Raw genomic sequence first — 56435 nt, forward strand, 5'->3', positions numbered from 1 at the left:
GCTGAGCCATACCCGTAAAGTGCTGGTTAACGACAGCAAGAACGGCAACCTGATGGTTCTGCCGCTGGATCAGATGCTGAAAGGCGGTAACGCCCCGGCGGCAAAAAATGACAACAGCGGCGCCAATAACCTGCTGCGTCTGCCGCCTGCGTCTACCAACAGCTCCAGCGCGAATACCACCTCAACTAATGAGCGTGACATCATGGACCAACGCCGCGCCAACGCGCAGCGTAACGACTACCAGCGTCAGGGGGAATAACGATGCGTAAGTCAGTTATTGCGATCATTATTATCGTGCTGGTTGTACTTTACACCTCGATTTTTGTGATTAAAGAGGGTGAGCGTGGGATTAAATTCCAGTTCAGCAGCGTCGTGCGTGATGGCGACAAGCGTCCGGTAATTTATGAGCCAGGCCTGCATTTCAAAGTGCCGTTTATTCAGTCAGTGAAAACGCTTGATGCGCGTATTCAGACCATGGATAACCAGGCCGATCGTTTCGTGACCAAAGAGAAAAAAGACCTGATCGTTGACTCCTACATCAAGTGGCGTATCAGCGACTTCAGCCGTTACTTCCTGGCGACCGGTGGCGGTGACGTCTCCCAGGCCGAAGTGCTGCTGAAACGTAAGTTCTCTGACCGTCTGCGTTCTGAAATTGGTCGTCTGGACGTGCGCGACATCGTAACCGACTCTCGCGGTCGTCTGACCTCTGAAGTGCGCGATGCGCTGAACTCCGGCTCCGCGGGCACGGAAGATGAAGTGACCACCCCAGCGGCCGACGATGCCATCGCCAAAGCAGCTGAACGCGTTCAGGCTGAAACCAACGGCAAAGTAGCGGTTATCAACCCGAACAGTATGGCGGCGTTGGGTATCGAAGTGGTTGACGTGCGTATCAAGCAGATCAACCTGCCGACGGAAGTGTCTGAGGCTATCTACAACCGTATGCGTGCCGAACGTGAAGCGGTAGCGCGTCGCCATCGTTCACAGGGTCAGGAAGAAGCTGAAAAGCTGCGTGCAACCGCAGACTATGAAGTGACTAAAACTCTGGCAGAAGCGGAGCGTCAGGGTCGTATTCTGCGCGGTGAAGGTGATGCCGAAGCCGCGAAGCTGTTTGCCGATGCATTCAGCCAGGATCCCGACTTCTATGCCTTTATCCGTAGCCTCCGCGCCTACGAGAGTAGCTTCCAGAGCAATCAGGACGTGATGGTTCTGAGCCCGGATAGCGATTTCTTCCGCTACATGAAGTCGCCTACGACAACCCGATAATTGCGGGCTGTAAAAAAGCCAGTCAGGCATTTTACCTGGCTGGCTTTTTTTATTGCAAAACTGGCTGATTAGTTGCCCAGCATTCTGTTTAGCAGTCCACCAACCAGCGGTACACCTGCCAGCGCGGTTTCAATGGTAAAACCAACCGTCAGGCCAACCATTTTGCCCAGTTGGGTGCCCAGATCTGGAGCAAGTGATACCAGATTGACGTTACCAACGATTGGTAATTCAATTTTGCTGATAATATCGCTGCCCATTGACCATACAGACGTACCAATGTTGCTGCCCAGAGAAGCCAGGCTGTCTTGCAGCCAGCCTGCGCCGCTTACGGCTTCAAGTTCAAATGCGTTCAATTCTTTCATAATAATCATCCTAATTATTTGGTTATATCGCCGCTCTTACATGAGGGCATAAATATCCTGACAACCTTTGAAATATTGAGCAATGCTCTGGGATGATGAATTTTAATTCATCACTGAGAATCACATTACTTCGTTACAAGAAGAGATAGTTTCAGGCTGCGAAATAGCAATTGTTACGATCGCAACAGGGCTGTATCTGATATACAACGCATCGCTTGTGATGAAACTGACCGCGCTACACAATATATTGAGGTAATCGTTTAACTCATCGCAAACCGGTCTATTTCGCCGAAATTTGTATACAAAAAAAGCTGAACATCATCAAAACCGATGGTAGAATCCATTTTTAAGCAATCGGTGATTTTGAAAAATGGGTAACAACGTCGTCGTACTGGGCACCCAATGGGGTGACGAAGGTAAAGGGAAGATCGTCGATCTTCTGACTGAGCGTGCTAAATTTGTTGTACGTTATCAGGGTGGTCACAACGCGGGCCATACTCTCGTAATCAACGGTGAAAAAACCGTCCTCCATCTTATTCCATCAGGCATTCTTCGTGATAATGTGACCAGCATCATCGGTAACGGTGTTGTGCTGTCTCCTGCTGCGCTGATGAAAGAGATGAAAGGCCTGGAAGACCGTGGCATCCCGGTTCGCGAGCGTCTGCTGCTCTCCGAAGCCTGTCCGCTGATCCTCGACTACCACGTTGCACTGGATCTGGCGCGTGAAAAAGCGCGCGGCGCGAAAGCGATCGGCACCACCGGTCGTGGTATCGGCCCGGCTTACGAAGATAAAGTAGCCCGTCGCGGTCTGCGCGTTGGCGATCTGTTCGACAAAGCCACATTTGCTGAAAAACTGAAAGAAGTGATGGAATATCACAACTTCCAGCTGGTGAATTTCTACAAAGTTGACGCTGTCGACTACCAGAAAGTGCTGGATGATGTCATGGCGATCGCTGACATCCTGACCGGTATGGTTGTTGATGTGTCCGATCTGCTGGACCAGGCGCGCAAGCGTGGCGATTTCGTCATGTTCGAAGGTGCGCAGGGTACGCTGCTGGATATCGACCACGGTACCTATCCGTACGTTACCTCCTCTAACACCACCGCGGGTGGTGTGGCAACAGGCTCTGGCCTGGGTCCGCGTTATGTGGATTACGTTCTGGGTATCATCAAAGCTTACTCCACTCGCGTGGGTGCAGGTCCGTTCCCGACCGAGCTGTTTGATGAAACCGGCGAGTTCCTGTGCAAGCAAGGTAACGAGTTTGGCGCAACCACCGGTCGTCGTCGTCGTACCGGCTGGCTGGATGCGGTTGCAGTGCGCCGTGCGGTGCAGATCAACTCCCTGTCTGGCTTCTGCCTGACCAAGCTGGACGTGCTGGACGGTCTGAAAGAAGTGAAAATCTGCGTTGCCTACCGTATGCCGGATGGCCGCGAAGTGACGACCACTCCGCTGGCTGCTGATGACTGGCAGGGCATCGAGCCGATCTACGAAACCATGCCTGGCTGGTCTGAAACCACCTTTGGCGTGAAAGAGCGTAGCGGCCTGCCGCAGGCGGCACTGGATTACATCCAGCGTATTGAAGAACTGACCGGCGTGCCGATTGATATTATCTCTACCGGTCCGGATCGTTCTGAAACCATGATCCTGCGCGACCCGTTCGACGCATAATAATGGTTTCGCCCGGCGGCGCTGTGCTTGCCGGGCCTGCAAAACCCATCCGCCGGATAAGCCATGCGTATCCGGCTTTTTAGCCCTCCTTCTCCCTTTCAGTTCAAATAAATTCGCCGCGGACTATCTGGCTGGTTTATCATCATTAATGAATATCTCTGCGGATATACCGCGTTTTACCCTTTTCCTGAGGTTGATGTGCAGTTAACGAGTTTCACCGATTACGGATTACGCGCGCTGATCTACATGGCGTCGTTACCCGATGGGAAAATGACCAGTATCTCTGAGGTGACAGAGGTGTACGGTGTGTCCCGTAATCATATGGTCAAAATAATCAATCAACTTAGCCGTGCCGGATACGTTGCTGCCGTCCGCGGGAAAAATGGCGGCATCCGCCTGGGTAAACCGGCACAGAGTATTCGTGTTGGTGATGTGGTGCGCGAACTGGAGCCCTTGTCTCTGGTGAACTGCAGCAGCGAGTTCTGCCACATTACCCCCGCCTGTCGACTGAAACAGGCGCTTTCGAAGGCCGTGCAAAGTTTTCTCATGGAACTGGATAACTACACGCTGGCCGATTTGGTTGAAGAGAATCAACCGCTGTATAAATTATTGCTGGTGGAATGAAGAAAACGTCCACCGGAGATGACAACGGAGGAACCGATATGTCACAAGATCCTTTCCAGGAACGCGAAGCTGAAAAATACGCGAACCCTATCCCCAGCCGCGAGTTCATCATTGAACACCTCACAAAACGTGAAAAACCTGCCAACCGTGAAGAACTTGCCGTTGAATTAAATATTGAAGGTGAAGAGCAAATCGAAGCCCTTCGCCGTCGTCTGCGCGCGATGGAGCGCGATGGACAACTCGTCTTTACCCGCCGTCAATGCTATGCCCTGCCAGAACGTCTCGATCTGCTGAAAGGCATAGTGATTGGCCACCGTGATGGTTACGGCTTCCTGCGCGTTGAAGGCCGCAAGGACGACCTCTACCTCTCTTCTGAGCAGATGAAGATGTGTATCCACGGCGACCAGATCCTGGCCCAGCCGCTGGGCGCAGACCGTAAAGGCCGTCGTGAAGCGCGCGTGGTGCGCGTACTGGTACCAAAAACCAGCCAGATTGTGGGCCGCTACTTCACCGACGCGGGTGTGGGTTTTGTTGTCCCGGACGACAGCCGCCTGAGCTTTGACATCCTCATTCCGCCTGAAGAGGTGATGGGCGCGCGGATGGGCTTTGTGGTTGTCGTTGAGCTGACCCAGCGTCCAACCCGCCGCACCAAAGCGATCGGTAAGATTGTCGAGGTGCTGGGCGATAACATGGGCACCGGCATGGCCGTAGATATGGCGCTGCGCACCCATGAAATCCCACACGTCTGGCCAAAAGCGGTTGAAGAGCAGGTTGAAGGCCTGAAAGAGCAGGTGCCGGAGTCGGCAAAAGCGGGCCGCGTGAATCTGCGCAGCCTGCCGCTGGTTACCATTGATGGCGAAGACGCCCGTGACTTCGATGACGCCGTGTACTGTGAGAAAAAGCGCGGCGGCGGCTGGCGTCTGTGGGTGGCGATTGCCGATGTGAGCTATTACGTCCGTACCGGTACGCCGCTGGATGGTGAAGCGCGCAACCGCGGCACCTCGGTCTACTTCCCGTCACAGGTGGTACCGATGCTGCCGGAAGTGCTCTCCAACGGTCTCTGCTCGCTCAACCCGCAGGTTGACCGTCTGTGCATGGTGTGTGAAATGACCATCTCCAGCAAAGGGCGTTTAACCGGCTACAAATTCTATGAAGCGGTGATGAGTTCACATGCGCGCCTGACCTACACCAAAGTGTGGCATATGCTGCAGGGTGACCAGGATCTGCGCGAGCAGTACGCTCCGCTGGTGAAGCACATCGAAGAGCTGCATAACCTCTATAAAGTGCTGGATCAGGCACGTGAAGAGCGCGGCGGGATCTCATTTGAGAGTGAAGAGGCGAAGTTCATCTTTAACGCCGAGCGTCGTATTGAGCGTATCGAGCAGACTCAGCGTAACGATGCTCACAAGCTCATTGAAGAGTGCATGATCCTGGCGAACATCTCTGCGGCACGCTTTGTTGAGAAAGCCAAAGAGCCTGCGCTGTTCCGTATTCACGATAAACCAACCACTGAAGCCATCACCTCTTTCCGCACCGTGCTGGCGGAACTGGGTCTTGAGCTGCCGGGTGGCAACAAGCCGGAGCCGCGCGATTACGCTGAGCTGCTGGAATCTATCGCCGATCGCCCGGATGCAGAAATGCTGCAAACCATGCTGCTGCGCTCTATGAAGCAGGCGATTTACGATCCTGAAAACCGCGGTCACTTTGGTCTGGCACTGCAGTCGTATGCCCACTTCACTTCGCCGATTCGCCGTTATCCGGACCTCTCCCTGCACCGTGCCATTAAGTATCTGCTGGCGCATGAACAGGGACATAAGGGCAATACCACGGAGACCGGTGGGTATCACTACTCCATGGAAGAGATGTTGCAGCTGGGCCAGCACTGTTCAATGACCGAACGCCGTGCTGATGAAGCAACGCGCGACGTCGCTGACTGGCTGAAGTGTGACTTCATGCTGGATCAGGTCGGAAACGTATTTAAAGGCGTCATCGCCAGCGTCACCGGCTTTGGTTTCTTTGTTCGCCTTGATGAACTGTTTATTGATGGCCTGGTTCATGTTTCATCCCTGGACAACGACTACTACCGGTTTGACCAGGTCGGACAACGCCTGATTGGCGAATCTGGCGGTCAGACGTATCGCCTGGGCGATCGCGTGGAAGTGAAGGTTGAAGCCGTCAACATGGACGAGCGTAAGATCGACTTCAGCCTCATCTCCAGCGAACGTGCGCCGCGCAACGTGGGTAAAACCGAGCGCGAGAAAGCGAAGAAAGGCGCTGCCGGCAAAACCAGCGGTAAACGTCGTCAGGCCGGCAAGAGAGTAAACTTCGAGCCGGATAGCGCGTTCCGCGGCGAGAAAAAACAGAAGCCGAAGGCCGCGAAGAAAGAGGCCAGAGCGGCGAAAAAACCGTCGGCTAAAACCCAGAAAATCGCTGCTGCCACCAAAGCGAAGCGCGCAGCGAAGAAAAAAGTGGCGGAGTAATTCTCCCCTGACCCTGAGCCTCTCCCGACAGGGAGAGGCGAACAGTAATTAACGAGAACCATCAATGAGTGAAATGATTTACGGCATCCACGCGGTGCAGGCCCTGCTGGAGCGCGCACCGGAGCGTTTTCAGGAAGTCTTTATTCTGAAAGGGCGTGAAGACAAACGCCTGATGCCGCTGATCCACGCGCTGGAAGCGCAGGGCGTGGTGATCCAGCTGGCGAACCGTCAGTACCTGGATGAGAAAAGCGAGGGCGCGGTACACCAGGGGATCATCGCCCGCGTGAAGCCGGGTCGCCAGTATCAGGAGAACGATCTGCCGGATCTCATTGCCGCGCTGGATAACCCGTTCTTACTGATCCTCGACGGCGTGACCGATCCGCACAACCTCGGTGCTTGCCTGCGTAGCGCAGATGCGGCGGGCGTCCATGCGGTGATCGTGCCGAAAGACCGCTCCGCGCAGCTCAACGCGACGGCCAGGAAAGTGGCCTGCGGCGCGGCGGAGAACGTGCCGCTGATCCGCGTGACCAACCTGGCGCGCACCATGCGCCAGCTGCAGGAAGAGAATATCTGGATCGTTGGCACCGCAGGTGAGGCGGACCATACCCTGTTCCAGAGCAAAATGACCGGCCGTCTGGCGCTGGTGATGGGTGCGGAAGGGGAAGGTATGCGCCGCCTGACGCGCGAGCACTGCGACGAGCTGATCAGCATTCCGATGGCGGGCAGCGTGTCGTCCCTGAACGTCTCCGTGGCAACCGGCATCTGCCTGTTTGAAGCGGTGCGCCAGCGCGGGAAATAAACAGCAAGGCCTTCGAAGAAGGCCTTTAGTGTTTTCTCCCTCTCCCCGTGGGAGAGGGGCGGGGTGAGGGCACCAGACGGTGATCATCCTGGCCGGGTAAGGCGAAGCCGCCACCCGGCACTGTCACTCCTCCAGCGACCGCAAATGGTCATCCTTCTTAAGCGTCATCAGCGCCACAATACTCACTACCGCCGTCGCCATAACGTAATAGGCCGGAATATCCAGGTTGCCCGTCTCTTTAATCAGCCCGGTAATGATTAACCCCGCACAGCCCGAGAAGATGGCGTTCGACAGAGAATAGGCCAGCCCCAGCCCGGTGTAGCGCACCCGCGTCGGGAACATCTCTGACAGCATCGCTGGCCCAGGTCCCGCCAGCATTCCCACCAGACCACCGGCAATGAGCACCACCAGCGCTTTTACCGCCAGCGTGCTGGCCTCCGCCTGCAGAATTTTCAGCAGAGGCAGGGCGAGGATCAGCAGCAGCGCGGCGGCGATCACCATCACCGTCCGCCGTCCGATGCGGTCGCTGAGCATGCCCGACGGGATAATGGTCAGCGCAAAGCCGATATTGGAGATCACCGCAATCAGCAGCGCCTGGTTAAAGCCGGTATGCAGGGCTGATTGCAGATAGGCGGGCATGATCACCAGATAGGTATATCCCGCGGCGGACCACACCATCACCCGGCCGATGCCCATGACAATCGCCTTCAGCGTATCGCGGACGCGAGCCTTGACGGCCACCGGTTTGGTTTGCTGCTTCACGAAGCTCGGCGTCTCTTCCATGCTCACCCGCAGCCACAGGGCCACAGCCCCCAGCGGCAGGGCGATAAAGAACGGAATGCGCCAGCCCCAGTCGTGCAGGGCTTCTGGCGTCAACAGCGCAGAGAGCAGCGCCACGATACCCGCTCCGGCCAGCAGGCCCAGCGCAACGGTAAAGGACTGCCATGCGCCGTACAGTCCGCGTTTACCGCGCGGAGCGAACTCGGTCATCAGCGACACCGCACCGCCGTATTCGCCGCCAGCAAAAAGTCCCTGCAGGATCCGCAGGCCGGTAATGATCAGCGGAGCGGCAATCCCGATGCTGGCATACACCGGCACGAGGCCTATTGCCGCCGTTGCCAGCGTCATCATCACCAGGACGATAATCAGCGTGGGCTTGCGCCCGATACGATCGCCAATCCGGCCAAATACGATGGCACCCAGCGGGCGGAAGAAAAAGGCGATGGCGAACGAGGCGTAGGTGAGGATCAGGCTGGTCAGCCCCGCTTCGCCGCTGAGCTGGAAGAAGTTTTTCGCAATCACGGTGGCCAGAAAACCGTACACCGCAAATTCATACCATTCGATGAAATTGCCGATGGAGCCAGCAATCAAAGCGCGCTTGTGGGCATCCGGCGCCCGGGGTGTGTTGTGCATTGTTATTCTCTCCATGAGTCGAGAATAAATTATTCACCATAACATTTGATAAGAAATTTATTATTCGCTCATTGTGTGACCATGTTCACGCTTCGGAGTGGCGTTAATGTGCGCTCACTGTAGTGCAGCGTCTGCCCGGTCTGTCCATACTTACCCCGTTGCCATAGAAGGAGGGATACAACATGCACTGGCAGACGCACACTGTTTTTAATCAGCCTGCGCCACTCACCAACAGCAACCTTTTTCTTTCCGATCGTGCCCTGTGTGAAGCGGTCAATCGTGAAGGTGCCGACTGGGACGCTGACCTGCTCGCCAGCATCGGCCAGCAGTTGGGGACGGCAGAATCTCTGGAGCTTGGCCGCCTGGCTAACGTTAACCCGCCCGAACTGCTGCGCTATGATGCCAGCGGCTCCCGGCTGGACGATGTGCGCTTTCACCCCGCCTGGCACCTGCTGATGCAGGGACTCTGCGCCAACCGGGTACATAACCTGGCGTGGGAAGAGGAGGCGCGAAAAGGGGCCTTCGTGGCCCGGGCGGCACGTTTTATTCTGCATGCCCAGGTCGAAGCCGGTACGCTTTGCCCCATCACCATGACCCATGCCGCTACACCGCTATTGCAGCAGGCGCTACCGCGCACATTTCACGACTGGCTGTCGCCGTTGCTGAGCGACCGCTACGACTCCCATCTGGCACCGGGTAATCAGAAGCGCGGCCTGTTAATCGGGATGGGGATGACGGAAAAGCAGGGCGGTTCGGATGTCCTGAGCAACACCACCCGGGCAGAGCGCTGCGGCGATGGCAGCTACCGGCTGGTGGGGCATAAGTGGTTTTTCTCGGTACCGCAAAGCGATGCGCACCTGGTGCTGGCCCAGGCCAAAGGCGGCCTGTCGTGCTTCTTCGTTCCCCGTTTTCTGCCTGACGGCCTGCGCAATGCCGTGCATCTGGAGCGTCTGAAAGACAAGCTGGGCAACCGCTCGAATGCCAGCAGCGAGGCCGAGTTTCTCGACGCCACCGGCTGGCTGCTGGGTGAGGAAGGGGAAGGCGTGCGCCAGATCCTGAAGATGGGCAGTCTCACCCGTTTCGACTGCGCCCTCGGTAGCCACGGCCTGATGCGTCGCGCCTTCTCGGTAGCGTTGTACCACGCCCATCAGCGGCAGACCTTTGGCAAAAACCTGATCGATCAGCCGCTGATGCGTGATGTATTAAGCCGCATGGCGCTGCAGCTCGAAGGCCAGACGGCATTGCTGTTCCGCCTGGCGCGGGCCTGGGATCGCCGTGAAAACGAGCCTGAGGCGCTGTGGGCGCGGCTGTTTACCCCGGCCGCGAAACTGGCGATCTGTAAAGCGGGCATCCCGTTCGTTGCGGAGGCGATGGAGGTTCTGGGGGGAACTGGCTACTGCGAAGAGAGCGAGTTACCGCGCCTGTACCGCGAGATGCCGGTCAACAGCATCTGGGAAGGCTCGGGCAATATTATGGGTCTGGACGTGCTGCGGGTGCTGACGAAGCAGCCAGGCGTTGTCGATCTGCTTGCGGCTGATTTTGCTGAGGTAAAAGGCCAGGATCGTCATTTCGATCGCAGCTGGCGCCAACTCCAGCAGAAGTTACGCAAACCGCAGGAGGCGCAGGGCAGGGAGATCGCCCGGCAGATTTACCTGCTGGGCGCGGGGGCGCAGATGCTGCGTCACGCCTCTCCACCGCTGGCGCAGGCCTGGTGCCGTGAAATGCTTGACGCCCGGGGCAGATCCCTGCTCAGCGAACAGATACAGGACGACCTGCTGCTGCGCGCCACGGGCGGCGTGGCCTGACTTTTACAGGCGGAACAGGCTGACCAGCTCGGTCAGGTGCGAACCCTTCTCCCGCAGGGTTTGCGCCGTCTGTTCGCTGCGCGAGACGCGATCGGCGTTGATATGTGACGCTTCGCCGATATGCGTCATCGCCAGATTCACCTGACCAATACCTGCCGACTGCTCACGCGAGGCGTGGTTAATCTCCGTGACCAGTTGGTTGATGTTATCGATGTGCTCGATGATGCTTTCCATCGCCTGGCGGGTCTGCTCCGACAGGGCGTGTCCCTCGCTTACCTTGCTGAGCGTATCGCCAATCAGCTGCTCAATCTCCTTCACCGCGTTGGCGCTGCGTGCTGCCAGGGCGCGAACTTCCTGGGCGACCACGGCGAAACCTTTACCGTGTTCGCCTGCCCGGGCGGCTTCTACAGCGGCATTCAGCGCCAGAATATTGGTCTGGAAGGCGATGCTCTCAATCACCCGGGTGATAGCTTCGATACGTTTCGATGCTTCGCGAATATCATCCATGGTGGAGACAGCATTGCTGACGGTCTCCCCGCCCTGATGCACTGCCCGGGAGGTTTCGCCCACCAGCTGCTGGGTCTGCTCCATATTGGCCGCGTTCTGCTGCACGGTGGCCGCCAGCTGCTCCATACTGGCGGAGGTCTCTTCCACGCTGCTGGCCTGCTTGTTGATCTGCCCGGAAATCTCGCCGGTGTCCGCCGCGAGAGCGTTGGTGCCCAGATGAATATCTCCCGCCGCTTCCCGCACCTGTAGCACGATTTTTTGCAGTCCCCTGCCAATGCCGTTGATGGCATTGATGAGCTGGCCAACCTCATCCTGACGTCCTGCAGGCAGGGTGGCGCGCAGATCGCCTGCGGCATATTGTTCGGCCAGGCCAATCACATCGCGCAGCGGGCGTGACAGCCAGCGGCGAATAATAAACACGAACAGCATGGCAAAGAGCGCTGACAGTGCGAGACCCGCCAGCAGGAAGCGATCGCGCAGGTGGGTCACGTCGGCCAGCAGCACGCTTTTATCCACTTCGCCCACGATCGTCCAGTTCCAGCCCGGAAGCGGCGTCCAGGCCATAATCAGCGTGCGGCCATCGACGCTTTTGCGCTCCAGGGTACCGGAACGATCTCCCAGCAGCTGCTGCTGAACGGCGTTGTCCCATTTCGGTCGCTGCCCCTCTTCGGCGCTATGGAACAGATACTGGCCGTGATTTTTGCCATTGCTGCGGTCCAGCACAAAGAAGTGGCCGCTTTCGCCCAGACGGCGGCTGAGGATCTTCTCGCGCATGACGTTCCATGAGTGAGTGATGTCGACCCCGACAAAGATAATGGCGATCACCTGTCCGCCCGCGTCTTTTACCGGCTGATACTGGGTGATATAGCGTTTGCCAAACAGCAGGGCGAGGCCGCGGTAAACTTCGCCTGCGTTGACCACCGCCCAGGCCGGGCTGGCATGATCGAGGACCGTCCCAATGGCCCGGTCGCCATTCTCTTTACGCAGCGAGGTTGCCACACGGACAAAATCGTCGCCGCTGCGGACAAACAGCGTAGAGATGGCTCCGGTGCGATTCAGAAAATCATCCGGCGTGGCGTTGTTCTCGTGAAGTTCCGTATCGCCGCCCTTCAGTAGCGGAACGTTTTGACCGTTTATCGTCCGGGTCTGGCTGGCATCAAGGTTCAGCGGCTGCGGCAGGAAGGTGGTGAACAGGCGGGTATAGCTCTCTACTTCTTCAGTGAGGCTGGTGTTGAACATCTCCACCATATCCACCACGCCGGTGGACTGATTATGCAGGTCTTCAATGGCCAGCGATTCAAGTTTTTGACTGGTGTTGTAGCTCAGGAGAAAAGTGAAAAACAGAAAGAGCGTGGCAACGCTCAAGCCGGTAAGCAGCGATAGCTTAGTGCCCAGACCTGCACGGCGGAAAAAATTGATCATAAATTGCTCATAGTTAAAAAGGTATCGCTTTTCAACGGCAGAGCGGGGATAACATTTATTCAGTTTATGTAACGGGATGTTACAAGAATGTCTCGAGGTAGTAACGGCAAGGATAACAGAATTGTAAATATTAAAAAGCCACCCTTTTTTAGTGGCTTTTTATTCGCATTGTTCAGACATACAGAATGGCCTGTGCCCGCCAGCGATCGACATGGCTCTCTTCCTGCATTTTAATGATGCGATACCAGGAGGCACCCTGTTCATCGGCTTTTAGCGCAATCATACGCTCTACATCCTGCGGGCTCCCTGAGATATCACTCACGGAGATCAATCCAATTTCATTTAAGCCCGTCACACAATCCGCGCTGGCAAATTCAGCTGACTGTGCTGCCGTACTCACCAGACCGGCTGAGAGCAACAGAGAGGTTAAAGCAAGAGATCGTTTCATCGTTAGCTCCATTTTACGTATCCCCGGAATCCGCCGGGCAATCCTTCGCTAATAAACCCACTTCCATTGTCACAGGCATGGAGTTTATTGTGGACAGGAAAACGTCTATGGACGCAAAGCAGTGTAAATGTCGTTTAAATACCGCGCGTTATTTACGGTATAAAATGGCCTGCGAATACCATTGCCCTGTTACGATGGTTTCATCTATAAGGAGAATGACGTAATAATCTGCGTTCGCGGCGACAGCTTTTGCTTTAATGGCATCTTCCACATCTGCGGGAGAGCCGCGCTCAAGGGCGGTAACGGTACCCATTCGCTGTAATCCTTCCGTCTGATTACGGCGTATTTCCTGAGGGTGATCGGCAACCGGTGGCGCAGGCTGTGGCGTACCTTCCAACACGCTACATCCGGCCAACAGCAGTATCAGCGTTAAAGCAGCAACCCTTCGCATAACCATATCTCGTTTCCTGATAGTCATAGTGTAGATCTCTGTTGATTTGAGATTGGGGGAATGTTCCCAAATTGTTATCTGAGACGTAAATTTCGAATGAAAATTGTGTGAAAGCGTAAGCCAGTTCTCAACATTATGATTCACACATAAGTATGAGGCCCAATGATGATTGAACTCGACGTCCGGCAGCTTGGCGACCATGAGATTGTACACGCCATTCCGGCGGGAAAAGCATCTCAACCTTTGCCGGTTGTTATTTTTTATCATGGTTTTACTTCATCAAAGCTGGTCTACAGCTATTTTGCGGTAGCGCTGGCGCAGGCAGGCTTTCGGGTGGTGATGCCGGATGCACCCGATCACGGGGCGCGTTTTACGGGAGATGAGCAGGCCCGCCTGGGGCAGTTCTGGCCGATTCTGCATGGCAATCTCACCGAGTTTGCCGCCCTGCGGGATGCGCTGTATCAGGCCGGGCTGGTAGCCGATGAACGCCTTGCTGTGGCCGGGGCCTCCATGGGAGGGATGACCGCGCTGGGGATAATGACGCGCTACCCTGAGGTGAAGTGTGTGGCAAGCCTGATGGGCTCTGGCTATTTTACATCGCTGGCCCGTACGCTGTTTCCGCCGCTGCAACCTGAGGCATTCGCAGCGATGGTCTCTCCGCTTGCCGACTGGGAAGTGGCGACCGCGCTGCCGCATCTTGCCGACCGTCCACTGCTGCTGTGGCATGGCGAGGAAGATGATGTGGTGCCCGCCGGAGAAACATTCCGTCTCCAACAGGCGTTACAGCAGCAAGGGCTGGATAAAAACCTGACCTGTCTGTGGGAGGCGGGAGTGAAACACCGGATTACGCCGACCGCGCTCGAGGCCACGGTGGCGTTTTTCCGCCAGCACCTTTAAACGCGCAGGATCTTCACGCCCTGATCTTCCAGCTTCTGGAGGATCTGCGGGTTGGCATTTTTGCCGGTGATCACCAGGTCTATCTGCTCTGCACGGCTGAACAGCATGCCCGCGCGCTCCCCAACCTTGCTGCTGTCGACCAGCACCACCAGCTTGCCGACCACGTTCAGCATGTTCTGCTCAGCCATCGCCGTCAGCATATCGGTTTTATAGAGCCCTTCTGCGGTGAGGCCTTTGCCGCTGGTAAACATCCAGTGCCCGGCATAGAGCGTGTTCTCGCTGTCCTGCGGGCTTAAGGTGATGGACTGGCTCTTATTGTACTGGCCGCCCATGATCACCACGCTCTCATGCTCCTGATCGATCAGGTAATTGGCCAGCGGCAGGTAGTTAGTGATGATTTGCACCGGTTTGCCGCACATTTCACGGCCCAGCAGAAACGCGGTGGAACCGCAGTTAATCACCACGCTTTCGCCAGGATTAACCAGCTGGGAGGCGGCCCGGGCAATACGCACTTTCTCGTCATGATTCTGCGCCTGATGAATATTCATCGGCGACCAGCGTGGGCGCTGCTGGCTGATGCCTTCGGCGCCGTTACGGACCTTTTTCAGCTTGCCGCTTTCATCAAGTTTGTTGATATCCCGGCGCGCGGTGGCGGGAGAAACGCCCAGCCGGGCAATCACCTGCTCAACGGTGACAAATCCCGTTTGCGCCAGGAGATCCAGTAAAATTTGATGCCGCTGTGCTTCCGTCATGAGCTATTCCGAAATAAATTGATGTTAAAAGATGATATTTGAAATAGCCTGAAAATACTAAGCAAAATGTTCTGTCGCCAGGCGAGAAGCCTGGCGATCGCCTGAAGATTACAGGAACGATTTGAATGGCAAATCGGGCTCAATCGTGAAGCAATCTTCAAAGCCGCGAGGGTAGTGATATTCAAAATTGTCTTTATCCAGCGGCCAGGTAAATTTGCCCCCCACCTGCCAGATAAACGGCTTGAAGCCATACTTCAGCCGATCTTTTTTCATCTCCCACAGCACGCGGATCTCCTGGGGATCGGCCTGGAAATTAGACCAGATATCGTGGTGGAACGGGATCACGACCTGCGTGTTCAGTGCTTCAGCCATACGCAGGATATCGGCACTGGTCATCTTATCGGTGATACCGCGCGGGTTCTCACCGTAGGAGCCCAGCGCCACGTCGATATGGTGCTCGTTACCGTGTTTGGCATAGTAGTTAGAGTAGTGAGAGTCACCGCTGTGATACAGCGAACCGCCCGGGGTTTTGAACAGATAGTTCACCGCGCGCTGGTCCATGCCGTCCGGTAACACGCCGGCTGCCTTCTGATCGGCCGGCAGGGTAATCAGCGCGGTGCGGTCAAACGCGTCAAGGGCATGGATTTCAATGTCTTTGATTTTCACCACGTCGCCCGGTTTTACCACGATGCAGCGCTCTTTTGGCACGCCCCAGCCGATCCAGAGATCGACGCAGGTTTGTGGCCCAATAAACGGCACGTCCTGCGGGCAGTTTTGCATCACCGCCGCCGCAACGTTGACGTCGATATGATCGTTATGATCGTGGGTCGAAAGAACGGCATCGATCTGACGAATGGCAAAGGGATCAAGGACAAACGGCGTGGTACGCAGGTTTGGCTGCAGCTTTTCAACGCCCGCCATTCGTTGCATCTGATGGCCTTTTTTCATCAGCGGGTTGCCATGGCTCTGCTTGCCGGTGCCGCACCAGAAATCGACACAAACATTGGCGCCGCCCTGGGACTTCAGCCAGATACCGGTACAGCCCAGCCACCACATCGCGAATGTGCCCGGCGCAACCTGCTCCTGCTCGATCTCTTCATTCAGCCAGCTACCCCATTCCGGAAAAGTACTCAGGATCCATGATTCGCGGGTAATGGTGTTCACTTTACTCATTTTCAGACTCCCTATCTGTCAAAAGTAATCATAAGGTGATTTGTTTTGATTGATATTGTCACCATTGAATCAGTAATGCAATGCTGTTTTGCGAGGCTTACGGCAATCTCAAGCCAGTGTCATAAAAATTCTCATATAGGTATATGTTGCGTATATTTATATAACTTATTGAATTTAAATATTTTATATTGGTTTTCGCCAATAGGGGTAAAGACACTTCACTTTGCAGGGAAATAATTTGCGTGATGCGTCACAAATAATCAAAATCAATCTTGTGGTGATTATTTGTGATTACTAGAGTGAGGGCTGTTGTACGAGCACGACGCATCGTACTGCCTTTACCGGAGAGTGTTATGGAGATCCTCTACAGCGTCTTTACCGTCTTTTTTAATCAGGTAATGACCAATGCCCCGCTGCTGCTGGGTATCGTGACGTGCCTGGGTTATATCCTGCTGCGTAAAAGCGTGAGCGTAATAATCAAAGGCACCATCAAAACCATCATCGGTTTTATGCTGCTTCAGGCGGGTTCAGGCATTTTAACCAGCACCTTTAAACCCGTTGTCGCCAAAATGTCGGAAGTGTATGGCATCAATGGCGCGATTTCAGACACCTACGCCTCAATGATGGCCACCATCGAACGCATGGGGGATGCCTATAGCTGGGTGGGTTACGCTGTCCTGCTCGCGCTGGCGTTAAACATCATCTACGTTTTGCTGCGGCGAATCACCGGCATCCGCACCATCATGCTGACCGGCCACATCATGTTCCAGCAGGCCGGGTTGATTGCGGTTTCCCTCTATATCTTCGGCTACCCGATGTGGACCACCATCATCTGTACGGCGGTGCTGGTATCGCTCTATTGGGGGATCACTTCCAATATGATGTACAAGCCGACGCAGGAAGTAACCGACGGCTGCGGTTTCTCCATCGGCCACCAGCAGCAGTTTGCCTCATGGATTGCGTATAAAGTTGCCCCGTATCTGGGTAAAAAAGAGGAGAGCGTTGAGGACCTGAAACTGCCCGGCTGGCTGAATATCTTCCACGACAACATCGTCTCTACGGCGATCGTTATGACCATTTTCTTTGGCGCCATCCTGCTCTCCTTCGGGATTGACGTCGTCCAGGCCATGGCGGGTAAAACCCACTGGACCATCTACATCCTGCAAACCGGCTTCTCCTTCGCCGTGGCGATTTTCATCATCACTCAGGGCGTGCGTATGTTTGTGGCCGAGCTGTCGGAGGCCTTCAACGGTATCTCTCAGCGTCTGATCCCCGGCGCGGTATTAGCGATTGACTGTGCGGCGATTTACAGCTTCGCACCGAATGCGGTGGTGTGGGGCTTTATGTGGGGCACCATCGGCCAGCTGATTGCGGTGGGTATCCTGGTGGGCTGCGGCTCTTCCATCCTGATCATTCCTGGCTTTATCCCGATGTTCTTCTCTAACGCCACCATTGGCGTGTTTGCTAACCACTTCGGCGGCTGGCGCGCGGCGCTCAAGATCTGCCTGGTGATGGGCATGATTGAAATCTTCGGCTGCGTGTGGGCAGTCAAGCTCACCGGTATGAGCGCCTGGATGGGGATGGCGGACTGGTCAATTCTGGCGCCGCCGATGATGCAGGGCTTCGCCTCGGTTGGCCTGGTCTGTATGGGCGTCATCATACTGATTGCACTGGCTTATATGTTCTTCGCTGGCCGTTCGCTGCGGGCTGAAGAAGATGCGGAACAACAAACAGCAGAAGTTTCTGCTCACTAAGGAGTTTTGATTATGACCGTACGTATCCTGGCTGTGTGTGGCAATGGGCAAGGGAGCTCCATGATCATGAAGATGAAAGTGGACCAGTTTTTGACCCAGTCAAACATCGACCACACGGTAAACAGCTGCGCGGTGGGGGAATACAAAAGTGAACTGAACGGCGCGGACATCATCATCGCCTCTACCCATATCGCCGGTGAGATTAACGTGACCGGCAATAAATACGTGGTAGGTGTACGCAACATGCTGTCGCCAGCGGACTTTGGCCCAAAACTGCTGGAAGTGATCAAAGCGCACTTCCCACAAGACGTGAAGTAAAGAGGCTCCTATGAAACTACGTGATTCGCTGGCAGAGAATGACGCCATTCTTTTACAGGCCGAGGCCAGCACCTGGCAGGAGGCGGTCAAGCTGGGCGTCGATCTGCTGGTTAAGGCTGATGTGGTTGAGCCGCGCTATTACCAGGCCATTCTTGATGGCGTGGAGCAGTTCGGGCCGTACTTTGTCATTGCGCCGGGGCTGGCCATGCCTCATGGCCGCCCGGAAGAGGGCGTCAAAAAAACCGGTTTCGCGCTGGTCACCCTGAAAACGCCGCTGGTGTTTAACCACGAGGATAACGACCCGGTCGACATCCTGATCACCATGGCGGCCGTTGATGCCAACACCCACCAGGAAGTGGGCATTATGCAGATCGTCAATCTGTTTGATGATGAAGCCAATTTCGACCGTTTACGCGCCTGCCGCACCGCGCAGGAAGTGCTGGATTTAATCGACAACGCCACAGCGGCGACAGTTTAAGAGGGATTTGAAATGTCATTACCTATGTTGCAGGTTGCCCTGGATAACCAGACTCTGGCCCACGCTTACGAAACGACGCGTCTCATCGCCGAAGAGGTGGACATCATTGAAGTGGGCACCATCCTGTGTGTCGGCGAGGGGGTGCGCGCCGTCCGCGACCTGAAAGCCCTCTATCCGCATAAAATTGTGCTGGCCGACGCCAAAATTGCCGATGCGGGCAAAATTCTGTCGCGGATGTGCTTCGAAGCTAACGCGGACTGGGTCACGGTGATCTGCTGCGCGGATATCAACACCGCCAAAGGCGCGCTGGAAGTGGCAAAAGAGTTTAACGGCGACGTGCAGATCGAACTCACCGGCTTCTGGACCTGGGAGCAGGCTGAGGAGTGGCGCGCCGCAGGCATTCAGCAGGTTGTCTATCACCGCAGCCGCGATGCACAGGCCGCGGGCGTCGCCTGGGGCGAGGCGGATATCAGCGCCGTTAAGCGCCTGGCGGATATGGGCTTTAAGGTCACGGTTACCGGCGGGCTGGCACTGGAGGATTTACCGCTGTTCGCCGGTATTCCGATTCACGTCTTTATTGCCGGTCGCAGCATTCGCGATGCCGCCTCGCCGGTGGAAGCCGCGCGACAGTTTAAACGTTCCATCGCCCAGCTGTGGCGATAAGGAGCGGCTATGTTAAGCAAACAGGTGCCGCTTGGCATTTATGAAAAGGCGCTCCCCTCGGGGGAGTGCTGGCTCGAACGGCTGAAACTGGCGCAGTCGCTGGGATTCGATTTCATCGAAATGTCGGTGGATGAGACGGACGAACGCCTCGCCCGCCTCGACTGGAGCCGCGAACAGCGCCTGGCTCTGGTGAACGCCGTCGCCGACACCGGCGTGCGTGTGCCCTCGATGTGCCTGAGCGCCCACCGCCGCTTTCCACTCGGCAGTGAAGATGACGCCGTGCGGGCGCAGGGGCTTGAGATCATGCGTAAAGCGATTCGCTTTGCCCAGGATGTGGGGATCCGCGTCATCCAGCTGGCCGGTTATGACGTTTACTACCAGGAAGCCAATGACGAAACGCGGCGTCGTTTCCGTGATGGGCTGAAAGAGAGCGTTGAGATGGCCAGCCGTGCGCAGGTCACGCTGGCGATGGAAATCATGGATTACCCGCTGATGAACTCTATCAGCAAGGCGCTGGGGTATGCCCACTATCTGAATAATCCGTGGTTCCAGCTCTATCCCGATATCGGCAATCTTTCGGCGTGGGATAACGATGTGCAGATGGAACTGCAGGCGGGCATCGGCCATATCGTGGCGGTCCATGTGAAAGATACCCGTCCGGGCGTCTTTAAAAACGTGCCGTTTGGCAGCGGGATAGTCGATTTTGAACGCTGCTTCCGGACGCTAAAACAGAGCGGCTATTGTGGGCCTTATCTGATCGAGATGTGGAGCGAAACCTCAGACGATCCGGTTCGCGAAGTGGCGCAGGCGCGCGACTGGGTGCTGGAACGTATGGCGCGAGCCGGGCTCGGAGAGGATCATCATGAAGCAGCTTAAGCAGCAGGTATTTGAGGCAAACATGGATTTGCCGCGTTACGGTCTGGTCACTTTCACCTGGGGCAACGTCAGCGCCATCGATCGCGTGCGTGGGCTGGTGGCGATCAAACCCAGCGGTGTCGCCTACGAGACCCTGCGTGTCGATGACATCGTGGTGGTGGATCTCAGCGGCAACGTGGTAGAGGGGCAATGGCGCCCTTCGTCTGATACCGCAACCCATCTGGCGCTGTACCGGCGTTACCCCTCCCTTGGCGGGGTGGTGCATACCCACTCGACCCATGCGACCGCCTGGGCACAGGCAGGTCTGGCGATCCCCGCGCTCGGCACGACCCATGCTGACTACTTTTTCGGTGATATTCCCTGCACCAGGGCCTTAACCGAAGCAGAAGTGCAGGGGGAGTACGAGCTCAACACCGGCAAGGTGATCATTGAAACGCTGGGTGAGGGTGAACCGCTACACAGGCCGGGGATTGTGGTCTATCAACATGGCCCCTTTGCCTGGGGAAGTGATGCTCACGACGCCGTGCACAATGCCGTAGTCATGGAAGAGGTGGCGAAAATGGCGTGGATAGCCCGCGGCATTAATCCGCACCTGAAGCCTGTCGACAGCTATCTGATGAACAAACATTTCATGCGCAAGCATGGCGCCAATGCTTATTACGGGCAGAAGTAAAAGAAGAAAAAAAGCCCCCGGGCAGGGGGCTAATGAGACTATGACAATTTTTTCGTTGTTGGCTTTCCTGGTGCTAGCGTCAAAGCGTTACCGATAGATATCTGCGCTGACGTGCATATTGCCGTTGCTGCCCGGTTCACGGGTGAGCATGACGTGATAGTAGCGGGCATCCCGCGCATCGGCTTCTGCATGAATAGCTTCAGTCGCTTCACTTTCCGTGGCGAAATTATGGTTGATATAAATGACGCCCAGACTTTGCACATCATCCATATTTCTGGCCTGTCGGCCGTCAACCTGAATGGCTGCAGTCGCGTTTGCACTCAGCAAAAGCGCAGCCAGAAGGGCAAAAGTGATTTTTTTCATGATATGCGCTCCACAGCAAACTACGGTGCGACGATATTCACGGCTGTCTTATTTTCTGAGACAGGGTCTGATTAAAGTTTAAGCATGAATCTCACAGGCTATGGCGACCATTTCTGATGCTGTTGTTCAAAAAAACGCCGCGATCGCCCGTGAGCAATGGTAAATCACCCACTTAGACCCGCTTTGCGCTTTGTGCGAATTATTTGCGCAATCAGCTTGAGTTTCCTGGGGGGCGCAAGTATTATGACGCGTCAATTTTTCAGCCGACCTTTAACACGTTCCTTGCCTCCCCGGGCCTCGGCTGACCCAGACAGGAGGCTGAATAATCCGTAAGGAGCAATTCGATGCGTCATTACGAAATCGTTTTTATGGTCCATCCTGACCAGAGCGAACAGGTTCCGGGTATGATCGAGCGCTACACTGGTGCAATTACTGCAGCAGAAGGCACGATCCACCGTCTGGAAGACTGGGGCCGTCGTCAGCTGGCTTATCCGATCAACAAACTGCACAAAGCTCACTACGTTCTGCTGAACGTTGAAGCTCCGCAGGAAGCGATCGATGAGCTGGAAACTAACTTCCGCTTCAACGATGCCGTTATCCGCAGCATGGTTATGCGTACCAAAAACGCAGTGACCGAAGCATCTCCGATGGTTAAAGCGAAAGACGAGCGCCGTGAGCGTCGCGATGATTTCGCAAACGAAACCGCAGATGATTCTGATGCTGGGGATTCTGAAGAGTAATTTCTGATGACCAACCGTCTGGTGTTGTCCGGTACCGTGTGCAGGACCCCACTTCGCAAGGTCAGCCCATCAGGAATTCCTCACTGCCAGTTCGTGCTTGAGCATCGTTCAGTGCAGGAGGAAGCCGGGTTTCACCGGCAGGCGTGGTGCCAAATGCCCGTTATTATTAGCGGACACGAAAACCAGGCCATTACTCACAGTATAACGGTCGGTAGCGCAGTAACGGTTCAGGGGTTCATCTCTTGCCACAAGGCAAAGAACGGCCTGAGCAAACTTGTTCTGCATGCCGAGCAGATTGATTTGATAGATTCTGGAGACTAGCCAAATGGCACGTTATTTCCGTCGTCGCAAGTTCTGCCGTTTCACCGCGGAAGGCGTTCAAGAGATCGACTATAAAGATATCGCAACGCTGAAAAACTACATCACCGAAAGCGGTAAGATTGTCCCAAGCCGTATCACCGGTACTCGTGCAAAATACCAGCGTCAGCTGGCTCGCGCTATCAAACGCGCTCGCTACCTGTCTCTGCTGCCGTACACTGATCGTCATCAGTAATCGGGCACGGTCCATTAATACGACTTTAAGAGGATAAGGTAATGCAAGTTATTCTGCTTGATAAAGTAGCAAACCTGGGCAGCCTGGGTGATCAGGTAAACGTTAAAGCGGGCTACGCTCGTAACTTCCTGGTTCCACAGGGTAAAGCTGTTCCTGCTACCAAGAAAAACGTAGAGTTTTTCGAAGCACGTCGTGCTGAACTGGAAGCCAAACTGGCTGACGTTCTGGCGGCTGCTAACGCTCGCGCTGAGAAAATCAACGCACTGGGCACCGTTACCATCGCGTCTAAATCTGGCGACGAAGGTAAACTGTTCGGTTCCATCGGTACCCGCGACATCGCTGACGCTGTAACTGCAGCTGGCGTTGACGTTGCTAAGAGCGAAGTTCGTCTGCCGAACGGCGTTCTGCGTACTACCGGTGAGCACGAAGTGGACTTCCAGGTTCACAGCGAAGTATTCGCGAAACTGGTTGTTAACGTTGTTGCTGAGTAAGTAATTACTCTTCACCACGTCGAAGCGCCGGCCTTGTGCCGGCGTTTTGCTTTTTAACGCGACCGGCTCCCCCTCTTTGTGACTTGTATGGTGGCTATTCCTTGCGCATTCCCGGATAATAAAATGAAACGACATTTTAACTTTGGGATTTGTCATGGACACCGCTCTGCCTGCACCGCTTTTCTCTCGTAAAAACATCGTCTTCGCCAGCGCGACGCTGTGCTGCCTGTTATGGGGTAGCTCTTATCCCGCAATCAAGAGTGGCTACGAACTCTTTCAGATCGCCGCTAACGACATTCCATCAAAAGTGGTGTTTGCCGGTTATCGCTTTGTTTTTGCAGGCCTGCTGTTGCTGCTGTTTGCCCTGGCTCAACGCAAGCCAATTGGTCGCCTCAGCCCGCGACAGTTTGGGCAGCTGACGGTTCTTGGCCTGACGCAGACGGCCATTCAGTACACCTTCTTTTATATCGGCCTTGCCTACACCACGGGTGCTAAAGGCTCGATCATGAACGCGACCGCCACCTTCTTCAGCGTTATGCTGGCTCACTTCATCTATCAGAACGACAGGATCAGCTACAACAAGGCCCTCGGTTGTATCCTCGGTTTTGCCGGGGTGATGATCGTGAACTTTAACAGCGGCTTGCAGGACTTCCACTTTGTCTGGAACGGGGACGGTTTTGTGGTGCTGGCGGCGTTTATCCTCTCTGCCGCCACGCTCTACGGTAAGCGTATTTCTCAGACGGTGGACCCGATGGTGATGACCGGCTGGCAGCTGGCGATAGGCGGGGTGATGCTGGTGGTGGGGGGCTATATCACGGGCGGGACGCTGGCAGTCCCCAGCGTTAAGGCGGCAGCTATCCTGGGTTATCTGACCCTGCTCTCCTCGGTGGCGTTTGCCCTGTGGAGTTTGCTGCTGAAACACAACCGCGTCAGCATGATCGCCCCGTTCAACTTTTTAGTGCCGGTCGCCGGAACGGTACTCTCTGCCATTTTCCTGGGGGAGAACATCCTGGAGATCAAATATGCCGTGGCGCTGGTGCTGGTCTGCTCAGGGATCTGGTGGGTCAATAAAGAGAGTGGAAAACAGGCCCGGTAAGCATTACCCCACCGGGCGAACTGCTATTTGGCGCGGATAAAGCTGCCGTCAGACTGACGGGTAAACAGCACCTGCTGGCCATTGCCGATGTCAATGGTCAGCCCTGTTACCACGCCGCTCGCATTCTGGCGGATCTGCACCATCTGGCCGTTTTGCAGGTTGCTCAACGGCTTGCCCGCCCCTTCAACCTGCGCCATTGCATAAACATCAGTCGGCGGCAGGTTATGATCGCGGAACAGCTGCGCCAGCGTTTTCCCCGGCTCTACCCGATAGGTCCGCCACTGCTGCTCAATACCGGGAGGGGTCTGCTGGGACTGGGCAGGCGCGGCGGCCTGCTCCTGAGGTTGATCCTCCTGAATCGGCTCCGGCTCAACAGGAGCGACCTGGTCGGGATCGTTAGAGGGTGCCACCAGCTGCGTCTGCATCGGCTGTGCATCAGGCTGCGGTTGCGTCTGCGAACGGAAATCCAGTTCGGCATCGCGGCGAACCGGCGCCGTCGTGCTGTCGTCTGCCCCTGGCAGCAGAAAACCGACAATCACCATCAGCGCACCAATAATAATGCCTCTGCGGTGCAGGGGCGGCAGCGGGTCCATGATGCGAAAGTTGTCTGGCGCATGCCAGATTTTCGTCAGGGTAGGTTTTAGTTCAAATGGCCCGGGCATGGCTCTCCTCCTGCTCCGCGTCTTTTTTCCTGTCCCGAGAAGTATAGTTTGCTAACTGCCTGATGAGCGTAACAAAGCCGGCTTCCGTGACACGCATTCGGGAAAAATCCAGATAGTCTCTATTGTTTCCGTTTCGTCGCAATTTGTCATCTTTCCATAAGACAAAGTTTTACCGGATGGAAGGTGGCTGTTATGCTGCCCGCTACTTTAAATTTGATGGAAGGAAATCCCATGACCACCCCGACTTTTGACACAATCGAAGCGCAAGCAAGCTACGGCATTGGTTTGCAGGTAGGACAGCAGCTGAGCGAATCAGGTCTGCAGGGTCTGTTACCTGAAGCGCTGGTGGCGGGTATCGCCGATGCGCTGGAAGGTAAACAACCGGCGGTTCCGGTAGATGTGGTTCACCGCGCGCTGCGTGAAATTCACGAACGTGCAGACGCTGTGCGTCGCGCCCGTTTCGAAGAGATGGCTGCGGCAGGCGAGAAATTCCTCGAAGAGAACCGTGAGCGTGAAGGCGTGAACAGCACCGAAACCGGCCTGCAGTTCCGCGTCTTGACTCAGGGTGAAGGCCCAATTCCGGCGCGTACCGACCATGTTCGCGTGCACTACACCGGTAAACTGATCGACGGTACTGTGTTCGACAGCTCCGTTGCCCGCGGCGAACCGGCAGAATTCCCGGTAAACGGCGTGATCCCAGGCTGGATCGAAGCCCTGACCCTGATGCCGGTCGGCTCTAAATGGGAACTGACTATCCCGCAGAACCTGGCCTACGGCGAGCGTGGCGCTGGCGCGTCGATTCCGCCATTCAGCACCCTGGTCTTCGAAGTTGAGCTGCTGGAAATCCTGTAAGCGACCTGCCTTCTTCCTCTCCCCAAACGGGGAGAGGAAATCAGTTTAAAAACCTATAGTTACGCGCCAATCAACAGATTATCTTGCAAAAGGTCACAGTAAGTGTATTTTTGTGAGCTGTTTTACATGGCTTAAGTGACATGACACTAAGTTTCAACAAGTTGTTAACATAATATTTAAATCACAGTATTCATCCCGCCGATTCTTACCTAATATCGATGAGTCCTTAAACGGGGCCATCGCTTTTCGACGTAATAAAGGGCCAGAAGAGCCTAAACAACACAGGCAGTAACAACAGGAAAACATCACATGGTAGATCAGGTAAAAGTCGTTGCCGACGAAGAGGCACCGTCTGAACAGTCGCTACGGCGCAATCTCTCAAACCGTCATATTCAGCTTATCGCCATCGGCGGTGCTATCGGCACCGGGCTGTTTATGGGGTCAGGCAAAACCATCAGTCTTGCCGGTCCGTCGATCATTTTTGTCTATATGATCATCGGCTTCATGCTCTTTTTCGTGATGCGTGCAATGGGCGAGTTGCTGCTCTCGAATCTCGAATACAAATCCTTCAGCGACTTTGCCTCCGACCTGCTCGGGCCCTGGGCAGGCTATTTCACCGGCTGGACCTACTGGTTCTGTTGGGTGGTTACCGGCATGGCCGACGTTGTCGCCATTACGGCCTATGCGCAGTTCTGGTTCCCGGGGCTGTCAGACTGGGTAGCATCGCTGGCGGTCATCGTCCTGCTGTTGAGCCTTAACCTTGCTACCGTGAAAATGTTCGGTGAGATGGAGTTCTGGTTCGCGATGATCAAAATCGTCGCCATTGTTGGCCTGATCGTGGTCGGCCTGGTGATGGTGATGACGCACTTCACCTCTCCGGGCGGCGTGCAGGCTTCGTTTACCCATCTGTGGGATGACGGCGGTTGGTTCCCGAAAGGGCTGAGCGGATTCTTTGCTGGCTTCCAGATTGCGGTCTTTGCTTTCGTGGGGATTGAGCTGGTAGGCACCACTGCCGCTGAAACCAAAGATCCTGAGAAATCTCTGCCACGGGCGATAAACTCCATTCCCGTGCGTATCATCATGTTTTACGTCTTTGCGCTGATCATCATTATGTCGGTCACGCCGTGGAGCTCCGTCGTACCGAGCAAGAGCCCGTTCGTTGAGCTGTTTGTGCTGGTCGGGCTGCCTGCTGCGGCGAGCCTGATTAACTTCGTGGTACTGACCTCTGCGGCCTCGTCGGCTAACAGCGGCGTATTCTCCACCAGCCGTATGCTGTTTGGTCTGGCTCAGGAAGGCGTGGCGCCGTCCGCGTTTGCGAAGCTCTCTAAGCGTGCGGTACCGGCGAAAGGGCTGACCTTCTCCTGTATCTGCCTGCTGGGCGGGGTGGTGATGCTCTACGTGAACCCGAGCGTGATTGGTGCGTTCACCATGATCACTACCGTCTCTGCGATCCTGTTCATGTTCGTCTGGACCATTATCCTGTGCTCGTACCTGGTGTACCGCAAACAGCGTCCGCATCTGCATGAAAAATCGATCTACAAGATGCCGCTGGGCAAGCTGATGTGCTGGGTCTGTATGGCGTTCTTCGTGTTCGTGCTGGTCCTGCTGACGCTGGAAGAGGATACCCGCCAGGCGCTGATCGTCACGCCGCTGTGGTTTATCGCGCTGGGGCTGGGCTGGCTGTTTATCGGTAAGAAACGGATGGCAGGCGTAAGATAAAAGCAAAACGGCAACTTCGGTTGCCGTTTTTTATGTTTTCTCCCTCTCCCTGAGGGTGTACAGTCCGGGGACATGGTAAACAGGTGTTCGGGGACATGGTGAACACTTTTTAACATCCTTTACCCATGGTGATCGACTTTTTCTTCAGGTCGATCACCCCCACTTCCCTGAACGCCTTGCCCGCACTCAGGCTGACCCCCTTCACGCTCAGCTTCCCGCTGACATCCACCTTCCTGATCATCACGCCCCCGTCATATTCCGGCGGCGTTATATGGCCTCTGTACTGCCGCGCGGACGGCTGATACCGCGAGGCCGGAACCGCCATATCCAGCCCCTCATGCGGGCGCTCAAGGTTATAGACCGTCCGCCAGTGGTCAAAGGCGCGCTGCAGCTCGCCCTCGCTCGCAAACCACTTCCCCTGCAGGACTTCCGCCTTCAGGCTGCGGTGAAAGCGCTCCAGCTTGCCCTGCGTCTGGGGATGGTAAGGCCGGGAGTGGCCCACCCGGATACCCTGGCGCATCAGCCACAGCTCAAGCGCCGTCCAGGTGCCGGTGGTGTCGCCCCACGGTGAGCCGTTATCCATCGTCATCCGGTCCGGCAGGCCGTAGCGCTCAAACACCCTGACCAGCTGCTGCTGCACGGTCTCGCGCCGCTCATCGGGGCAGTGCATCAGGCACAGGGAAAACCGGGAGTGGTCGTCCAGCAGGGTCAGCGGGTGACAGCGGCCGCCGCCGAAGGGGAAATGCCCCTTGAAATCCATCTGCCAGAGCCGGTTCGGTGCGTCGTGTTCGAAGCGTCCCGTGGCGGGAATACCCGGTGAAGTACCCGGCAGCAGACCGTGGCGGGCCATCAGGCTGTGGACGGTACTGAAGGCGGGCATGCGGTGCCCCTGGTCTTCGAGCCAGCGCTTTATCTTGCGTGCACCCCAGCGTTCATGACGGGCATGGGCCATCCGCAGCAGGTCAGCGATGTCGTCTGATGAACGGTTCGGGGAGTGGTGAGGCGTGCGGGAGCGGTCCTGAAGACCAGGCAGACCGTCCTCAGCCCAGCGGCGGAGCCACTTGTAGCCGGTGGCAGGTGAGATGCCGTAGTGACGGCACAGTGCGCGGATGTTCGCCCCGTCCTGCGAGGCGAACAGTACAAACTCAGTACGTAATGACATGGTATCTCTCGCATCCCACGGCATAAGCGACTCCATAAACGGGTTCTTATGCTTCAGTTGTAAGTGTCTACCATGTCCCCGAACAAGTGTTCATGATGTCCCCGGACCGTACAGAGGGAGAGGGCCGGGGTGAGGGCATCAGGCCGCAGCGGCCTTTTTATTCCCCGGCCAATGCCCGCGGGAACAGCACGTTATTCTCCAGGCTGATGTGCTCCATCAGGTCGTCGATCATCTCGTTAATCCCGTTATACATCGCGCGCCAGGTGGTGCAGGCATCCGCAGGCGGGGTCACGTTATGGGTGATGTGCTTAATGACCTCGACCAGCTCACCGGCGTCGTCATGCTCGCTTTCCATCACGCTGACAGGCCCCGTCGCCTGGCTACCCATCCCCTGTTTGATCATCGGGAACAGGATCTGCTCTTCCTTCATCATGTGGCTGGAGAGCTCTTCATGCAGCATGGTCAGGTGTTTCGCCAGGCCGCGCGGCACAGACGCCTTCTCCGCATGCACGCGCTCAACTTTGGTGGCCTGCAGGATCAGCTCCGGCAGCTGTTCGCGGTGGCGGTCATGGAACCGCACGATGATGTGGTCGATGATCTCTGCCAGCGCCACGCTGCGCCAGTCTTTTTCCAGCGGCTGCTCGGCCAGTTTTGCCAGTTCAGCTTCGATGAGGTCCAGATCCAGCGCCTTGCGCGACGCCGCCCGCGCCAGGGTTTGCTTACCGCCGCAGCAGTAATCCATATCGTATTTACGAAACAGCGCAGACGCGCGTGGGATGGAGAGCGCCAGCTCGCCTAAAGGTTGGTCGCGGAAGGCCATAGTCGTTACCTCAATGTTAGTTTATAAGATGCATTTTAAATGCATCTTTAAGGCAAGGCTATAACCCTTTATAGGCAGGGGTAAAAAAGCGAAGCAGATCACAAAAAAAAGCTGATTTAACTCTATGAATGAATTTAAAAAACGAGTTTAGAAACTTTTTAAAGGCTCTGAGACGGTAAACAACCCGCTAAGCCTGCCGATAGATACAGGTCAGACAATACCTGCATATAAAAAAGGCAACGCATGTTTAAACGTATAAAAGTGATAACCCTTCTGGTTTCGGTGCTGCTGGCGCTCGGGATCATGCAACTGATCTCCGCCGGCATTTTCATCAAGGCGCTAAATAACGACAAAGAGAACTTCACCGTTTCTCAGGTTTCCAGCCAGAATGTGGCCGAATTCACCGACGCGTGGATCAGCCTTAACCAGGCGCGCGTCACCCTGAACCGCGGCATGCTGCGCCTGCAAAGCAGTATGGCTTCGCAGATCAACGGTGGGCAGTTGAACGAGCTGGTCAACACGGCGAAAAATCTGCTGGCTGACGCCCAGTCCCATTACGACAAATACTACGCGCTGCCGGAAACGCCGGGCCTGGATGAAAAGCTCTCCAGCCAGCTGGAAGAGCAGTACCGCATCTACTCGGCCACCCTGACCCAGATGAACCTCCTGCTCTCCCAGGGCAATCTCGAAGATATGTTTAAGCAGAACGCCGAGCAGAAGCAGACCGCAATGCAGAAAGTCTATCGTGAATGGCGCCAGGCACAGGCTGCCCTTACCGATAAAGGCATTCAGGATAACGAAAGCGACTACAAACGTATCCTGTGGATCCTTTCCGGAATGATGGTTCTGGTGATCGCCGTTATTGTCTCCAGCTGGATCGCCATGCGACGTGTGCTGCTGCTGCCGTTGCAGGAGGTCATCGATCATATCCGTGCAATCGCCGCAGGAGACCTGACGCAGCCTGTCGATGCCCGGGGCAAAAATGAAATGGCGGTGCTGGCGCATAATGTGCATGAGATGCAGAAGGCGCTGGCTAATACCGTGGGCGTGGTCCGCGAGGGCTCTGACACCATTTATACCGGTGCGGGCGAAATCTCCGCAGGCAGCAACGACCTCTCTTCCCGTACCGAGCAGCAGGCGGCCTCTCTGGAAGAGACCGCCGCCAGCATGGAGCAGCTGACCGCGACCGTGAAGCAGAACGCCGATAACGCCCGTCAGGCGTCACGTCTGGCGCTGGATGCCTCCAGCACCGCGAAGAAAGGCGGCAATGTGGTTGAAGGCGTAGTGCGCACCATGGACGAGATCGCCAACAGCTCCAGCAAAATCGCCCAGATCACCAACGTGATCGACGGTATCGCCTTCCAGACCAACATCCTGGCGCTGAACGCAGCGGTCGAGGCGGCGCGTGCCGGAGAGCAGGGACGTGGGTTTGCGGTGGTCGCCGGGGAAGTGCGTACGCTGGCCCAGCGCAGCGCCCAGGCGGCGAAAGAGATCAAAGGCCTGATTGACGACTCTGGTGCGCGCGTGAGCGCCGGGTCCGCGCTGGTACACGAAGCCGGAGAGACGATGGCGGAAATCGTCAGCGCCGTCACCCGCGTGACCGACATCATGGGCGAAATTGCTTCCGCTTCTGATGAACAGAGCCGGGGTATCGATCAGGTCGGCCAGGCGGTGGCCGAGATGGATCGCGTCACCCAGCAGAACGCCTCGCTGGTGGAGGAGTCTGCGGCAGCGGCGGCGGCGCTGGAAGAGCAGGCGGCACGCCTGAACGAAGCGGTGGCGGTGTTTAAGATTACGAAGGGCCAGGCCGCTAAGGCCGCGCCGGTGAAAACCTGGACCGCAAAAGCGAAACCGGTGCAGGCGACCACGGACGCGAACTGGGAAACCTTCTGACAGACGCCGGGTGGCGCTTCGCTTACCCGGCCTACAAAACCTGCCGGGTGGCGCTAACGCTTACCCGGCCTACGAGACCGGAACGACCCTCGGTTTTTCCGGTTTCGCGCTCACCGCAATCACCACACCCACCACCAGCAATATAATCCCCGTGCTGGTCAACAGCGGCGGCAGACTCTGGCGCATCAGGAAGGTATACAGCAGCCCGGCCAGGGTTTCGAAGACAATCAGCGGGCCTAAAATCACCGTCGGCAGTTTCTGGCTGGCGACGTTCCAGCACAGCGCGCCCACCCACGAGCAGCAGACGGCAATCGCCACCATCAGCCCAAGAAAGACCCAGGGGCGCGGCCCCAGCGGCAGCGCAAAATCCGGCTGCTGCATATTCAGCCATGCGCAGGCGGCGATATACCCCACCAGCGAGACTGGCAGCGTCACCAGCGCCTGGGCGGTCGCCCACATCATCGGATGCTTGTCGGGGTTTTCCCGCAGCCAGCGGGCATTATGCAGGGCATACCACGCCCAGCAGACCACTGAAACTGACGCCAGCAGGATACCGGACACATAGCGCCAGCCGCTGCCCCCGGCCACGCCATGGCGCAGCTCGGCGATATTCACGCACACCAGCCCCAGCGCAATGGCAAGCAGGCCAGGGATCATCTTCGACCACGCCAGTTTGCCGTCGCGCTGGCTGTAGAGCAGATTGGCGAACACCGGGATCACCACCGGCAGCGTGCCGATAATCATCGTCGAGACGGGGGCGCCGGTACGCTGAATGGCGCTTGCCAGGCAGATGTAATAGATGAGGTTACCCATCATGGTCAGCGACAGCGCGGTCAGCCAGTCCCGGCCTGTAAGCTGGCGTAACCGCGCCCGGCCAAGCCAGGCGATGGGCAGGGCGATCAGCCCCAGCGCCAGATAGCGCCCCATCGACTGCAACGCCGCCGGGTATTCCGGGACGATCAGCGGACCGACAAAAATCAGCCCCCACATTAACCCTGCAAGCAGGGCATACAACACGCCGCTAATCATTTTTCCATCCATCTTAGTTGAACCTGCTGGCAGTGTAGAAAGGCAAAAGGGGGGCGTATTGTATGAGATTGCGCATTAGCGCTGCGTGACCTGTTTCTGGTAGCGCACGGGGGTGATGCCATACCGACGCGTAAACGCCCGGGTCAGGTGCGACTGGTCGGTCAGGCCCGTCGCAGCGGCCACCTCTGCCGCAGGCAGCCCCTGGGTGAGAAAAGCTTTGGCGCGCCAGAGGCGGATCGCCATCAGCATCTGATGGGGCGTGACGTGAAAATGGGCTTTGAACTGGCGCTGGAAATGGTACGGGCTGAGCGAGACCACCTGCGCCAGCTCATCGAGCGTCAGGGAGTGCATATAGTTGTCGTGCAGATAGTCGCGTACGCGATCAAAACGATGGGCGCCTTCCTGCAGGACAGGCGCATGGCGCGCCAGCGGCTGGAAGGTATCGATCAGATCCAGCAGCAGCCCTTTTTGCGCCAGGGGATCGTCGGTGTGCCACAGGCCGTAGATCAGCTGACAGATCTGCTGCGAACGGCGGGGATCGTGGCGAGTAACGTCGCTGAACCACCAGTGGCGGATCCCCGTCACCTCTTCAAGCAGATCCGGCTCGAGATAGATCATCCGGTAGCGCCAGCCGTCGGCGGTTTCGGCCTCTCCGGTGTGCAGCTCATCAGGATTCATGGTAACGACGGAGTGGACCGGGGCGACGTACTGCGTCCCGCGATAGCGAAAGCGTTCGGCACCGGCTTCAATGGCACCGATCCCGAAGGCCTCGTGGGTATGGGGCTCAAACGCGTAACGGGAGATGTGCGCGTGATACAGTTCGACGCCCGGCACCTGCGCCAGATGGCGGAAGCGCGCGCTGTCTCTCTCATCAATGAACTGTTCCGGTACGCCTTGCACGGTGAGCCTCCTCGCGGGTCAGACTGTTATTATCAGAGATGACCCGCAGGGATGCCACACTAATTAACCAGCTTTTAACAATTACAGGATATGCTTCACGCTCTCCGCCAGCGGAGTGGTCGGGCGCCCCAGGAGCGTGCTCAGGGTGCGGCTATCATCAAACAGGCCGCCTTTCGAGGCCCCCACGTCGGAATCGGCCAGCATATCCGCCAGTCCCGCCGGCAGGCCCACGCTCTTCAGCGCGGCGGCAAAATCGGCTTCGCTCAGGTTCTGATAGACCACATTTTTACCGCTCTGGCGGCTGAGTTCGGCTGCCAGTTCTCCTAATGTCCACGCATGGTCACCCGCCAGCTCATATACTTTACCGGCATGGCCCTCTTCGCTGATGACCCGGGCAGCGGCGGCGGCATAGTCGGCACGGGTGGCGGAGGCGATTTTGCCTTCACTGGCCGCACCGATGAACACGCCGTGCTCCAGCGCAGGCGGGGCGCTGGCGAGATAGTTTTCGGTATACCAGCCGTTACGCAGCAGGGCATAAGGAATGCCCGCGTCTGCCAGAGCCTGTTCGGTGGCGACATGCTCCACGTGCAGGCCCAGCGGCGAGGTATCGGCATGCAGCAGGCTGGTATAAACGATGAATTTCACCCCCGCCGTCTTCGCCGCGTTAATAACGTTCTGATGCTGCGGGGCGCGCTGGCCCACTTCGCTGGAGGAGATCAGCAGCAGTTTATCTACGCCTGCAAGCGCACGGGTGAGGGCGGCCTGGTCGGTGTAATCGGCCTGACGCACGGTCACGCCCTGCTGGCTCAGCGCCTCAGCCCTGGCCGGGTTACGTACAATGGCGACCAGCTGGCTGGCCGGAACGGTGTTCAGCAGTTGTTCAATAACGAGTTGGCCAAGCTGGCCGGTAGCGCCGGTGATTGCGATCATAATGAATATCCTTCGTATCGGGTGACTGTTGTGGCACACTATCACTCAAACTAACTTTTAGTAAGTACGTACAAAAAGGTAAGTATCAAATGACGAATCGGACCCTCAGCGAGCAGATGCGCGACGGCAATCTGTTTGCCGAGCAGTGCCCCTCCCGGGATGTGCTCAAACATGTGACCAGCCGCTGGGGCGTGCTTATTCTGGTGGCCCTGCGTCAGGGAACGCATCGCTTCAGCGATCTGCGCCGCAAAATGGGCGGGGTGAGCGAGAAGATGCTGGCCCAGTCGCTGCAGGCGCTGGAGCAGGACGGCTTTATCAATCGCGTGTCGTTTCCGGTGGTGCCCCCGCACGTGGAGTACAGCCTGACCCCGCTGGGGGAAGAGGTGAGCGAGAAGGTGGCGGCGCTGGCCGACTGGATCGAGCTGAATTTGCCGCAGGTGATGGGTAACCGGGATGAGCGGGCGGCATGATGCCATGCCTCCCGGTTTTGCAGGCCCGGCAAGCGCAGGCCGCCGGGCATTGTGCGGTCTGATTGCCGGGTGGCGGCTTCACCTTACCCGGCCTGCAAAAACGCACTTGCTACTATTTGCTCAAATCTAACTGGTAAATCGCAAATCCGATCTCATCGGTGGCCACCTGCTGCATTGGATACTGCGCTTTCTCTTTGATAAACGCCGCCGCTTTTTCCGTTGGCGCGGTCTCAAAGCGAACATCCAGCTTCACGTCGCTGTGGATGGGCGCCAGACGCCAGTTGTTGTCCGCTGCCGGATGGATTTCGCCACGCTTCTTCGACTGCTCGCCAATCCACGCCGCCAGCACCGAGCGGTTCTCATCCGGGGAGGCGAAGGCGATATGGCTGTCGCCGGTACCGGCAAACTTCCCGCCATAGGCGCGGTAGTTATTGGTCGCCACCAGGAAGGTCGCTTTTGGATCGATCGGCTTGCCGTTAAAGGTCAGGTTCTTGATGCGTTCGGCCTGGGCATTTACCACCTGGCACTCGCCGTCGTATTTCGCCGGCTGCGACACGTCAATCTGATACTCCACGCCGTCGATCACATCGAAGTTATAGGTGCGGAAGCCGTCCCAGTTAATCAGCGACTGCGGTTTGGTGCTGTTGGTATCGATCTGGTTAAACTGCCCGGCTGAACACTCCAGCCACTCCTTCACCTCTTGCCCCGTGGCTTTGACCACCACCAGGGTATTCGGATAAAGATAGAGATCGGCGGCGTTACGGAAGGTCAGCTGGCCTTTCTCGACTTCGACATAGCTGGCCGGATCGTTTTTACGCCCACCCACTTTAAACGGCGCGGCGGCGGAGAGCACCGGCAGCTTCGCCAGGTCCGGATCGCCCTGGATATATTTCTCCACGTAGGCTTTCTGCGCCATATTCACTACCTGCACGGTAGGATCGTCCTGCACCAGCGACAGATAGCTGTACATGTTGTCGGCGGATTTGCCGATCGGTTTGCTGACAAACTCGCGGGTCGCGTCGTGATCGTGCTTCAGCACCTCGACGATCTTTTGATCCTCGCCCACCAGCGCTTTTTTGGCGGCCAGATCGTAAATCGGCCGGGCTTCGGCCTTCGACTGCGTGACCTGCCATTTACCGCCATCATTATTCAGCACCAGATCCACCACCCCAAGGTGATCCCCCCACATGCCCGGCATTACCGCAGGCACGCCGTTCAGGGTCCCTTTGGCAATGTCGGCTCCCTTGATGCTGGCGAAATCTTTGCCCGGGAACACCGCATGGGCGTGGCCGAAGAGAATGGCATCCACTCCTTTTACTTCGCTGAGGTAGTAGACCGAGTTTTCGGCCATCGCCTGGTACGGATCGGCAGAGAGGCCAGAGTGGGCCACCACTACCACCAGGTCGGCGCCTTTCTCGCGCATCTCCGGCACATACTTGCGGGCGGTTTCGGTAATGTCGTTGACCGTCACTTTGCCGCTCAGGTTGGCCTTATCCCAGGTCATGATCTGCGGCGGGACAAAACCGATATAGCCAATCTTCAGGGTCTGTGATTTCCCATCCTGATCCACAACGGCGGTCTCTTTGATCAGATAAGGCGTGAACAGTGGCTTATTGGTCTTAACGTCGATGATATTGGCGTTAACGTACGGGAATTTAGCCCCGGACAACGCCATATGCAGATAGTCCAGCCCGTAGTTAAACTCGTGGTTACCGAGGTTGCCCACGGCGTAATCCAGGGTGTTCAGCGCCTTGTAAACCGGATGCACATCGCCCTTTTTCAGACCCTTCGCCGCCATATAATCGCCAAGCGGACTACCCTGAATTAAGTCGCCGTTATCCACCAGCACGCTGTTTTTCACTTCGCTACGGGCGGCGTTAATCAGGCTGGCGGTGCGCACCAGGCCAAACTTTTCCGTCGGAGCGTCTTTGTAGTAGTCGAAGTCCATCATATTGCTGTGCAGGTCGGTGGTTTCCATTATGCGGAGGTCAACCGTCGCTGCCTGTACGCTCGCTGCAATCAGCGTCGCCAGGAGCGTTGCGCTAAACTTAATCATCAGAGGAGTCCTTTTTTAGATCCAGGCCACAAAAGAATATGTATCTATATTTTTTTGCTTACAGAATTGTGAATCCTGCCAGAAAAAAGAGCCCTGAAACCGGAATTGCTTCACAGATAGCGGATTTATTCACAATGCGATATAAATAAAACAAAGAGTTAAACCCACTGTGTTAACAAAGAGGTGGAGAATGTTAGATAAAATTTGTCAGCTCGCACGGGATGCGGGCGATGCCATTATGCAGGTCTATGATGGCAAGGTCCCAATGGACACGATCCGTAAAATCGACGACTCCCCGGTCACCGCTGCCGACCTCGCGGCACACGGGGTGATCCTGCAGGGGCTGCAGGCATTAACGCCCGACATTCCGGTGCTGTCAGAAGAAGATCCCCAGCCCTGGGATGAGCGCCAGCACTGGCAGCGTTACTGGCTGGTTGATCCCCTGGACGGCACCAAGGAGTTCATCAAACGTAACGGTGAATTCACGGTAAATATTGCCCTGATTGATAAAGGCAAAGCGGTGCTGGGCGTAGTCTATGCCCCGGTGCTGAAGGTGATGTACAGCGCCGCCGAAGGCAAAGCGTGGAAAGAAGAGTGCGGCGTGCGCAAGCAGATCCAGGTGCGTGATGCCCGGCCACCGCTGGTGGTGATCAGCCGTTCGCATTCAGATAACGAGCTTGAGGAGTATCTGCACCAGCTGGGTGAGCACCAGACAACGTCGATTGGCTCATCGCTGAAGTTCTGCCTGGTGGCAGAAGGGCAGGCGCAGCTCTACCCTCGCTTTGGGCCAACCAACGTCTGGGATACGGCGGCAGGCCATGCCGTTGCCGCCGCTGCGGGAGCCCATGTTCACGACTGGCAGGGCAAGCCGCTCGACTATACCCCGCGTGAATCGTTCCTCAATCCGGGCTTCCGGGTCTCGCTTTACTGACCGAGCAGCTTATGCAGCAGGGCAACCACCTGCTGCACCTCTTCCTGGGTCAGGGCGCCATCTTTTGCCCACTGCACGTTACCCTTTTTATCCAGCACGACGACCGCCGAACTCTCTTCTTCCAGCTGCCAGGCGCTACGCGCGGCACCGTTGCTGTCGACAATGAACTGTGACCACGGATAAAGCTTTTTATTGCTCTCGAGACTGCTGCGCACGAACATGCCGGAACCCGGTATCGCGTCATCGGTGTTCACGACGGTAGTGGTCTGATAAGTATCTTTTGGTAAATGTGCCGCCTTGATCGCTTCAATCAGGGTTGCGTTTTTCTCTTTTGCCGATGTGCGACCGGCAATATGTAGCACCACTCGCACTTTGCCCACGAGCTGCGCGCTATTCCAGGTTTTGTAGCTAAACTCATTATTGTCGAGGATCAATTCTCCCCGGTCGGCAATGCCCACCGGCGGCACACGTTGTCCTTTCTCAAAATTATGTGCGGAAGCCATCAGTGGCAGCATCAGGCAGGCAGTTGCCAGGATGTTACGTAAGGTCATGGTGTTTTCCTTTTTGTTTTTAGCAGGTGATCCGACCACTTGGTCTGATGTTTTAATCATAAGTGCGATCGCGGCGCTTTACCCGCAATCCTGGTGCCAGAGTGAGGGGGAACGCACATATCTGCACAAAAACGATGGCTTATACTGCCCGAAAGTTACGATTGCAAAGAATATTCTGATTATTTGTCATCAAAAGGTAAATAAACTTATGCAGACTGGGTATCACCTTTTTTCTCGTCTATAGTCATTGGGCAACAAAATTTGCGCTCCAGAGGGTCGGCCCGATTGTGGTGCCGCAAGAGCGTATGATTCGCAGGAGATAATAGAATGAAAATTTTCCAACGCTACAATCCGCTTCAGGTAGCTAAATACGTAAAAATCCTGTTCCGTGGACGGTTGTATATCAAGGATGTTGGCGCTTTTGAGTTCGATAAGGGCAAAATCCTTGTCCCGAAAGTGAAGGATAAACAGCACTTTTCTGTGATGTCCGAAGTCAACCGTCAGGTTATGCGTCTGCAAACTGAGATGGCTTAACCAACGTGCTATGCAGTAAAAAAACGGCTCCCAAAGGGAGCCGTTGATGTTTCTGGCTTAGGCCGATACGTTCTCTTCGGCGTCGGGTAGTTTCGGTACCAGCACCGTCGGTTTATTGTCGATGCGCGTCACCAGCAGCTGGTCGATGCGGTAGTTGTCGATATCCACCACTTCAAACTTATAGCCCGAGAACTTCACCGAGTCGGTACGTTTCGGGATCTTACGCAGCATGAACATCATAAAGCCGCCAATGGTCTCGTAGTTGCCCGACTGCGGGAACTCGTCGATGTCCAGCACGCGCATGACGTCGTCTATCGGCGTACCGCCGTCCACCAGCCATGAGTTCTCATCGCGCGCCACAATCTGCTCTTCCAGCCCCTGGCCTACCAGATCGCCCATCAGGGTGGTCATCACGTCATTCAGGGTGATGATACCCACTACCAGGGCGTATTCATTCATGATCACCGCGAAGTCTTCCCCGGCGGTTTTGAAACTTTCCAGCGCTTCGGAGAGCGTCAGGGTGTCCGGGACGATCAGGGTATTGCGGATCTGCACGCCGCTGTTCAGCGTCAGGCTCTGGTTCGCCAGCACGCGGTTCAGCAGGTCTTTCGAGTCCACATAGCCGATGATGTGGTCGATATCTTCGTTACACACCAGGAACTTGGAGTGCGGATGTTCCGCCACCTTGGTCTTCAGGCTCTGCTCGTCTTCATGCAGATCGAACCAGATGACGTTTTCACGTCCGGTCATGGATGACGGCACGGTACGGGATTCCAGCTCAAACACGTTCTCGATCAGCTCATGCTCCTGCTTACGCAGCACCCCCGCCAGCGCTCCGGCTTCGAATACCGCATAAACGTCATCAGAGGTGATGTCATCTTTACGCACCATCGGCAGCTTAAACAGGCGGAAAATAGTGTTGGCGAGGCCGTTAAAGAACCACACCAGCGGGCGGAATATGAACAGACAGAAGCGCATCGGGTTGATGATGCGCAAAGCCACAGCTTCTGGCGCAATCATACCGATGCGTTTCGGGGTCAAATCGGCAAACAGAATGAACAGGCCAGTCACCAGCGAGAAGGAGAGAATAAAGCTCAGCTGCTCGGAAAGCTCTGGAGAGAAGTACTTCGAGAAAAGGCTGTGGAGGACGGGCGAGAATGCCGCATCACCCACGATACCACCAAGAATGGCAACCGCGTTGAGGCCAATTTGCACCACGGTGAAGAACATCCCCGGGTTTTCCTGCATTTTCAGGACGCGTTGCGCGTTGAGATCGCCATCATCGGCGAGCAGTTTCAGTTTGATTTTACGGGACGCAGCCAGAGAAATCTCGGAAATTGAGAAAAAAGCACTAACGGCAATCAGGCAAAGTATTACTAAAATACTGTTTAACATAGTTTATCCGGCTTTTAGCCAGAGCCTCGGAAGGGAAGTTAATTACATTTGTGTGAATACACATTGAACACCTGCTCGTAGCGTTGAGCGGGTTATTTCAGCGGCTAGTATAGCGTAAATGTCTGTAAACCCGCCAGAGATCACTTTTTGAGCCGGTTTTGCTCGTAATCAGGCAAAACCGGCTTACTGTTATGCCAGTTGAGGCGGCAGGCAGACACCGATGCCGCCGATACCGCAGTAGCCGTACGGATTTTTATGCAGGTACTGCTGGTGATCGTCTTCGGCATAGTAGAACGGCAGCGCACTGGTGATTTCAGTGGTCACATGGCGATCGTCACCGGCGGCGTGCATCGCCTGCTGGAAACGTGCCAGACTGTCGCGGGCCGCAGCATCCTGCTCTGGCGTGAGCGGATAGATCGCCGAGCGGTACTGGGTACCGTGGTCATTACCCTGACGCATACCCTGCGCCGGGTCGTGGTTTTCCCAGAACACCTGCAGCAGCTGTTCGTAGCTGACGACGTTCGGGTCATACACCACCCGTACCGCCTCGGCATGGCCGGTCTGGCCGGAGCAGACTTCGCGGTAGGTTGGGTTCGGGGTATAACCGCCGGTGTAGCCAGCCGCGGTGCTGTAGACGCCCGGCAGTTGCCAGAACAGGCGCTCAACGCCCCAGAAGCAGCCCATCGCGAACAGGGCGACCGCCATACCGTCCGGGACGTTGGTCATGGAGTGACCGTTAACCGCGTGCAGGGTGGCGACTGGCATAGGGGTGTTACGTCCCGGTAATGCATCCGCCTGAGCAACAAGGTGTTTTTTATCAAATAAACTCACGGTGTGGCCTCCGGGTAGGTGATGTTTGGGTTAAGGTTGTCACGACGCGTTTAATTGAACACAATAAATGCGGTGAATGAGTCTAGATTTAAACATAAGAAATATTAGGTTGTTTAACCATTTTTCAACCCGTCTGTTGGGTTTTGGGCTTTTGCCGTGATTTGCTGCGGAGCGGCACTTCATATGCTTCCAGGGGTGGAAACAAGGATATTCAGGAGAAAACGTGCCAAAAATCCGCCAGTTATGTTTAGTCAGTGTTTTGCTGACAAGCGGAATCGCCAGCGCGGCGAATGTTCGTTTGCAGGTTGAGGGGTTATCCGGGGCGCTGGAAAAAAACGTACGCGCGCAGCTGTCCACTATTCAGAGCGACGAAGTGACGCCAGACCGTCGCTTTCGGGCGCGCGTGGACGACGCCATCCGCGGTGGTTTAAAAGCGCTCGGCTACTACGAACCGACCATCGACTTCGAACTGCGTCCACCTCCGGCCAAAGGGCGGCAGGTGTTGATTGCCCGCGTCAAGCCGGGCGTTCCGGTACTGATCGGTGGCACTGATGTGGTGCTGCGCGGTGGCGCACGCACGGATCGTGACTATCTGGATCTGCTGAACACGCGGCCCAAAAACGGCACCGTACTTAACCACAGCGACTATGACGGCTTCAAAAAAGATCTGACTAAGGTCGCGCTGCGCAAGGGCTACTTCGACAGCCAGTTCAATAAAAGCCAGCTGGGTATTGCCCTCGACAGGCATCAGGCGTTCTGGGATATCGACTACGACAGCGGGGAACGCTACCGCTTTGGCGACGTCACCTTCGAAGGCTCGCAGATCCGCGATGAATATCTGCAAAATCTGATCCCCTTTAAAGAGGGGGATTACTACGAGTCAAAAGATCTGGCGGAGCTTAACCGTCGCCTGTCCGCCACCGGCTGGTTCAATTCGGTGGTCGTGGCGCCGGAGTTCGATAAAGCGCGACAGACCAAAGTGCTGCCGCTGCACGGCGTGGTCTCTCCGCGCACCGAGAACACCATCGAAACCGGGGTGGGCTACTCCACCGACGTCGGCCCGCGGGTTAAAGCGTCGTGGAAAAAGCCGTGGATGAACTCTTACGGCCACAGCCTGACCAGCAACCTCAGCCTTTCCGCCCCGGAACAGCAGCTCGATTTCAGCTATAAAATGCCGCTGCTGAAAAACCCGCTTGAGCAATATTACCTGGTCCAGGGTGGCTTTAAGCGCACCGATCTTAACGATACCGAAGCGGATTCCACGACCCTCGCCGTGTCGCGCTACTGGGATCTCTCCAGCGGCTGGCAGCGTGCCATCAACCTGCGCTGGAGCCTCGACCACTTTACCCAGGCTAATGTCACCAACACCACCATGCTGTTTTATCCGGGGGTGATGATCAGCCGGACCCGATCCCGCGGCGGGCTGATGCCGGACTGGGGGGATTCCCAGCGCTATTCGATAGATTATTCCAATACCGCCTGGGGCTCGGATGTGGATTTCTCCGTAGTACAGGCGCAGAACGTCTGGATCCGCACCTTCTACGATCGCCATCGCTTTGTGGTGCGCGGCAACCTGGGCTGGATTGAAACCGGTGATTTTGAAAAAGTGCCGCCGGACCTGCGTTTCTTCGCCGGGGGCGATCGCAGCATTCGTGGCTATAAATACAAATCCATCGCGCCAAAAGATGACGACGGCAAGCTGATCGGGGCCTCCAAGCTGGCCACCGGCTCGCTGGAGTATCAGTACAACGTCACCGGAAAATGGTGGGGCGCAACCTTTATCGACAGCGGGGAAGCAGTGAGCGATATCCGCCGCAGCGACTTTAAAACCGGCGCAGGCGTCGGCGTGCGCTGGGAATCACCGGTCGGGCCGATCAAGCTCGATTTCGCCGTGCCGGTGGGCGATAAAGATGAACACGGTTTGCAGTTCTACATCGGTCTGGGGCCTGAATTATGAGTTTATGGAAGAAAATCAGCCTCGGCGTCCTGGTGTTTATCCTGCTGTTGCTGGCTGCAGTGGCCTGGCTGGTGGGCACCACCAGCGGCCTGCACATGCTGTTTAAGGCGGCTGACCGCTGGGTCCCGGGGCTGGAGATTGGCCAGGTCACCGGCGGCTGGCGCGACTTACATCTGAAAAACGTTCGCTACGACCAGCCGGGCGTGGCGGTCAATGCCGGGGATCTGCATCTGGCGGTGAAGCTCGGCTGCCTGCGTGACAGCAGCCTGTGCATTAACGATCTGTCGTTAAAAGATGTTTTCGTGACGATTGATTCGAAAAAAATGCCGCAGTCGGAGCCGGTCGCCGAAGAGGAGAGCGGGCCGCTGGATCTCTCCACGCCGTACCCGATCGCGCTCTACCGGGTGGCGCTGAATAACGTCAACGTCAAAATCGACGACACCACCGTGTCGGTGATGGATTTCAACTCCGGCCTGCGCTGGCGGGAGAAGAACCTGACCTTAACCCCAACCAACCTGCAAGGGCTGCTGATTGCCCTGCCGAAAGTGGCGGACGTAGCGCAGGAAGAGATCGTCGAGCCAAAAATTCAGAACCCGCAGCCGGAAGAGAAGCCGCTGGGCGAAACCCTGAAAGAACTCTTCTCTGAACCCGTGCTGCCGGAGATGACCGACGTCCATCTGCCGCTGAACCTCAATATCGAAGAGTTTAAAGGCGAGCAGCTGCGCCTGACCGGCGACACCGATCTGACGGTCTTCAACATGCTGCTGAAAGTGAGCAGTATCGACGGCAACATGAAGCTCGATGCGCTGGATATCGACACCAACCAGGGCAGCGTCAACGCCACCGGCAACGCATTGTTGCAGGATAACTGGCCGGTCGATATCACCCTCAATAGCACCCTGAACATCGACCCGATTAAAGGCGAGAAGGTGAAGCTGAAGGTTGGCGGCGCCCTGCGCGACCAGCTGGAGTTTGGCGTTAACCTCTCCGGCCCGGTAGACGTGGTGCTGCGCGGCCAGACCCGGCTGGCGGAGGCGGGCCTGCCGCTTAACCTGGAGGTGGTGAGCGAGCAGCTGTACTGGCCGTTTACCGGCGAGAAACAGTATCAGGCCGACGACGTGAAGCTGAAGCTCACCGGCAAGATGACAGACTACACGCTCTCGTTCCGCACGGATGTGAAAGGGCAGGGGCTGCCGCCAGCAAGTATCACGCTGGATGCGAAGGGCAACGAGCAGCAGATTAACCTCGATAAGCTGACGGTCGCGGCGCTGGAAGGCAAAACCGAGCTGACGGCGCTGCTGGACTGGCAGAAAGCGATCAGCTGGCGCGGAGAGCTGAAGCTCACCGGGATCAACACCGCCAAAGAGGTGCCGGACTGGCCTTCTAAGCTCAATGGCCTGATCAAGACGCGCGGCAGTCTGTACGGCGGAAGCTGGCAGATGGAGGTGCCGGAGCTGAAAATCACCGGCAACGTGAAGCAGAACAAAGTGGATGTGAACGGCTCGCTGAAGGGTAACAGCTACCTGCAGTGGGTGATCCCGGGCCTGCACGTCGCGCTCGGTCGCAACACCGCTGACATCAAGGGCGAGCTGGGGGTGAAAGATCTCGAGCTGGATGCCACCATCGACGCACCGAATCTTGATAATGCTCTGCCGGGGCTGGGCGGCACCGCGAAAGGGCTGCTGAAGGTGCGCGGCACGGTTGAAGCACCGCAGCTGCTGGCGGATATCACCGCCAACGGCCTGCGCTGGCAGGAGCTTACCATCGCCCGGGTGCGGGTGGACGGTGACGTGAAATCCACCGATCAGATCGCCGGACACCTGAACCTGCGGGTCGATCGGATTTCACAGCCGGGCGTAAACCTCGATCAGGTGACGCTGGAGGCCAAAGGCAGCGAGAAGCAGCACGACCTTCAGCTGCGTATTCAGGGGGAGCCGGTTTCCGGCCAGCTGCATCTGGCGGGCAGTTTTGACCGCCAGGAGACCCGCTGGAAAGGCACTCTGGATAACACCCGCTTTACCACCCCGGTGGGGCCGTGGTCGTTAGCCCGCTCGATTGCCCTGGATTACCGCAACGCGGAGCAGAAAATCAGCATCGGTCCGCACTGCTGGACCAACCCGAATGCCGAGCTGTGCGTCCCTCAAACCATTGATGCCGGTGCCGAAGGGCGGGCGGTGGTCAATCTTAACCGCTTCGATCTGGCGATGCTCAAGCCGTTTATGCCGGACACCACTCAGGCGAGCGGCGTGTTCAGCGGCAAAGCGGATGTCTCCTGGGATGCCACCAAACCGGGGCTGCCGGAGGGCAACGTTACCCTCGCCGGGCGTAACGTGAAGGTAACGCAGGTGGTGAACGATGCGCCGCTGCCGCTGGCCTTCAGCACCCTGAATCTCACCGCCGATCTGCATAACAACCGCGCCGAGCTGGGCTGGCTGATCCGCCTTACCAACAACGGCCAGTTGGACGGCCAGATCCAGGTGACCGATCCGCAAGGGCGGCGCAATCTGGGCGGCAACGTCAACATTCGCAATCTCAACCTGGCGATGGCGAACGCCATCTTCTCCCGCGGCGAGAAGGCGGCAGGCATGCTGAATGCCAACCTGCGGCTGGCGGGCAGTGCCCAAAGCCCGCAGCTGTTTGGTCAGTTGCAGCTGAACGGCGTTGATATCGACGGTAACTTTATGCCGTTCGATATGCTGCCGAGCCAGCTGGCGATGAACTTCAACGGTATGAGCTCGACCCTGGCGGGCACCGTACGCACCCAGCAGGGGCAGATCAACCTCAGCGGTGATGCGGACTGGAGCCAGCTTGATAACTGGCGCGCGCGCGTGGCGGCCAAAGGCAGCAAGGTGCGTATCACCGTGCCGCCAATGGTGCGTTTAGACGTCTCGCCGGACGTGGTCTTTGAGGCCACGCCGCAGCTGTTCACCCTGGATGGCCGCGTTGATGTGCCCTGGGCCCGTATCGTGGTGCATGAACTGCCGGAAAGCGCGGTGGGCGTCTCCAGCGATGAGGTGATGCTCAACAACAACCTGCAGCCGGAAGAGCCGCAGAGCGCCTCTATCCCGATCAACAGCAATCTGATCGTGCATGTGGGTAACAACGTGCGTCTGGATGCGTTTGGGCTGAAGGCCAGACTGACCGGCGATCTGAAAGTGGCGCAGGATAAGCAGGGGCTGGGCCTGAACGGGCAGATCAACATCCCGGAAGGGCGCTTCCACGCCTATGGCCAGGATTTGATGGTGCGTAAAGGCGAGCTGCTGTTCTCCGGCCCGCCGGATCAGCCGCTGCTGAATATCGAAGCGATCCGTAACCCGGATGCCACAGAAGATGATGTGATCGCCGGGGTGCGCGTGACCGGCACCGCGGACGAACCGAAAGCGGAAATTTTCTCCGACCCGGCAATGTCCCAGCAGGAAGCGCTCTCATACCTGCTGCGCGGGCAGGGGCTGGACAGCAATCAGAGCGACAGCGCGGCCATGACGTCAATGTTAGTCGGTCTGGGGGTTGCACAAAGTGGTCAGGTTGTGGGTAAAATCGGCGAGACCTTTGGCGTAAGCAACCTGGCGCTGGACACCCAGGGGGTCGGTGACTCCTCTCAGGTGGTGGTCAGCGGCTATGTACTGCCGGGTCTGCAGGTGAAATATGGTGTGGGGATCTTTGACTCGCTGGCGACGCTCACGTTACGCTATCGCCTGATGCCTAAGCTATATCTGGAAGCGGTGTCTGGCGTAGACCAGGCACTCGATTTGCTCTATCAGTTTGAGTTTTAGCAATGCGAATATTTGTCTACGGCAGTTTAAGAACGAAGCAAGGCAACAGCCACTGGATGACCAACGCCCAGTTGCTGGGTGATTACAGTATTGAAAACTACCAGCTGTACAGCCTGGGCCACTATCCAGGCGCCGTTCCGGGGGAAGGAGCAGTACAGGGTGAGGTTTATCGTATTGATAATGCCACGCTGGCCGAACTTGATGCCTTGCGCACCAAAGGCGGGGAATACGCTCGCCGGTTGATCCAGACGCCCTACGGCAGTGCATGGATGTACGTGTACCAACGTTCGGTGGAAGGCTTAACGCTGATTGAAAGCGGTAACTGGTTAGACAGAGACCAGTACTGATACGAATAACGCCACCTTCGGGTGGCGTTGTTTTTTGCGCGTTAGCTCGTATTTTGCACTGCAAGTTTTGGCTTTCTCTCATTTTTTTTTGGCATGCTTTCCTGAATTTTCCTGCAAATGAATTTTATGCTGGCCTGCAAATGTGCACTGGCGTAAAACAGTCATCGCACCTTTTTGAGTTATACTTTGTATAACTCGGAGGGGTGAAGATGCGTATTACAATCAAAAAATGGGGCAACAGTGCGGGTGTGGTCATTCCCGGCGTTGTCATGCTGGAACTCAATATGCAGGTGGGCCAAAGTATGGATGCTCAAGTGGTAGACAATCAGCTGGTGCTGACGCCGGTAAGTAAAGGTTATTCTCTGGAAGCGTTGCTGGCGCAATGCGATATGGCTGCGCCAGAGATCGGCGAAGACGCGCTGTGGGGCAAGTCAGACCCGACAGGCAATGAAGTATGGTAAAGGCCCGTGGTTTTGAGCGGGGCGATATTGTTCGGGTCAGGTTTTCACCTTCATCAGGCCATGAGCAGCAAGGCGAAGGTCGTCCGGCGCTGGTGCTGTCCGTCAGCGCATTCAATCAGCTCGGCATGGTACTGGTTGCGCCCATTACCCAGGGTGGGAATTTTGCCCGCTACGCTGGGTTTTGCGTGCCTGTCAGCTGTGAAGAGGGCGATGTGCAGGGCGTCATTCTGGTCAATCAGATTCGCATGATGGACCTGAAGGCCCGGCAGGCCATAAAGGTTGCGGTTGCGACGGATGACGTTGTGCAGGATGCGCTTATGCGCCTTCAGGCAATCGTTGATTAACGAAAGCTAAAGATTTTGTAGGCCGGGTAAGGCGCAGCCGCCACCCGGCAACTGACAGCCACAAAAAAGCCCCGGCTCGCGGGGCTTTTTTACGCAGGTTAAGAATTACTTCTTAGCGCGCTCAAAAGAGGCAACGATTTCAGCTTTCGCCGCTTCTGCGTTGTCCCAGCCGTCAACTTTAACCCATTTGCCTTTCTCGAGATCTTTGTAGTGCTCGAAGAAGTGGGTGATCTGCGCTTTCAGCAGCTCTGGCAGGTCGTTCACATCTTTAATGTGATCGTACTCTTTGCTCAGCTTGGTGTGCGGTACCGCAACCAGTTTCGCATCTTCACCGGATTCGTCGGTCATTTTCAGCACGCCAACCGGACGGCAGCGGATCACGGAGCCCGGCTGCAGTGGGTATGGCGTTGGGACCAGTACGTCTACCGGGTCACCGTCCAGAGACAGGGTGTGGTTGATGTAACCGTAGTTGCACGGATAGAACATTGCGGTAGACATGAAACGGTCTACGAACAGCGCGCCGCTCTCTTTGTCCACTTCGTATTTGATAGGATCAGCGTTCGCCGGGATTTCGATAACTACGTAGATGTCTTCCGGCAGTTCTTTACCCGCTGGGACGTTGAGTAAGCTCATGTCTGTGTCCTTTAAAATGATTGGTAATCAAGTGGCGAGTATTATAGCCAACTGGCGCGGAATGTCTTCGCCTGTTTTCGCCAATCCCTTCACCTGAAGGCCACTATCAGCCCATTCTCATGACAAGATAATCCATAAACTCAGCCGCTTTTTTCATGGGTGAGTGAAAGCGATTACAAACTTGTGATTAACGTTTTATTCACTTTTCTGAAGTGTGATGTAACACACTCCGTTACATCTCGTATTGTCTATAGTCTGTTCGCTGAACAACATTTATCCAACAATAAACTACCCTACGAGGACGCACTTATGTGGAAGCGCTTACTTCTTGTCACAGCAGTTTCGGCAGCCATGTCGTCTATGGCGATGGCCGCCCCCTTAACCGTAGGATTCGCGCAAGTCGGCTCAGAGTCCGGCTGGCGCGCCGCTGAAACCAACGTCGCGAAGAGTGAAGCCGAAAAGCGCGGTATCACGCTGAAAATCGCCGATGGTCAGCAAAAACAGGAAAACCAGATCAAAGCGGTACGCTCTTTTATCGCTCAGGGCGTTGACGCCATCTTCATTGCCCCGGTCGTGGCGACAGGCTGGGAACCCGTTTTAAAAGAAGCTAAAGATGCGGAAATTCCGGTCTTCCTGCTCGATCGTTCCATCGATGTAAAAGACAAATCTCTCTATATGACCACCGTCACCGCCGACAACGTGCTGGAAGGTAAATTGATTGGTGAATGGCTGGTGAAACAGGTGGATGGTAAGCCGTGTAACGTGGTTGAGCTGCAGGGTACCGTTGGCGCCAGCGTGGCTATCGACCGTAAGAAAGGCTTTGCCGACGCCATCTCTAAAGCGTCAAACATCAAAATTATCCGTTCTCAGTCCGGCGACTTTACCCGCAGTAAAGGTAAAGAGGTCATGGAAAGCTTTATCAAAGCCGAGAACAACGGCAAGAACATTTGCATGGTTTACGCCCATAACGACGACATGGTGATCGGCGCTATCCAGGCCATTAAAGAAGCGGGCCTGAAGCCGGGCACCGATATCCTGACGGGCTCCATCGACGGCGTACCGGATATCTATAAAGCGATGATCGACAAAGAGGCCAACGCCAGCGTTGAGCTGACGCCAAACATGGCCGGCCCGGCCTTCGACGCGCTGGAAAAATTCAAGAAAGACGGCACCATGCCGGAGAAAGTCACCATCACCAAATCCACGCTCTATCTGCCTGATACCGCTAAAGAAGAGTTAGAGAAGAAGAAAAATATGGGCTACTGATCCAGAAATTGCCGGGTGGCGCTGCGCTTACCCGGCCTACGATACACGCTTTTGTAGGCCGGATAAGCGTAGCGTCATCCGGCTTGATGCAGGGGAGGAAAACCATGACCACAGACCAACACCAGGAAATCCTCCGCACAGAAGGATTGAGCAAGTACTTCCCCGGCGTAAAAGCGCTGGATAGCGTCGATTTCAGTCTGCGCCGCGGCGAAATCATGGCCCTGCTGGGCGAAAACGGCGCCGGGAAATCCACCCTGATTAAAGCCCTGACCGGTGTCTATCACGCCGATCGCGGCACCATCTGGCTGGAAGGCCACGCTATATCGCCGAAAAATACCGCCCATGCCCAGCAGTTGGGTATCGGGACGGTTTATCAGGAAGTGAACCTGCTGCCGAACATGTCGGTAGCGGATAACCTGTTTATCGGCCGCGAGCCGCGACGTTTTGGTTTTTTGCGCCGCAAAGAGATGGAGGCCCGCGCCACCAGACTAATGGCGTCGTACGGCTTCTCCCTGGACGTGCGCGAGCCGCTGAACCGTTTTTCGGTGGCGATGCAGCAGATTGTTGCCATCTGCCGCGCTATCGATCTCTCCGCCAAAGTGCTGATCCTCGATGAACCCACCGCCAGCCTGGATACTCAGGAGGTGGAGATGCTCTTCACCCTGATGCGCCAGCTGCGCGACCAGGGGGTAAGCCTGATTTTCGTCACCCACTTCCTCGATCAGGTGTATGAGGTGAGCGACCGCATTACCGTCCTGCGTAACGGCAGCTTTGTTGGCTGCCGTGAAACCCGCGAGCTGCCGCAAATCGAGCTGGTCAAAATGATGCTCGGCCGCGAGCTGGAGACCAACGCCCTGCAACGTGCGGGCCGTACCCTGCTCAGCGAGAAACCGGTGGCGGCATTTAAAGACTTCGGCAAGAAAGGCACCATTGCGCCATTTGATCTTGAGGTGCGTCCGGGCGAAATCGTCGGTCTGGCGGGCCTGTTAGGTTCAGGCCGCACCGAAACGGCGGAGGTGATATTCGGGATCAAACCTGCCGACAGCGGTACGGCGATGATCAAAGGCAAACCTCAGGCGCTGCGCTCCCCGCATCAGGCCTCCAGCCTTGGGATCGGCTTTTGCCCGGAAGACAGGAAAACCGACGGCATCATCGCTGCCGCCTCGGTGCGCGAGAATATCATTCTGGCCCTGCAGGCCCAGCGCGGCTGGCTGCGACCCATTCCACGTAAAGAGCAAAACGCCATTGCCGAGCGCTTTATTCGCCAGCTCGGCATCCGTACCCCGAGCGCGGAGCAGCCCATCGAGTTCCTCTCTGGCGGTAACCAGCAGAAGGTGCTGCTGTCGCGCTGGCTGCTGACCAAACCGCAGTTCCTGATCCTCGACGAGCCCACCCGCGGTATCGACGTGGGGGCGCACGCGGAAATTATCCGCCTGATCGAAACCCTCTGCGCCGATGGTCTGGCGCTGCTGGTCATCTCCTCGGAGCTGGAAGAGCTGGTGGGCTATGCGGATCGGGTGATCATCATGCGCGACCGTCAGCAGGTAGCCGAGATCCCGCTGGACAAGCTCTCCGTTCCGGCCATCATGAACGCCATTGCGGCATAAGGAGTAGATCGTGATGCCACGTTCACTTTCTCAGACCGGCGAGCCGAAGCGCCGCTTCAGCTGGCCCACCGGCACGCCGCAAATCATTGCGCTGCTACTGGTATTGCTGGTGGATAGCCTCGTTTCACCGCACTTTTATCAGATTATCCTTCAGGATGGCCGCCTGTTCGGCAGTCCGATTGATATTTTAAACCGCGCCGCCCCGGTGGCCCTGCTGGCAATCGGCATGACCCTGGTGATCGCCACCGGCGGTATCGACCTGTCGGTGGGGGCAGTGATGGCCATTGCGGGCGCGACGGCGGCCTCGATGACCGTGGCCGGACACAGCCTGCCGGTGGTGCTGCTGGTGACGCTGGGCACCGGCGTACTGGCGGGGCTGTGGAACGGCATCCTGGTGGCGATCCTCAAAATCCAGCCCTTCGTCGCCACCCTGATTTTAATGGTGGCCGGACGCGGGGTGGCACAGCTGATCACCTCCGGGCAGATCGTCACCTTCAACGCCCCGAATCTGGCGTGGATTGGCAGCGGCTCGCTGCTGTTCTTCCCGACGCCGGTAATTATCGTGGTGGTCACCCTGATCGCCTTCTGGCTGTTCACCCGCAAAACCGCTCTCGGGATGTTTATCGAAGCGGTGGGGATCAACATTCGCGCCGCGAAAAACGCCGGGGTCAGTACCCGCCTGATGGTAATGCTGACCTACGTCTTAAGCGGAGTATGTGCCGCCATTGCCGGGATCATTGTCGCCGCGGATATTCGCGGCGCGGATGCCAACAACGCCGGTCTGTGGCTGGAGCTGGATGCCATTCTGGCGGTGGTGATTGGCGGCGGGTCGCTGATGGGCGGGCGCTTCAACCTGCTGCTGTCGGTGATTGGCGCGCTGATTATCCAGGGGATGAACACCGGCATTCTGCTGTCCGGTTTCCCGCCGGAACTCAACCAGGTGGTGAAAGCGGTGGTGGTGCTCTGCGTGCTCATCGTGCAGTCGCCGCGCTTTATCAGTCTCATTAAGGGGATGCGTGGTCATGATAAAACGTAATTTACCGCTCATGATAACCCTGGGCGTGTTTGTGCTGGGGTATCTCTACTGCCTGACGCAGTTCCCCGGTTTTGCATCGACGCGGGTGATCTGCAACATTCTGACCGATAACGCCTTTCTCGGGATTATCGCCGTTGGCATGACCTTCGTGATCCTTTCCGGCGGGATCGACCTCTCCGTCGGCTCGGTGATCGCCTTTACCGGCGTCTTCCTGGCAAAAGCGATTGGCTACTGGGGGATCTCCCCGCTGCTCGCCTTCCCGCTGGTGCTGGCGATGGGCTGTGCCTTTGGCGCCTTTATGGGGCTGCTGATCGACGCCCTGAAAATTCCGGCGTTTATTATCACCCTCGCGGGGATGTTCTTCCTGCGCGGCGTCAGCTATCTGGTGTCGGAAGAGTCGATCCCGATTAACCATCCGGTGTATGACACCCTCTCCAGCCTGGCGTGGAAAATCCCCGGTGGCGGCCGCCTGAGTATTCTCGGTTTAGTGATGCTGGGCGTGGTGGTGATGGGTATTTTCCTCGCCCACCGCACCCGTTTCGGCAATGAAGTGTATGCCATCGGCGGCAGCGCGACATCGGCGAACCTGATGGGGATCTCCACCCGCAGCACCACCATCCGGATCTATATGCTTTCTACCGGGCTGGCGACGCTGGCGGGGATTGTCTTCTCCATCTATACCCAGGCGGGCTACGCGCTGGCAGGCGTTGGCGTAGAGCTGGACGCCATTGCCTCGGTGGTGATTGGCGGCACGCTGCTCAGCGGCGGGGTCGGCACGGTGCTGGGCACGCTGTTCGGGGTGGCGATCCAGGGGCTGATCCAGACCTACATTAATTTCGACGGCACCCTGAGCTCGTGGTGGACCAAGATTGCGATTGGCATTCTGTTGTTCATCTTTATTGCCCTGCAGCGCGGCCTGACCGTACTCTGGGAGAACCGCCAGAGCTCGCCTGTCACACGGGTGAACATCACGACCAGCAAGGGATAACTCCCTGAATTTGCGTAAAGTCTAAACCTTTTCCGGTAGCGGCCGATAACCCTTAATTCTGTCCAGATTTATCTCGCTACCGGAAATTACATCATGCTGAAAACGCTATCGATTCGTACCGGCTTGCTTTCGTTACTGGCCGTCATGACCCTCCTGCTGCTGCTCGTCAGCGGTATTGGCATTTATGCCCTCACCCAGAGTTCCTCCTCACTGCAGCGCATTAATCACCTTCAGGGTGAGCAGCTGGTGCAGCTCAATTCGGGCTACACCCTGATCCTGCGCGCGCGCAACGAGGCGGGGCAGGCCGTGCGCATGATGGAGGTGGGCCTGCTGGATGACGCCGCCAAATCGGTGAAGAACATCAATGACGAAATCAAACAGGCGCAAACCACGCTGAAAAGCGTGATCGATAGCGGCGTGAACGATCCCGAAGGGGAACAGCTGCTGAAGAAGGTTGCCGCGAGCCTGGCGGCCTATAACGCCCAGGGGATCGTGCCAATGCAGAATGCCCTGAATGCGCAGAATGCGGATGACTATTACGATCTGCTGGAGAACCGTCTGGTGCCGGTGGCGCGTCAGTTTGACAACGACATGCAGGCCTTCCAGACCTGGAGTGACGCCCGCGGCAAAGCCGAAGTTGCCGCGGTGCAGGCGAGTAAAAATCGGGTGATGCTGCTGATTATCGTCGCCGCGCTGCTGACCGCCGGCATTATCGTGCTGGCCTGGCTGGCGCTGCGCCATATGCTGCTCAAGCCGCTCTCCACCTCTATCGCCCAGCTCGAGCACGTGGCCGCCGGGGATCTGACCCATGCTTCGCCAGCCCCTGCCAGCCAGGAGTTTAACCGCCTGAACGCCGCCATCGAGGAGATGCGCCAGTCGCTGATGGGCTCGGTGCTGCGGGTGCGCGACGCCAGCTCGCAAATCGACACCGGCAGCCGGGAGCTGACCGCAGGCAACATGCACCTTGCCCAGCGTACGGAATCCACCGCCACCTCGCTGGAGCAGACCGCCGCCAGCATGGAAGAGCTCACCGCCACGGTAAAACAGAATGCCCATAACGCCGAACAGGCGCATCAGGTGGCGAAGACGATGTCGGATACCGCCGATCGCGGCAGCGAAATGGTGTGCTACGTGATTGAGAAGATGCGCGACATCTCCGGCAGCGCTGACCGTATCGCCGATATTCTCAGCGTCATCGACGGTATCGCCTTCCAGACCAATATCCTGGCGCTGAATGCTTCGGTCGAGGCCGCCCGCGCGGGTGAGCAGGGGCGTGGGTTTGCGGTCGTGGCCGGAGAAGTGCGTATCCTCGCCAGCCGGAGCGCCGATGCGGCAAAAGAGATCCGCACTCTGATTAGCGATTCACAGTCACACGTCAGCGAAGGCAGCGAGCTGGCCCAGCAGGCGGGGGAAACGATGGATGAGATCGCTACCGAAGTGATGCGCATGACCCGCCTGATGCGTGAGATCGCCAACGCGTCGCACGAGCAGAGTCGTGGTATTGAGCAGGTAAATATTGCGGTCAATCAGATGGATGAAACCGCGCAGCAAAACGCGGCGCTGGTGCAGCAATCTTCGGCGGCGACGCGCTCGCTGGAAGAGCAATCCCGCGAGCTTATCGAGGCGATGTCGTCGTTTAAACTGTCGCTGCAACAGGCATAGCATCACCCTGTCCCGGTGTCACAGGCGCCGGGACGCTCTCCCCCCAGGAGGGCGCGCTGGCAATATGGTCGTGGATCAAGCCCAGCAGCTTTTCCATCTCAGCGGCCAGGTGCAGCGCATAGGGCGTTGGCTCAAGATACAGGCCTTTGCGGGTAAAAAGCGGGGCCTTAAAAAGCACACCAAAGCGTTTCAGCGCCAGGCTCACGGCGGGTCTGGACATCTCCAGGCGTAAAGAGGCTTTGGCCATGCTCCCGCACCTGACAACTTCAATAAAGACCGGGATCAGATTGAGATCGATGCCCGTCGTTGAGCGAGAGAAGTTTTTCATTTCTGCTGATTTCCGTTGAACACTATTTGAACGCCGTAATGATGACGGATTGAGCGGGCGGGTGACAGCAGCATTTTTATATAGTGTTATACCGACAAAGGTATAAATCACTGGAAAAACAAAAGGGCCTGGCGGCCCTTCTGGTCAAACTCAGGCATCCGGGTATTCGCGGATAAAACGTTCGACGTCTTCAACCATATGGTCGTTACCAACGAAGAACGAACGACGCTGGTGCAGGCTTTCAGGAATGATATCCATAATCCGCTCTTTGCCGTCGCTGGCTTTACCGCCCGCCTGCTCGGCGAGGAAGGCCATCGGGTTGCACTCATATAGCAGACGCAGCTTGCCTTCCGGGTGGCTGGCGGTGCTTGGATAGAGGTAGATGCCGCCTTTCAGCAGGTTGCGGTGGAAATCCGCCACCAGAGAGCCGATGTAACGCGAGGTATAAGGGCGCTGGGTGGATTTATCCTCTTCCTGGCAGAATTTAATGTACTTTTTCACACCCGCCGGGAATTTAATGTAGTTCCCTTCGTTGATGGAATAAGTGCTGCCTTTCTGCGGATAGCGCATGCGCTCCTGGCACAGGCAGAACACGCCCAGCGACGGATCGTAGGTGAAGGCATGCACGCCACAGCCGGTGGTGTACACCAGCATGGTGGAGGAGCCGTACACCACATAGCCCGCCGCAACCTGCTTGTTGCCCGGCTGCAGGAAATCTTCTTCAGTCACCGGCGTGCCGACAGGGGTGACACGACGATAAATGGAGAAAATGGTGCCGACAGAGACGTTAACGTCGATGTTGGAGGAGCCATCCAGCGGATCCATCAGTACGACATACTTCGCGTGTTCACACCCTTCAAAGACGACAATTTCATCTTCTTCTTCCGAGGCGATACCCGCAACGATGTCGCGTGCGCGCAGTGCAGCTTTCAGTTTTTCGTTCGCGAACAGATCGAGTTTCTGTTGAACTTCGCCCTGCACGTTTTCAGCACCGCTGGCACCCAGGATATCGACCAGACCGGCCTTATTGATATCGCGGTGGATGATCTTGGCGCCCAGCTTTATTGCCGACAACAAAGCAGTGAGCTCACCGGTAGCATGCGAGAACTCGTGCTGCTTTTCGACAATAAATTCACCTAACGTTTTCATAACACTTTCCCTGCATTGGATGTTGAGTAAAGTTGTTGATGCCCAACAATCTTAACAAACTTTCAAATAGTGTCGCAGA

At 56.6% G+C, this 56435-nt stretch carries 56 protein-coding genes (1 of these 56 cut by a window edge); 35 read left to right on the forward strand and 21 right to left on the reverse strand.

Annotated features, from left to right (window positions below; translation table 11 throughout):
• Positions 1–259, forward strand: partial view of an FtsH protease activity modulator HflK gene (gene hflK / locus NB069_RS01890; protein WP_250587284.1) — the 3' portion only. 995 nt of this gene lie to the left of the window's left edge; only the last 259 of its 1254 coding nucleotides appear in the window; its start codon lies beyond the left edge, outside the window; it ends in the stop codon at positions 257–259.
• Positions 260–261: 2 nt separating this feature from the next.
• Positions 262–1263 (forward strand): protease modulator HflC, encoded by a 1002-nt coding sequence (hflC, locus tag NB069_RS01895; RefSeq protein ID WP_250587286.1) that lies wholly within the window; start codon positions 262–264, stop codon positions 1261–1263.
• 68 nt (positions 1264–1331) lie between these two features.
• Here the strand turns inward: hflC and NB069_RS01900 are convergent, their stop codons facing one another.
• The gene (locus tag NB069_RS01900) at positions 1332–1625 is read right to left on the reverse strand and encodes a hypothetical protein (protein WP_250587288.1); all 294 of its coding nucleotides are present in this window, start codon (positions 1623–1625) and stop codon (positions 1332–1334) included.
• A gap of 370 nt (positions 1626–1995) precedes the next feature.
• Here NB069_RS01900 and NB069_RS01905 point away from each other — a divergent pair, with 370 nt between their 5' ends.
• From NB069_RS01905 to rlmB, 4 genes are all read left to right on the forward strand, one after another.
• Positions 1996–3294, forward strand: coding sequence for an adenylosuccinate synthase (locus NB069_RS01905; RefSeq protein WP_039028486.1), 1299 nt, complete (start codon positions 1996–1998; stop codon positions 3292–3294).
• A gap of 198 nt (positions 3295–3492) precedes the next feature.
• Positions 3493–3918 carry a nitric oxide-sensing transcriptional repressor NsrR gene (gene nsrR / locus NB069_RS01910; RefSeq protein WP_010427492.1) on the forward strand — a complete coding sequence of 142 codons (426 nt, stop codon included), beginning with the start codon at positions 3493–3495 and terminating at the stop codon, positions 3916–3918.
• A gap of 38 nt (positions 3919–3956) precedes the next feature.
• A complete protein-coding gene (rnr, locus tag NB069_RS01915; RefSeq protein WP_250587290.1) occupies positions 3957–6398 on the forward strand; it encodes a ribonuclease R in 2442 nt (813 codons plus the stop codon).
• Positions 6399–6462: 64 nt separating this feature from the next.
• Positions 6463–7197, forward strand: a complete 735-nt coding sequence (gene rlmB, locus NB069_RS01920; RefSeq protein WP_250587292.1) for a 23S rRNA (guanosine(2251)-2'-O)-methyltransferase RlmB — start codon at positions 6463–6465, stop codon at positions 7195–7197.
• Positions 7198–7320: 123 nt separating this feature from the next.
• Here the strand turns inward: rlmB and NB069_RS01925 are convergent, their stop codons facing one another.
• On the reverse strand, positions 7321–8610 hold the full coding sequence (locus NB069_RS01925; protein WP_250587294.1) for an MFS transporter: 1290 nt from the start codon (positions 8608–8610) through the stop codon (positions 7321–7323).
• 182 nt (positions 8611–8792) lie between these two features.
• Between NB069_RS01925 and NB069_RS01930 the strand changes: the two genes are divergently transcribed.
• Positions 8793–10415, forward strand: coding sequence for an isovaleryl-CoA dehydrogenase (locus NB069_RS01930; protein ID WP_250587296.1), 1623 nt, complete (start codon positions 8793–8795; stop codon positions 10413–10415).
• 3 nt (positions 10416–10418) lie between these two features.
• Here the strand turns inward: NB069_RS01930 and NB069_RS01935 are convergent, their stop codons facing one another.
• The 3 genes from NB069_RS01935 to bsmA all read right to left on the reverse strand — a co-directional run bounded on the left by NB069_RS01935 (position 10419) and on the right by bsmA (position 13270).
• Entirely contained in the window at positions 10419–12344 is a 1926-nt protein-coding gene (locus tag NB069_RS01935) for a methyl-accepting chemotaxis protein (RefSeq protein ID WP_250587297.1), read from the reverse strand.
• Positions 12345–12516: 172 nt separating this feature from the next.
• Complete coding sequence (gene yjfN / locus NB069_RS01940; protein WP_284677024.1) at positions 12517–12804, reverse strand: DUF1471 family protease activator YjfN; 288 nt, start codon at positions 12802–12804, stop codon at positions 12517–12519.
• Positions 12805–12940: 136 nt separating this feature from the next.
• Positions 12941–13270 carry a biofilm peroxide resistance protein BsmA gene (gene bsmA, locus NB069_RS01945; protein WP_250587301.1) on the reverse strand — a complete coding sequence of 110 codons (330 nt, stop codon included), beginning with the start codon at positions 13268–13270 and terminating at the stop codon, positions 12941–12943.
• A gap of 138 nt (positions 13271–13408) precedes the next feature.
• Here bsmA and yjfP point away from each other — a divergent pair, with 138 nt between their 5' ends.
• On the forward strand, positions 13409–14140 hold the full coding sequence (gene yjfP, locus NB069_RS01950) for an esterase (RefSeq protein ID WP_250589433.1): 732 nt from the start codon (positions 13409–13411) through the stop codon (positions 14138–14140).
• Here yjfP and ulaR read toward each other — a convergent pair.
• Together ulaR and ulaG are read right to left on the reverse strand one after the other, a co-directional pair.
• Positions 14137–14892: an HTH-type transcriptional regulator UlaR gene (gene ulaR, locus NB069_RS01955; RefSeq protein WP_250587304.1), complete on the reverse strand. Its 756-nt coding sequence runs from the start codon at positions 14890–14892 to the stop codon at positions 14137–14139. The two genes, yjfP and ulaR, sit on opposite strands and share 4 nt — an antisense overlap.
• A 108-nt stretch (positions 14893–15000) precedes the next feature.
• Positions 15001–16065, reverse strand: a complete 1065-nt coding sequence (ulaG, locus tag NB069_RS01960) for an L-ascorbate 6-phosphate lactonase (protein WP_250587306.1) — start codon at positions 16063–16065, stop codon at positions 15001–15003.
• A 353-nt stretch (positions 16066–16418) separates the two neighbouring features.
• Between ulaG and ulaA the strand changes: the two genes are divergently transcribed.
• Genes ulaA through NB069_RS01990 form a run of 6 tightly spaced genes read left to right on the forward strand, consistent with a single transcriptional unit; the run spans position 16419 to position 20827 of the window.
• Complete coding sequence (gene ulaA, locus NB069_RS01965; RefSeq protein ID WP_250587308.1) at positions 16419–17819, forward strand: PTS ascorbate transporter subunit IIC; 1401 nt, start codon at positions 16419–16421, stop codon at positions 17817–17819.
• A 12-nt stretch (positions 17820–17831) separates the two neighbouring features.
• Entirely contained in the window at positions 17832–18137 is a 306-nt protein-coding gene (gene ulaB / locus NB069_RS01970; protein ID WP_039028456.1) for a PTS ascorbate transporter subunit IIB, read from the forward strand.
• Positions 18138–18147: 10 nt separating this feature from the next.
• A complete protein-coding gene (gene ulaC, locus NB069_RS01975; protein WP_250587310.1) occupies positions 18148–18615 on the forward strand; it encodes a PTS ascorbate transporter subunit IIA in 468 nt (155 codons plus the stop codon).
• 12 nt (positions 18616–18627) lie between these two features.
• The gene (locus NB069_RS01980) at positions 18628–19278 is read left to right on the forward strand and encodes a 3-keto-L-gulonate-6-phosphate decarboxylase UlaD (RefSeq protein WP_250587312.1); all 651 of its coding nucleotides are present in this window, start codon (positions 18628–18630) and stop codon (positions 19276–19278) included.
• A gap of 9 nt (positions 19279–19287) precedes the next feature.
• On the forward strand, positions 19288–20154 hold the full coding sequence (locus NB069_RS01985) for an L-ribulose-5-phosphate 3-epimerase (RefSeq protein ID WP_250587314.1): 867 nt from the start codon (positions 19288–19290) through the stop codon (positions 20152–20154).
• Positions 20141–20827 (forward strand): L-ribulose-5-phosphate 4-epimerase, encoded by a 687-nt coding sequence (locus NB069_RS01990; protein ID WP_250587316.1) that lies wholly within the window; start codon positions 20141–20143, stop codon positions 20825–20827. Before NB069_RS01985 ends, NB069_RS01990 begins: the two co-directional genes overlap by 14 nt.
• An 87-nt stretch (positions 20828–20914) precedes the next feature.
• Here NB069_RS01990 and yjfY read toward each other — a convergent pair whose 3' ends face one another.
• Positions 20915–21190 carry a DUF1471 family protein YjfY gene (yjfY, locus tag NB069_RS01995; protein WP_250587318.1) on the reverse strand — a complete coding sequence of 92 codons (276 nt, stop codon included), beginning with the start codon at positions 21188–21190 and terminating at the stop codon, positions 20915–20917.
• Between the two features lie 344 nt (positions 21191–21534).
• Between yjfY and rpsF the strand changes: the two genes are divergently transcribed.
• From rpsF to NB069_RS02020, 5 genes are all read left to right on the forward strand, one after another.
• A complete protein-coding gene (rpsF, locus tag NB069_RS02000) occupies positions 21535–21930 on the forward strand; it encodes a 30S ribosomal protein S6 (protein WP_011915632.1) in 396 nt (131 codons plus the stop codon).
• A gap of 6 nt (positions 21931–21936) precedes the next feature.
• On the forward strand, positions 21937–22251 hold the full coding sequence (priB, locus tag NB069_RS02005) for a primosomal replication protein N (RefSeq protein ID WP_039028462.1): 315 nt from the start codon (positions 21937–21939) through the stop codon (positions 22249–22251).
• Between the two features lie 4 nt (positions 22252–22255).
• The gene (gene rpsR, locus NB069_RS02010; RefSeq protein ID WP_000135199.1) at positions 22256–22483 is read left to right on the forward strand and encodes a 30S ribosomal protein S18; all 228 of its coding nucleotides are present in this window, start codon (positions 22256–22258) and stop codon (positions 22481–22483) included.
• 41 nt (positions 22484–22524) lie between these two features.
• Entirely contained in the window at positions 22525–22974 is a 450-nt protein-coding gene (rplI, locus tag NB069_RS02015; RefSeq protein WP_103177988.1) for a 50S ribosomal protein L9, read from the forward strand.
• Positions 22975–23128: 154 nt separating this feature from the next.
• Positions 23129–24070: a DMT family transporter gene (locus NB069_RS02020; RefSeq protein WP_250587320.1), complete on the forward strand. Its 942-nt coding sequence runs from the start codon at positions 23129–23131 to the stop codon at positions 24068–24070.
• 23 nt (positions 24071–24093) lie between these two features.
• Here NB069_RS02020 and NB069_RS02025 read toward each other — a convergent pair whose 3' ends face one another.
• On the reverse strand, positions 24094–24732 hold the full coding sequence (locus NB069_RS02025) for an OapA family protein (RefSeq protein WP_250587322.1): 639 nt from the start codon (positions 24730–24732) through the stop codon (positions 24094–24096).
• A 231-nt stretch (positions 24733–24963) separates the two neighbouring features.
• On the opposite strand from NB069_RS02025, the gene fklB reads away from it, so the two are divergent.
• Positions 24964–25584 (forward strand): FKBP-type peptidyl-prolyl cis-trans isomerase, encoded by a 621-nt coding sequence (fklB, locus tag NB069_RS02030; protein ID WP_250587324.1) that lies wholly within the window; start codon positions 24964–24966, stop codon positions 25582–25584.
• 309 nt (positions 25585–25893) lie between these two features.
• Positions 25894–27303: a D-serine/D-alanine/glycine transporter gene (cycA, locus tag NB069_RS02035; RefSeq protein WP_250587325.1), complete on the forward strand. Its 1410-nt coding sequence runs from the start codon at positions 25894–25896 to the stop codon at positions 27301–27303.
• A gap of 109 nt (positions 27304–27412) precedes the next feature.
• On the opposite strand, the gene NB069_RS02040 is transcribed toward cycA, so the two are convergent.
• Positions 27413–28489, reverse strand: coding sequence for an IS481 family transposase (locus NB069_RS02040; RefSeq protein ID WP_434543617.1), 1077 nt, complete (start codon positions 28487–28489; stop codon positions 27413–27415).
• 133 nt (positions 28490–28622) lie between these two features.
• Complete coding sequence (gene ytfE / locus NB069_RS02045) at positions 28623–29285, reverse strand: iron-sulfur cluster repair protein YtfE (protein WP_250587328.1); 663 nt, start codon at positions 29283–29285, stop codon at positions 28623–28625.
• Between the two features lie 243 nt (positions 29286–29528).
• Here ytfE and NB069_RS02050 point away from each other — a divergent pair, with 243 nt between their 5' ends.
• Positions 29529–31178, forward strand: a complete 1650-nt coding sequence (locus tag NB069_RS02050; RefSeq protein WP_250587330.1) for a methyl-accepting chemotaxis protein — start codon at positions 29529–29531, stop codon at positions 31176–31178.
• Positions 31179–31247: 69 nt separating this feature from the next.
• Here NB069_RS02050 and NB069_RS02055 read toward each other — a convergent pair whose 3' ends face one another.
• The 3 genes from NB069_RS02055 to NB069_RS02065 form a co-directional block, all read right to left on the reverse strand.
• Positions 31248–32207 (reverse strand): DMT family transporter, encoded by a 960-nt coding sequence (locus NB069_RS02055; RefSeq protein ID WP_250589434.1) that lies wholly within the window; start codon positions 32205–32207, stop codon positions 31248–31250.
• Positions 32208–32282: 75 nt separating this feature from the next.
• Entirely contained in the window at positions 32283–33107 is an 825-nt protein-coding gene (locus NB069_RS02060) for an AraC family transcriptional regulator (protein ID WP_250587332.1), read from the reverse strand.
• An 81-nt stretch (positions 33108–33188) separates the two neighbouring features.
• Positions 33189–34037: an SDR family oxidoreductase gene (locus NB069_RS02065; protein ID WP_250587334.1), complete on the reverse strand. Its 849-nt coding sequence runs from the start codon at positions 34035–34037 to the stop codon at positions 33189–33191.
• Positions 34038–34126: 89 nt separating this feature from the next.
• On the opposite strand from NB069_RS02065, the gene NB069_RS02070 reads away from it, so the two are divergent.
• Positions 34127–34507: a winged helix-turn-helix transcriptional regulator gene (locus NB069_RS02070; RefSeq protein WP_250587336.1), complete on the forward strand. Its 381-nt coding sequence runs from the start codon at positions 34127–34129 to the stop codon at positions 34505–34507.
• Positions 34508–34619: 112 nt separating this feature from the next.
• Here NB069_RS02070 and NB069_RS02075 read toward each other — a convergent pair whose 3' ends face one another.
• On the reverse strand, positions 34620–36563 hold the full coding sequence (locus NB069_RS02075) for a bifunctional 2',3'-cyclic-nucleotide 2'-phosphodiesterase/3'-nucleotidase (protein ID WP_250587338.1): 1944 nt from the start codon (positions 36561–36563) through the stop codon (positions 34620–34622).
• Between the two features lie 190 nt (positions 36564–36753).
• Here NB069_RS02075 and cysQ point away from each other — a divergent pair, with 190 nt between their 5' ends.
• Positions 36754–37494: a 3'(2'),5'-bisphosphate nucleotidase CysQ gene (cysQ, locus tag NB069_RS02080; protein WP_250587340.1), complete on the forward strand. Its 741-nt coding sequence runs from the start codon at positions 36754–36756 to the stop codon at positions 37492–37494.
• Here cysQ and NB069_RS02085 read toward each other — a convergent pair.
• Positions 37488–38045: a YtfJ family protein gene (locus NB069_RS02085; protein WP_250587342.1), complete on the reverse strand. Its 558-nt coding sequence runs from the start codon at positions 38043–38045 to the stop codon at positions 37488–37490. The two genes, cysQ and NB069_RS02085, sit on opposite strands and share 7 nt — an antisense overlap.
• Positions 38046–38372: 327 nt before the next feature.
• On the opposite strand from NB069_RS02085, the gene NB069_RS02090 reads away from it, so the two are divergent.
• Positions 38373–38579 carry a DUF1107 domain-containing protein gene (locus NB069_RS02090; protein WP_032616223.1) on the forward strand — a complete coding sequence of 69 codons (207 nt, stop codon included), beginning with the start codon at positions 38373–38375 and terminating at the stop codon, positions 38577–38579.
• Between the two features lie 57 nt (positions 38580–38636).
• Here the strand turns inward: NB069_RS02090 and NB069_RS02095 are convergent, their stop codons facing one another.
• Together NB069_RS02095 and msrA are read right to left on the reverse strand one after the other, a co-directional pair.
• Positions 38637–39974 (reverse strand): hemolysin family protein, encoded by a 1338-nt coding sequence (locus NB069_RS02095; RefSeq protein ID WP_250587344.1) that lies wholly within the window; start codon positions 39972–39974, stop codon positions 38637–38639.
• 189 nt (positions 39975–40163) lie between these two features.
• A complete protein-coding gene (msrA, locus tag NB069_RS02100; protein WP_250587346.1) occupies positions 40164–40805 on the reverse strand; it encodes a peptide-methionine (S)-S-oxide reductase MsrA in 642 nt (213 codons plus the stop codon).
• 223 nt (positions 40806–41028) lie between these two features.
• Here msrA and tamA point away from each other — a divergent pair, with 223 nt between their 5' ends.
• From tamA to NB069_RS02125, 5 genes are all read left to right on the forward strand, one after another.
• Entirely contained in the window at positions 41029–42762 is a 1734-nt protein-coding gene (tamA, locus tag NB069_RS02105) for an autotransporter assembly complex protein TamA (RefSeq protein ID WP_250587348.1), read from the forward strand.
• Entirely contained in the window at positions 42759–46535 is a 3777-nt protein-coding gene (tamB, locus tag NB069_RS02110; RefSeq protein WP_250587350.1) for an autotransporter assembly complex protein TamB, read from the forward strand. Before tamA ends, tamB begins: the two co-directional genes overlap by 4 nt.
• Positions 46536–46537: 2 nt before the next feature.
• Positions 46538–46882, forward strand: a complete 345-nt coding sequence (locus NB069_RS02115; protein WP_039028479.1) for a gamma-glutamylcyclotransferase family protein — start codon at positions 46538–46540, stop codon at positions 46880–46882.
• 209 nt (positions 46883–47091) lie between these two features.
• Positions 47092–47343 (forward strand): AbrB/MazE/SpoVT family DNA-binding domain-containing protein, encoded by a 252-nt coding sequence (locus tag NB069_RS02120; RefSeq protein ID WP_250587352.1) that lies wholly within the window; start codon positions 47092–47094, stop codon positions 47341–47343.
• Entirely contained in the window at positions 47337–47687 is a 351-nt protein-coding gene (locus NB069_RS02125; RefSeq protein ID WP_250587354.1) for a type II toxin-antitoxin system ChpB family toxin, read from the forward strand. Before NB069_RS02120 ends, NB069_RS02125 begins: the two co-directional genes overlap by 7 nt.
• A gap of 105 nt (positions 47688–47792) precedes the next feature.
• Here NB069_RS02125 and ppa read toward each other — a convergent pair whose 3' ends face one another.
• Entirely contained in the window at positions 47793–48320 is a 528-nt protein-coding gene (ppa, locus tag NB069_RS02130; protein WP_250587356.1) for an inorganic diphosphatase, read from the reverse strand.
• 309 nt (positions 48321–48629) lie between these two features.
• Here ppa and ytfQ point away from each other — a divergent pair, with 309 nt between their 5' ends.
• The 5 genes from ytfQ to NB069_RS02155 all read left to right on the forward strand — a co-directional run bounded on the left by ytfQ (position 48630) and on the right by NB069_RS02155 (position 54879).
• Entirely contained in the window at positions 48630–49586 is a 957-nt protein-coding gene (gene ytfQ / locus NB069_RS02135) for a galactofuranose ABC transporter substrate-binding protein YtfQ (protein ID WP_032616231.1), read from the forward strand.
• Positions 49587–49690: 104 nt separating this feature from the next.
• Entirely contained in the window at positions 49691–51193 is a 1503-nt protein-coding gene (gene ytfR, locus NB069_RS02140) for a galactofuranose ABC transporter, ATP-binding protein YtfR (RefSeq protein WP_250587358.1), read from the forward strand.
• Positions 51194–51203: 10 nt separating this feature from the next.
• Positions 51204–52229: a galactofuranose ABC transporter, ATP-binding protein YtfT gene (ytfT, locus tag NB069_RS02145; protein ID WP_250587360.1), complete on the forward strand. Its 1026-nt coding sequence runs from the start codon at positions 51204–51206 to the stop codon at positions 52227–52229.
• Positions 52216–53217, forward strand: a complete 1002-nt coding sequence (yjfF, locus tag NB069_RS02150; RefSeq protein WP_250587362.1) for a galactofuranose ABC transporter, permease protein YjfF — start codon at positions 52216–52218, stop codon at positions 53215–53217. Before ytfT ends, yjfF begins: the two co-directional genes overlap by 14 nt.
• A 93-nt stretch (positions 53218–53310) precedes the next feature.
• Positions 53311–54879 (forward strand): methyl-accepting chemotaxis protein, encoded by a 1569-nt coding sequence (locus NB069_RS02155; protein ID WP_250587364.1) that lies wholly within the window; start codon positions 53311–53313, stop codon positions 54877–54879.
• On the opposite strand, the gene NB069_RS02160 is transcribed toward NB069_RS02155, so the two are convergent.
• Entirely contained in the window at positions 54854–55207 is a 354-nt protein-coding gene (locus tag NB069_RS02160) for a LysR family transcriptional regulator (protein WP_250587366.1), read from the reverse strand. The genes NB069_RS02155 and NB069_RS02160 overlap by 26 nt on opposite strands.
• 150 nt (positions 55208–55357) lie before the next feature.
• On the reverse strand, positions 55358–56356 hold the full coding sequence (fbp, locus tag NB069_RS02165; protein ID WP_250587368.1) for a class 1 fructose-bisphosphatase: 999 nt from the start codon (positions 56354–56356) through the stop codon (positions 55358–55360).
• Positions 56357–56435: the final 79 nt, after the last annotated feature.

Source organism: Leclercia adecarboxylata (genome assembly GCF_023639785.1).
In the GTDB taxonomy this organism is placed as follows: Bacteria; Pseudomonadota; Gammaproteobacteria; order Enterobacterales; family Enterobacteriaceae; genus Enterobacter; species Enterobacter adecarboxylatus_D.

What these genes read in the sequence shown, in the direction of transcription:
- hflC (WP_250587286.1), top strand. Translation starts at nt 262, where the DNA reads ATGCGTAAGTCAGTTATTGCGATCATTATTATCGTGCTGGTTGTACTT.
- NB069_RS01900 (WP_250587288.1), bottom strand. Translation starts at nt 1,625, where the DNA reads ATGAAAGAATTGAACGCATTTGAACTTGAAGCCGTAAGCGGCGCAGGC.
- NB069_RS01905 (WP_039028486.1), top strand. Translation starts at nt 1,996, where the DNA reads ATGGGTAACAACGTCGTCGTACTGGGCACCCAATGGGGTGACGAAGGT.
- rnr (WP_250587290.1), top strand. Translation starts at nt 3,957, where the DNA reads ATGTCACAAGATCCTTTCCAGGAACGCGAAGCTGAAAAATACGCGAAC.
- rlmB (WP_250587292.1), top strand. Translation starts at nt 6,463, where the DNA reads ATGAGTGAAATGATTTACGGCATCCACGCGGTGCAGGCCCTGCTGGAG.
- NB069_RS01925 (WP_250587294.1), bottom strand. Translation starts at nt 8,610, where the DNA reads ATGCACAACACACCCCGGGCGCCGGATGCCCACAAGCGCGCTTTGATT.
- NB069_RS01930 (WP_250587296.1), top strand. Translation starts at nt 8,793, where the DNA reads ATGCACTGGCAGACGCACACTGTTTTTAATCAGCCTGCGCCACTCACC.
- NB069_RS01935 (WP_250587297.1), bottom strand. Translation starts at nt 12,344, where the DNA reads ATGATCAATTTTTTCCGCCGTGCAGGTCTGGGCACTAAGCTATCGCTG.
- yjfN (WP_284677024.1), bottom strand. Translation starts at nt 12,804, where the DNA reads ATGGAGCTAACGATGAAACGATCTCTTGCTTTAACCTCTCTGTTGCTC.
- bsmA (WP_250587301.1), bottom strand. Translation starts at nt 13,270, where the DNA reads ATGACTATCAGGAAACGAGATATGGTTATGCGAAGGGTTGCTGCTTTA.
- yjfP (WP_250589433.1), top strand. Translation starts at nt 13,409, where the DNA reads ATGATTGAACTCGACGTCCGGCAGCTTGGCGACCATGAGATTGTACAC.
- ulaR (WP_250587304.1), bottom strand. Translation starts at nt 14,892, where the DNA reads ATGACGGAAGCACAGCGGCATCAAATTTTACTGGATCTCCTGGCGCAA.
- ulaG (WP_250587306.1), bottom strand. Translation starts at nt 16,065, where the DNA reads ATGAGTAAAGTGAACACCATTACCCGCGAATCATGGATCCTGAGTACT.
- ulaA (WP_250587308.1), top strand. Translation starts at nt 16,419, where the DNA reads ATGGAGATCCTCTACAGCGTCTTTACCGTCTTTTTTAATCAGGTAATG.
- ulaB (WP_039028456.1), top strand. Translation starts at nt 17,832, where the DNA reads ATGACCGTACGTATCCTGGCTGTGTGTGGCAATGGGCAAGGGAGCTCC.
- ulaC (WP_250587310.1), top strand. Translation starts at nt 18,148, where the DNA reads ATGAAACTACGTGATTCGCTGGCAGAGAATGACGCCATTCTTTTACAG.
- NB069_RS01980 (WP_250587312.1), top strand. Translation starts at nt 18,628, where the DNA reads ATGTCATTACCTATGTTGCAGGTTGCCCTGGATAACCAGACTCTGGCC.
- NB069_RS01985 (WP_250587314.1), top strand. Translation starts at nt 19,288, where the DNA reads ATGTTAAGCAAACAGGTGCCGCTTGGCATTTATGAAAAGGCGCTCCCC.
- NB069_RS01990 (WP_250587316.1), top strand. Translation starts at nt 20,141, where the DNA reads ATGAAGCAGCTTAAGCAGCAGGTATTTGAGGCAAACATGGATTTGCCG.
- yjfY (WP_250587318.1), bottom strand. Translation starts at nt 21,190, where the DNA reads ATGAAAAAAATCACTTTTGCCCTTCTGGCTGCGCTTTTGCTGAGTGCA.
- rpsF (WP_011915632.1), top strand. Translation starts at nt 21,535, where the DNA reads ATGCGTCATTACGAAATCGTTTTTATGGTCCATCCTGACCAGAGCGAA.
- priB (WP_039028462.1), top strand. Translation starts at nt 21,937, where the DNA reads ATGACCAACCGTCTGGTGTTGTCCGGTACCGTGTGCAGGACCCCACTT.
- rpsR (WP_000135199.1), top strand. Translation starts at nt 22,256, where the DNA reads ATGGCACGTTATTTCCGTCGTCGCAAGTTCTGCCGTTTCACCGCGGAA.
- rplI (WP_103177988.1), top strand. Translation starts at nt 22,525, where the DNA reads ATGCAAGTTATTCTGCTTGATAAAGTAGCAAACCTGGGCAGCCTGGGT.
- NB069_RS02020 (WP_250587320.1), top strand. Translation starts at nt 23,129, where the DNA reads ATGGACACCGCTCTGCCTGCACCGCTTTTCTCTCGTAAAAACATCGTC.
- NB069_RS02025 (WP_250587322.1), bottom strand. Translation starts at nt 24,732, where the DNA reads ATGCCCGGGCCATTTGAACTAAAACCTACCCTGACGAAAATCTGGCAT.
- fklB (WP_250587324.1), top strand. Translation starts at nt 24,964, where the DNA reads ATGACCACCCCGACTTTTGACACAATCGAAGCGCAAGCAAGCTACGGC.
- cycA (WP_250587325.1), top strand. Translation starts at nt 25,894, where the DNA reads ATGGTAGATCAGGTAAAAGTCGTTGCCGACGAAGAGGCACCGTCTGAA.
- NB069_RS02040 (WP_434543617.1), bottom strand. Translation starts at nt 28,489, where the DNA reads ATGCCGTGGGATGCGAGAGATACCATGTCATTACGTACTGAGTTTGTA.
- ytfE (WP_250587328.1), bottom strand. Translation starts at nt 29,285, where the DNA reads ATGGCCTTCCGCGACCAACCTTTAGGCGAGCTGGCGCTCTCCATCCCA.
- NB069_RS02050 (WP_250587330.1), top strand. Translation starts at nt 29,529, where the DNA reads ATGTTTAAACGTATAAAAGTGATAACCCTTCTGGTTTCGGTGCTGCTG.
- NB069_RS02055 (WP_250589434.1), bottom strand. Translation starts at nt 32,207, where the DNA reads ATGATTAGCGGCGTGTTGTATGCCCTGCTTGCAGGGTTAATGTGGGGG.
- NB069_RS02065 (WP_250587334.1), bottom strand. Translation starts at nt 34,037, where the DNA reads ATGATCGCAATCACCGGCGCTACCGGCCAGCTTGGCCAACTCGTTATT.
- NB069_RS02070 (WP_250587336.1), top strand. Translation starts at nt 34,127, where the DNA reads ATGACGAATCGGACCCTCAGCGAGCAGATGCGCGACGGCAATCTGTTT.
- NB069_RS02075 (WP_250587338.1), bottom strand. Translation starts at nt 36,563, where the DNA reads ATGATTAAGTTTAGCGCAACGCTCCTGGCGACGCTGATTGCAGCGAGC.
- cysQ (WP_250587340.1), top strand. Translation starts at nt 36,754, where the DNA reads ATGTTAGATAAAATTTGTCAGCTCGCACGGGATGCGGGCGATGCCATT.
- NB069_RS02085 (WP_250587342.1), bottom strand. Translation starts at nt 38,045, where the DNA reads ATGACCTTACGTAACATCCTGGCAACTGCCTGCCTGATGCTGCCACTG.
- NB069_RS02090 (WP_032616223.1), top strand. Translation starts at nt 38,373, where the DNA reads ATGAAAATTTTCCAACGCTACAATCCGCTTCAGGTAGCTAAATACGTA.
- NB069_RS02095 (WP_250587344.1), bottom strand. Translation starts at nt 39,974, where the DNA reads ATGTTAAACAGTATTTTAGTAATACTTTGCCTGATTGCCGTTAGTGCT.
- tamB (WP_250587350.1), top strand. Translation starts at nt 42,759, where the DNA reads ATGAGTTTATGGAAGAAAATCAGCCTCGGCGTCCTGGTGTTTATCCTG.
- NB069_RS02115 (WP_039028479.1), top strand. Translation starts at nt 46,538, where the DNA reads ATGCGAATATTTGTCTACGGCAGTTTAAGAACGAAGCAAGGCAACAGC.
- NB069_RS02120 (WP_250587352.1), top strand. Translation starts at nt 47,092, where the DNA reads ATGCGTATTACAATCAAAAAATGGGGCAACAGTGCGGGTGTGGTCATT.
- NB069_RS02125 (WP_250587354.1), top strand. Translation starts at nt 47,337, where the DNA reads ATGGTAAAGGCCCGTGGTTTTGAGCGGGGCGATATTGTTCGGGTCAGG.
- ppa (WP_250587356.1), bottom strand. Translation starts at nt 48,320, where the DNA reads ATGAGCTTACTCAACGTCCCAGCGGGTAAAGAACTGCCGGAAGACATC.
- ytfQ (WP_032616231.1), top strand. Translation starts at nt 48,630, where the DNA reads ATGTGGAAGCGCTTACTTCTTGTCACAGCAGTTTCGGCAGCCATGTCG.
- ytfR (WP_250587358.1), top strand. Translation starts at nt 49,691, where the DNA reads ATGACCACAGACCAACACCAGGAAATCCTCCGCACAGAAGGATTGAGC.
- yjfF (WP_250587362.1), top strand. Translation starts at nt 52,216, where the DNA reads ATGATAAAACGTAATTTACCGCTCATGATAACCCTGGGCGTGTTTGTG.
- NB069_RS02155 (WP_250587364.1), top strand. Translation starts at nt 53,311, where the DNA reads ATGCTGAAAACGCTATCGATTCGTACCGGCTTGCTTTCGTTACTGGCC.
- NB069_RS02160 (WP_250587366.1), bottom strand. Translation starts at nt 55,207, where the DNA reads ATGAAAAACTTCTCTCGCTCAACGACGGGCATCGATCTCAATCTGATC.
- fbp (WP_250587368.1), bottom strand. Translation starts at nt 56,356, where the DNA reads ATGAAAACGTTAGGTGAATTTATTGTCGAAAAGCAGCACGAGTTCTCG.